The sequence below is a fragment of the Bacteroides sp. HPS0048 genome (genome assembly GCF_964240755.1).
Taxonomy (GTDB): domain Bacteria; phylum Bacteroidota; class Bacteroidia; order Bacteroidales; family Bacteroidaceae; genus Bacteroides; species Bacteroides nordii.
Genome location: NZ_CAXSVC010000002.1, coordinates 230,687 through 288,357 on the forward strand (window position 1 = coordinate 230,687; position 57,671 = coordinate 288,357).

The window sequence follows — 57,671 nt, forward strand, 5'->3', positions numbered from 1 at the left end:
ACTGTAACCCTGCGCCGGCGACCCGCTAATCGAGATGGCGTTGAACAGGTTGAAACGGGTGAGGTCTGACGGGCCGTTGGTCTTGGTCAGGCGCACGAACCGGCTCAAAGGCGACATGCCGCCATCGGAGGCGCGCACATACATGTGGTGCAGGGATTCCGCATTCACACGATATTCCGCCGGAGCCTGCATGGTCACATGGTAGAGCTTGGAGAACCGGTTAAAGTCGGAAACATATTGTCCGGTATAATAGCCCGACAATGTGGAAAGCACATCTGCGGGCGACACACCCGACTGCTCACATTTGGCGGCATCGATATCCACCCAGTATTGCGGATAGTCCGTGGCAAAGGAGGAATAGACTTCGCCGATTTCGGGTCGTTGCGACAAGGCTTCGACAAACTTGTCCGCCTCTTCCTTGAAAGCGGCGATGTTTCCGCCCGCCTTGTCCTGCAAATAAAGCTCGAAACCGTTTCCCATGCCGTACCCGGCAATCATCGGAGGCGACATGGCGAACACCGTGGCATCGGGAATATCTGAAGTGGCGGCATAAATCTTTCCGATGACATCATTCACCGACTGCCCCTCTCCCTTACGATCCTCCCAGTCTTTGAGTGTCACGAAATACATCGCCTGCGAGGGACCGGAACCGCTGAAAGAGAAACCGGCTACCGCACCGCTGTATTCAATCTCGCCGATGCTGTCGAGACGGCTGTTGATACGCTCCATCACCTTACTTGTCTGAGCCATGGATGTGCCGGGCTTCGTGTTCATGCTCACCATGACCGTCCCGGTGTCCTCTTCGGGAATAAGTCCCGTCTTTGTGACATTGACCAGCAGCACCAGCAACCCGAAAGAAATGCCTATGATGCTCCACAACAGCCATCGGCGATGGATAATGAACATCACTCCACGTACATAGCGTCGGCTCAGACTGTCGAAGACGGCATTGAACGCTTTACGGAAACGGGCTGCAAAATTGTTCTTAGTGTTGCCCTGCTCATCGATATAGGGTTTCAGCAGCAGCGCGCAAAGTGCCGGTGAGAGTGTGAAGGCATTGACTGCCGAGATTCCCACGGCAACAGCCATCGTGATACCGAACTGCGTGTAGAACGCTCCCGAAGTCCCGCCCATCATGGCTACGGGGAAAAACACTGCCATAAAGATTATGGTAGAGGTCAGGATAGCCGACGAAACGCCTTTCATGGCATCATCAGCCGCGAGAACTGCTGATTGATAGCCCTCATCGAACTTCGCCTGCACCGCTTCCACCACCACAATGGCATCATCGACCACGGTTCCGATGGCAAGCACAAGCGCGAACAGGGTGAGCAGGTTGATGGAGAATCCAATCATGGACATCACGGCAAATGTGCCGATGATGGAAACGAAGATGGATATGGTAGGGATAAGCGTTGACTTGATGTCCTGCAAGAACACATACACCACCACGATGACCAGAAGTATCGCTTCCAATAAGGTGCGGAGGACAGAGTGGATGGAGGCATACAGGAACTTGTTGGTATCGGTAAGCACCACGAATTCCGTCCCTTCGGGCAAGTCCCGGCTAAGGTCGTCAAGCACTTCGTGAATCTCCTTGATGGTGCTTGATGCATTGGACCCGGCTTTCTGGTTGATGAGCATCATAGCTGCCGGATGCCCGTTCACCTCGGAGGAATAGTTGTAGTATTCATCGCCCAGTTCCACATCGGCAACCTCTTTCAACCGAAGCACATTGCCGCCCGGCAGTGACTTGACGACCAGCTCACCGAACTCTTCCGCTCCGGACAAGCGTCCGCGGTATTTCATCGTGTATTCATTGGCGGTAGGATGATTGGCACCGAAGGAGCCGGTGGCGGCCTCGATGTTCTGTCGTGCAAGTACGGCAGAGATGTCATCGGGGATAAGCCCGTATTGCGCCATCTTGTCGGGACGCAGCCAAAGTCGCATGCTGTAGTTGGAACCGAACAACTGTGCCTTTCCCACGCCGCTGATACGTTTCAGCCTCGGCTCGACATTGATTTTCACGTAATTGCTCAGGAAGGTCTGGTCGAAGCGGTCATCGGGCGAATAGAGCGCGAAAGTCATCAGTTCGGCATTCTGCTGCTTTTCAGTGGTGACACCGGTCTTGGTGGCTTCCGCCGGAAGTTGGCTCAGTGCGCCGTTCACGCGGTTCTGCACGTTTACCGCCGCCATGTCCGCGTTGGTTCCCTGTTTGAAATAGATGTTGATGGAAGCATCTCCCGTATTCGATGCCGTGGAAGTCATATAGGTCATGTCTTCCACTCCGTTGATGGCTTCTTCCAGAGGGGTTATCACTGCCTTCTGCACGGTTTCAGCGTTTGCTCCCGGATAAGTTGCGAATACGTTGATGGTCGGAGGTGCGATGTCGGGGTATTGTTCCACCGGCAAGGAAAACATGGAAATCATGCCCAACAGTACAATCACCACCGAGATAACGCCCGAAAACACCGGGCGGTCTATAAAAAATCGCAGGTTCATTTCGTTTCGTTTTTAGGGGTTATGCTCATGCCTTCTCTCACCAGTCCCACGCCTTCGGCGACAATGGTGTCACCGACCGAAAGACCTTCTTTTACGATAAACCGGTTGCCGTCGTTCAGGCGGTCCACCGTGAGATAGGCGGCTTCCGCCTGTCCGTTTTTCAGACGGTAAGCGATAATCTTGTCCTGCAGTTCCACGGTGGCGGTCATGGGAATGGTTACGGCCTCCGTTTTCGGGTTTTGAAGGATGACATTGCCGATGCTGCCACTCAACAGTTCGCGGTCGGGATTGGGGAACAGGGCTTTGATTTGTACCGTTCCGGTAACAGGATCCACCACGCCGCTTACGGTTTCAATACGTCCTTTCGCCTTGTACAGGCTGCCGTCGTTGAGTTGCAGGCCCACTTCCGGCGTCCCGGCTATCATGCTGTCAATCGAGCCATAGCGAGCCGAATATCGCCGTAGCATATTCTCCGAAATGGAGAAATAGGCATACATCTCCGCATTGTCGGACACGACCGTGAAAGGCTGTGCCATATTGGGACCGACAAGCGCACCGATGCGATAGGGCAATGTGCCTACTACTCCGTTGCTCGGGCTTTTGATTTCCGTATAGGAGAGATTGTTGCGTGCATCCGATTCTTGTGCCTTTGCCTGTTCGAGTTCAGCACACGCCACTGCCAGTTGGTTCCGGGCGAGAGAAAGCTCGTAGTCGGATATGACCTTCTCGTCAAACAATGCCTGCTTGCCCCGCAGCTCGATTCTTGCCGTTTCCACTTTTGCCTGTGCCGCGCTGACATTGGCCTGCGCCGTGCGTAATGCCGCCCGATAGGGCACTTGGTCAATTACAGCCAATACTTGACCGGTCTTCACCCGTTCACCCTCTTTCACTTTCAGACGGATAATGCGCCCGGATATTTGCGGCAGGATGTCCACATCCTGCCGTCCGCGTATGGCGGCGGAATAGGACTCGGAGATTTCCACCGGACTTGCCGCGACCTTTATGACCCGATAACTCTGCACCGCATCCTGCTTGCCGTCCGCCTGCCTGCATCCGGTCGGCAGGAACAGCATGAGAGCAAATGCGGCGAAATTCGTGATAATGAATTGCTTGTTCATATTTTCTTCTTGTTTTGTATTAATTCATAAATTGATTTTTGGAACATGAATAAAAGTTTATCTTTTTCGTTCATGCGGATATTATCAGAATAACCGTCTTTTGTTATTTGATACCCACATGGCTTAACCATAAAAATGCCTAAGCCCTTAGTGTACGAACTTACTTCTGAGGCATAGTCTTTACTTGTATTTAATGGAACTTTCCCTTTAATATGACACCACTCATTATTACAACTGATGTCTTCAATCTCAGACATCAGTTTTTGCAAATCTGTAATAGCTTTGGAACTCGCTACTTGGGGTATCTGCAACTCAAAACAGAGCATCGGTTCGAGAATGTCCACACCTGACTGTTGCAAAGCCAGCCTGAAGACATAAGGGGTCAGCTGTCTGAAATCAGCAGGTGTACTTACCGGGCTATAATACTCGGCTTGAGTAAAAGTTACTTTCAGATCTGTCACTTCCCATCCATGTAAACCAGATTGGCAAGACATACGAATCCCTTCAAAAACGGCATTTTGAAAAGAATGGTTCAGATAACCATAGGAGATGTCACTTTCGATTTGCAACCCTGCCCCTAACGGTAAGGGTTCAAGAGTCAGCCCTATTGTGGCCCAGTAAGGGTTGGGTGGTACTTCGATCTGAATAATCTTATTGACCTTTTTTATAGGTCGTTCTTTGTAGATAGTCTTGATCTCATCAAAATGGACCTTTACGGAAAATCGTTCTTCCAGCAATGTCTGTATGATTTCCTTTTGGGTCAAACCATATAACGAGATTTCCAATTCATCACTATATGAGTTTATGGAAAAGGACAAAGACGGGTCTTCAATCCACAATGTATTCAGAGCGGATATCACCTTGCTTCTCTCTTCGGGCTTATTTGGCCGGACGGAGGATTTGAGAGCGGGATGCTGATGAGATAATCCTTGAATCAAACAAGGTTTAGCACCTAAATAATCTCCGATTCGAAAATCTTCTATATCTTCTACAATCGCGATATCATTGGCACCCACTTCATCAACATTTATCTCTCTGCCCTGATAAATAGTCTTTAGATTTTTAATCTTGATGAATTTTTCCGAATCGTTGATTCTTACAATGTCTCGAAGTCTCAGACTTCCGTCAATTATTTTTAGAAAACTTCTTTTATGTCCTTTGGGGTCATGCTCTATCTTATAGAGATAAGCTGAAAGTCTGTTTGAGACTGATTCTGGAGGAAGTATAAAAGAAGAGATGGCGTCCAACAACTCATTGATACCGATATTGAACATTGCTGATCCATGTAGTACCGGATAGACTTTGGCTTTTGCCACAAGATCGATTATCGTATTCCAATAATCAGCCGGTGAAATTTCGCTATCCGCCAAATATCGTTCTAATATATTGTCGTCATGGTTGCATACAAATTCTTTGTATTCTTCCTTTATATATGTTTGGGAGCAAATCGGATAAACCAATCCATCGACAACAGTTTGCATAAACAGGACATCTTGAGACAGATTTGTTTTTATATCCAGATACAAACGCTCTAAATTCACACCGTCACGGTCAATTTTATTGATAAATATAATTGTCGGGATTTGCAGTTTTTGTAAAGTATTGAACAGCAACTTTGTTTGCGCTTGTATGCCTTCCTTTGCGGATAAGATGAGGACTGCTCCATCAAGCATTTTGAATGTCCGCTCCACTTCCGCAATAAAATCCATGTGTCCCGGAGTGTCAATGATATTGCATTTCACTCCATTCCAGATAATAGATGTCGTAGAAGCCCGAACAGTAATTCCTCTACGTTTCTCTATATCCATAGAGTCTGTTATGGTGTCACCATTATCCACACGGCCGCACTTTTCCGTTGCTCCACTGGCAAACAGCAGATTCTCGGTTACGGAAGTTTTTCCTGCATCAATGTGAGCAAGAATTCCTAAATTTATAATATTCATTTGGATTAAGCAATAATATACTACAATAGATGCATTGTCGAAACGCACCTTTTAATACCTCCTCGTAGCATGTGAGAACTACAGGATTACTAACTCGTATTAATATGTATATTATTACTGCCGCATAACGATTGCAAAATTACACAAAAAAAATATATCTAACAAAAGTGGGAGGATTTTTTAACTTTTTTTACCATAGACATTTTATTAGGGAAGCGTAGGTTCAACTGGTAAGTACAAATAAGTAGAAATGTTTGAACAACAACGTTTTAGGAAGTTGAAAAAAATCAAGTTTCTCTCTCGGTATAACGTTTATTTTGGCCAATATCTTCTTTAGTTTGGCATTTGAGTATTTCCCATTCGTGTTCTATTTAGCTCCTTATTATGAGTATGTAGCAAGTTGCTTATCAAATTCAGCCTCTTTGAGGGTCAAATATGGTTTTGCAAATGGTGACTGACAAGACATAAACAAGGTCAGCAGGATTTTTTACATAAATGGACATGAATGTATATAACCTAAAATAAGAATAAATTTTAATAAGGGCTGCCCAAAAAGAAAAAAAATGCAGTTGCCATCCTACAGATACTTGCAGAAAGGATAAAATTTACTTTTAGACCTTTTGGGATAGCCCTTATTAATACTTCAGATAAAATTCCTAAGGTTATATTTTCAATCCTTTGGACCGGGTTTCCTCCTTGGCATACAGCCCCGGATGCCCAGTTATGGTGTGATTGGCGATAATACTTTCCGATGGATTGCGTATTTGCGGTGATGTATCTTCGGGATATTGCCTGATACCGTTTCGCACACCTTTCGCTTCCGGTTTGACCTGTTGCCCTTCATGCTCCTTTTCGGTGATTTCGGGTGTAGGCGGCGCAAGTTCCAGCTGTATCTTGCGGTCAAGGGCGGCAAGTTCGGACTTCAACTGTTTCAGTTCTTCCTCCTTCTTCCACACCTTGCCTGCTATCTCCTGCAACTGCGGTATCTCACGTTCCAAGACCTCATTCTTCGCTTTATACTGGTCGATGATGGAGGGGATTCTCTCAATCGCGTTGAGGAAGTTGCGGGCGGCGGCCAACGGGTCAGCCAGCGCCAGATGCCCGTTGTTGTAGGTGTACTTGTAGTTCCCCTCGACCACGAAGCGGTTGTCGGTAAACTCCAATCCCTCTTTGAGTATCCTTTCGCTGACCACCTTTATCGGGAAACCGTAAAACTCTCCAACCTGCGTGTACAACCCTCCGGTCGTGGCATTCTTGGCTATCTCCTGCAAACGCTTTCCGATGACTTTCTCATCGGCGGAATCCACTCCGTCCACCTTTATTATATTAAGGTGATTGCCCTCCTTGTCGGTCTGCACCACAGAGAGGAAGCGGTTCCAGTCCTCCGTCATGGCATCTATGAAAGCTGTGTTGTTGCCCAGCTCGCGGGTCTTCGATTCCAGCTTGAACTCCGAATCACGCTTGCCCTTGTTGAACGACTTGCGTTCCCCTTCGAGCGAGGCGATACGTTTTTCCAGTTTCGCCTTGTCCAGCAGGTCGGTGTTGCCGGATAGCAACGCCATATATTCCGAGAAGTTCATGCCCGATTTCTCGTCCATTGCCCCCTCGTCGATGGTACGCGCTTCCATAGCACCGCTTTTAAGCTGGCTGATGAAAGTCTGCTTGCAGTGCAGGAGGTTGAACTTGTAACTGTCCAGTGATTTTTCCACCGCGTAGATTATTACGTCCACGTTGTTCCCGGCGAAATGCTTGGCTATCTCGTTGCCTGCTCTAACTCCCCGTCCGTCACGCTGTTGCAGGTCGGACGGTCGCCACGGCGTATCAAGATGATGAATTGCCACACACCGTTTCTGTGCGTTCACACCCGTTCCGAGCATGGAGGTGGAGCCGAACAGCACACGCACCGTCCCGGCGTTCATGGCGTCTATCACCGCCTTCCGCGCCTTGTCGGTCTTGCACTCCTGAATGAAGCGCACCTCGCTTGGCGGTATGCCGTAGTCCTCCGTCAGTTTGCGCTTGATTTCCGAATAGACGTTCCACCCATCGCCCGGCTGGTAAGTCCCCAAGTCAGAGAAAACGAACTGCGTGCCTTTCTGCGCGTCGTATTTTTGATAATACTCCGCGATTATTTTGGCACAGTGGCTCGCCTTGTTGTCGGGGTGGTCTTCGTAATGCGGGTCTATCATGCGCATGTCGAGTGCCATTTTCCGGGCATAGTCCGTGGCGATGAGCATCTTCGCCTTTTCTTCCGTTTCCGAAAGCGGCAGCCTGCCCAACAAGGTGGCATCGCCCGTCTTGGCGAACTGCATCAGTTTCTGTATGAAGTCCTCCTGTTCCGGCGTGGGCGGTATATGGTGCAGTATCTCGTTCTTGGCAGGACGGTCAACGCCCACATCCTCCGCCGTGCGGTAGTCCGTGATTTCATTATAGAAGGCGGCAAGCTCCGGCACTTTGATGAAGTAGCGGAAACGCTCCTTCTGGACCACATTGTTCGTCACGTTAAATTCAAAATCCGTCGTCTTCTTGGCAAATATCGCCGCCCAAGCGTCGAAACACCTTATGTCCTGCCGTTCCAGCTCCTTCGGGCGCAGGTACTTGAACAGCAGGTACAATTCAGTCAGTGAGTTGCTGATAGTCGTGCCGGAGAGGAAGGTCGCACCCAAGTCTTTTCCTGTGCGCTCCTGTATGGTGCGTATGGCAAAGAGCATGTTAAGTGCCTTCTGGCTTCCCTCGCTGTTTCCCAATCCCGCCACACGGTCGTGGCGCGTGTTGAAAGTCAGATTCTTGAACTGGTGGCTCTCATCTATGAAGATGTGGTCGATGCCCATCTGCTTGAAATCCACCACGTCGTCCGTGCGTGACTTTATGGCGTGTTCCACCTTCTCCAGCTTCGCTTCAAGGTTGTGCTTGCGCTTCTCCAATCCTTTCAGCATCGCCCGCGACACGTTCTTTCCCTGCTGCCGTAGCACTTCGAGGTTTTCCTCCACCGTGTCAAGCTCTGCTTGCAGGATGCGCTGCTGCAATTCCGGCGACTGCGGTATCTTGCCGAACTGGTCGTGCGACATGATGACGCAATCGTAGTCGTTGTTCTTTATATTATTGAAGAAGCGCACACGGTTGGCGGTCGAAAAGTCCTTCTCCGAAGCGTACAGAATACGTGCGTTGGGATATGCCGCCTGATAGGTGGCTGCAATCTCCGCAACGTTGGCTTTCAGCCCGATAATCATCGGCTTGTGTGCCAAATTCAGACGCTTCATCTCATGCGCGGCGATGCACATTATCAGCGTCTTACCGGTTCCCACCTCGTGGTCGCAAATTCCGCCGCCGTTCTGTTTCAACATCCAGACGCAATCCATCTGTGAGGGATAGACGCTCTTGATACCCCGGCTTGCCAGCCCTTTCAGGTTGAGGTCGGGAAAGGTCTGATGGGAGCCGTCGTAGCGCGGGCGCACGAAACAGTTGAACTTGCGGTTATACATCGTCACAAGCCGCTCCTTGAACTGCGGCGACTGCTCTTCGAGCCATTCGGAGAAGCCGTTTCGTATCTCGTCAATCTTGGCGTTGGCGAGTTGTATTCCCTCGCTGTCGCGCATCTTGATGTCGTTGCCATGCTCGTCCTTGCCGATGGACTTCATCATGTCAGGGCAGGTGTTGTGCAGGGCGTGTTTTAGGAGGTGCATACCGTCATAGTTCCGGTAATACCCCTTCACCAGAAACTCGTCCGTGATTTTCATGGTGCGGTAGCCGCACACCACCGAAAACTCGTCCATGCTTGCGGAATAGGCGATTTTCACCTCCGTGTCGAACAGCCGGCTCATGTAGGCGGCATAGACACCCGTCGGAATCCAGCGTTCCCCGAAATTGAAGTCCAGATCCTCGAAGGCGATGCGCTGCGGCTCGGCATCTTTCAGAGCCTCCAACGCCTGCTTCACCTCCGGCATACGCTCATTTTCGGGATTGTCACCCATCCATGCCTCTATGCGTTCCGCTTTCTCTATGACATTTCCGGCGATGAAACGGTCTTTGATTTCGTAACCGGTCACGAGCGGATTGTAGTAGATGCGCCCTTGCAGGGCAGTGAGCAAATCCTCCGCCGTGCTGTCGGTTATCTCCCGCATATAGTCGAGATTGACCGTACCATATTTGTTGAGCGACGCAGACAGGGCTTCTTCGGGAGAGCCTACGTTGGCATGGCTCTCCACCGCGAAGGAAACAGGATGCTCGAAGATGTCCGCCTTGACGAACTTTCCGTTTTCCATCCGTTCCAGCGAAAGGATGTCGCGCCCGCCCGCATCCATCATCACTAACTTCACGTTCTGCTTGGCGTTGAGGTTGCCGTAGCGCATGACAAACTCATCGTAACAGGTATTCAGATGCTCTCGCCACGGAACATTTGCCTCGCGCCGGAGCGATTCATAACGGTACAGACGCTCGTAGGCGTCACGCAGCGACACATACAACAACGCCTTTTCCTTCTGGTATCCTTTCAGGTCGAGCGGCTGGAATGTCGCCCCGTATGGCGTGATGTCTTTCAGATAACCGATGTCGCGTGCCCTGTTTGCCACCAGCGAACCTTCACGCAGGTGCATTTCCGGCGTGCGGTGATAGGGACGCGGCGTAAGGTCGGGTACTTCCTCCTTCGGCTTTTCCGTTTCAAATTCAGAGAATAGTGAAGTGGTTGCTTTCTCACTTTGGCTATTGTCCGTAACAGGAACGGGAGTTGCTTCCGGCTGTGCTTTGGGTTGTTTTGCTGCTTCCTTTTGCTCCGCTTGGTTACCCGACGAAGGCACAAAGGCTGGATTCAGCGTGTCCTTGACACCCAACTTTTTCAGTTGTTCCTGTCTGTGCCGTTCCGCTTCAAGCCGTAGAGCCTTGCGCCGTTCCGGTGTCAGGCTCATCATTGTTTCATAGAAGCCATTAATGGGCGGATTGGTTTCCCAGTCCAAAGTGGCATAAATATCTTCTGGGTCGCCTTGCTTCTCTGCATTTTCCGGCTTTGCCTCCTTGCTTTCGGTTGCAGGCTTGACGGATTCAACAGGAGGTGCAGCCATAACCGGCGGCTTCGGTTTGGATGGTATACGCTTTGCCTTGTTTTCCTTTTTGGTTGCCTTTTTCTTTTTGGCAGGTTCTTCTATGGGCATACCCCAAAGGTCAAGCAGAGTGAGCTGAACGGCATTTGAATGATTCGTCTGGCGTGGCTCAATCTCCGGCTTCTCGTCTATGGGTTGAACTTTCGGTTTCTCCGCTTCTGTGATAAAAACATTAGCGGTAGAAGTCACCGCTTCTACTTTCGGAGACGGCTGTACTTCCACATTCATACTTTTATCCGTACTTTCCGTTTGCGTCGGATGCAGGCTATGTCTTTCGTAGAGTTCCCTGTTGAGTTGGTGCAGTTCTATTTTCAGATGTTCCCGTAAGTCTTCCGCCAGTTGTACGGTATCGCCTCTGTGCATGAGCTTATAGGCAGGCTTTCCGTAAGGGTCGGTACTTTTGGTTAAATCCGTGTGGGAAAGCGAACCGATGCTCCATACATACCCATTTACGGAAGTGCCGATAGGGGTCTGTTCTGTTTGCACAAAAAGTTTCTCATTATAATACAGTTCCCCGTTCTTTCCGCTGTTCTTTTGCAGAATAATCAAATCACTGCCCACCTCCGTACCCGCATTTTCCGTAAAGAGGTTGTTCGGCAGACGGGCAACACCAACCAGATTGGCGTGGTTCATCATATACTCGCGTATGGGCGCATTGGTCGGGGCATCCAACACCCCCTGCGAGGTAATGAACGCCACGATTCCGCCTTCACGCACCGCATCAAGGCTTTTCAGAAAGAAATAGTTGTGTATCGTCTTGGATGCCGACCGTCTTGCCACGTCATGGCTGTTGGTAAATTCCGGGTCGAACACCGCCACATCGCCAAACGGGATATTGGAGATAGCCAGATCAAAATGGTTCATGAACGGCTTTTCAATTTTCTCGTACCCCTGTATCCTTACTTTCTGGTCGGAATGCAGGTGTCTCAATATCTTGCCCGTCATCAGGTCTTTCTCAAAAGCCATGATGTCCGCGTCCGGCTTGTTCTCTAATACGGCATCCACAAATGCGCCAACGCCTGCCGACGGTTCCAGTACCCGGTCGGGACGTATGCCGTGTTTATGTAGCACATCCGCAATAGTGCCTGTTATCTCCGGTGGAGTATAGAAAGCGGTCAGGACGGATTGCTTCATGGCATCCATGTACCGTTTATACTCCGTATCGTCTTTTGTATTCTCCCGTAGTAACTTGTGTAGTTCCACGGTAGGGGCAAACAGTTCGAGGTCGGATTTCGCCCAGTGGACGGCATCCGTCAGTTCCCTTGCAGGGTTCAGAATACATTTCAGACCGCCGAAACCGCAATAACGCTCCAACAAGAGCCTTTCGCGTGCGGTGGGGGTGCGTTGTTCCCTGTCAAGGACGAATGCAGTCCGTATCGCCTCGATGTTGTCCCGCAACCTTTGTTTGCGGTTAAACGCCATATTCCTCTATATAAAGGACGACAGCCCCTGTCAGCTCCGTGTAGAGCAGGTCGTAATCGGGCGACAGGGCGAAATTGTCGTCCGAGAGGTCATAAATGGAGAATACATTCCCGACAAGCGGCAGCAGTTTTCGGGTAAAGGATTCATGCTTCGCTTCCGGCACGTCATCGGAAAACTCGTTCTCTACGACTTCGCGGAGGATGGCGTACTTGGAGTAGTGAAGCCCCTCCAGCAGCGTGCGCATCGCCAGTTCCTGCGCACCATCGGCGGGATAGCCTTCAAGCCTTGCCCATTCATACGTTTCGGCGGCACGGTCGGCGCGTTCACGGATGAAGGCTTCGTCGGTCGCTTGTTCAAATTTGTTCGTTCTGAGATAGTCCAGCAGGTACAGCCCGTAGTAGGAAAAGTCGGTTTGCCCCTCGTTTTTCTTCTTGTTGTTCATTACTTTGGAATTTAGTGGATTGGTAAATCATGACCGGGATAATTGTCTGAAAGGAGAAAGAAAAGGCACTCGGTATCCCTCCGAGTGCCACCACTAAGTCCAAAGTATGAGTGTAATCCGGTATCGAAGAACAGTTCATTACTCTGAATCAGTGGCAAAGTTAATACTATTTCTTCCGTCCTGAAAATTTCTTGATCGTTTTCCTTTCGGGGAACACGAAAGTCGTGTTGTAGTCCCCGTCAAAGGCAACCACGGCATCGAAGCTCTTGCCCTGCTTGCTCTTGAAGCCTTTGAGCAGCTTCGTGTGTCCGTCAGTGAGCAGGTCTTTGATCTCGTCATCGGTGAGGGTACGGTTTGCCTTCAGACGGAACACGGGCAGCCCGCACTCTGTGTTGTCGCAGCGGACGACCTTGCCGTAGAACTGCATACTGCCCGTTCCGCACTTGGGACACTTGCAGTCGGAATCCCTGCGGGCGAACAGCTTGTCGCACGAGAGCAGTTCGGAGGTAATTTCCCGCGTGTACGCCTCTATCTCCTTGCGGAAGGTATCGGCAGGCAGTTCCCCGCGCTCAATGCGTGCCAGCTCCTTTTCCCATTCGCCCGTCATGGCAACGTCAGCGATGCGCATCGTCTTCACGACCGAATAGAGGGCAAGCCCCTTTTCGGTGGGTACAAGCGACTTCTTGCAGCGTTCCATGTACCTCCGTTTGAAAAGCGTTTCGATAATCGCTGCACGGGTAGCAGGCGTGCCGATGCCGCAGTCCTTCAAAGCCTGACGCAGCGCATCGTCCTCAATCTCCTTGCCTGCCGTTTCCATAGCGGACAGCAGGGTGGCTTCGGTATGCAGCGGTTTGGGCTTGGTCTTGCCCTCAGTGATGGAGGCAGCTTTCAGTGTCAGCGTGTCGCCTTCCTGCCAGCCAGGGATGATGGTTTCCTCTTTCTCTTCCTCGCCATAGACCGCACGCCACCCGGCTTGTTTGATGATGCTGCCTTTTGCCATAAATTCCACTCCGGCACACTCTGCCATGACGGTGGCGGTATCCTTGACGCATTTTTCAGAGAAAGCCTCGATCATGCGTCCGGCTATCATCTGATAGATGATATTGTCCTCTTTAGAGAGGAACAGCGGTTTCTCGCCAGTGACGAGCAAAGCATGGTGGTCTGTTACCTTGCCGCCGTCCACGCTGCGGCGTGTAGGCGTGACGGGGACACCTACTTCGCCCGCCCATTCGGGAAGTCCGGTAACGAAGGCGAGCAGCTTGGGGATTTCCGCGAACACGTCTTCGGGTATGTAGCGGCTTCCGGTTCTCGGATAGGTGATGAGTTTCTTCTCGTAGAGCTTCTGTGCGATTTCAAGCGTCTGTTCCGCCGTGAAGCCGTGCTTGGCGTTGGCTTCCTTCTGGAGCGTGGTCAGGTCATACAGGAGCGGAGTTTCCTCTATCTTCTCTTTACGTTCGGCTTTTGTGACAGTGGCAAAGCCGGCTTCCTTTACCTTATTATATAGTGCTGTGGCAGGTTCTTTCTCTTTCCATTTCTTGGAAGATGAGAGTTTCACCACTTCGCCGTCGCCTGTGTCTGCGGCGATATGGAGCTGCCAGAAAGGTTCCACCGTGAAACGGCGGTTTTCCCAATAGCGAGCGCACACCATCGCCAGCGTGGGTGTCTGCACCCGTCCGACGGAATATGTGCCGTGTCCGGCTGCGATGGAGAGTGCCTGCGTGCCGTTGATGCCCACAAGCCAGTCGGATTCGCTCCGTGCTTTGGCGGCAAGGTAGAGGTTGTCGTATTTGTCGCCCGCTTCGAGGTTACGCAACCCCTCGCGGATAGCCTTATCGGTGAGCGAACTTATCCAGAGGCGCACGAAAGGCGTGGTACATCCGATATAATGGTAGAGGTATCTGAAGATAAGCTCACCTTCGCGTCCTGCATCGGTCGCCACAATGATCTGCTCGCTTTCCTTGAAAAGACGGGCGATGATTTTTATCTGCGACACCACGCCGCTGTCGGGTTTGTAGCCCTTCTCTGTCTTTTCCTGACGGGGAATGAGCGTGAAGGTTTCGGGAATGACGGGCAGGTTGTCACGGACGAAGCCGCGTATGCCGTAGCCGTCGGGCATGGCAAGCTGGACGAGGTGTCCGAACGCCCATGTCACGGCATAGCCGCCTCCCTCGAAATATCCTTCCTCTCTCTTTGTCGCGCCTACGATGCGGGCGATTTCACGTGCCACGGATGGCTTTTCTGCAATGATTGTCTTCATGCTGTTTTACTTTTTAATGGATTATTACTTTGGATTTAGTGGCGGACACGGGATGTTACATCTTCATGCCCTTGTTGTTTTTCTTCTGAGGCTTTTCCTGCTGCTTTTGCTGTTTGTCGTCTTTCGGAGCGGTCTGCCCTTTCAGCAACGGCTCTTTCAGGTTCTTGGTCGCCTCGTTGGTCTTTCCTTCGCTGTTCACCGCCACCTGTGTGCGGCTCTCGTTGGACGGGGCGACCTTCTGCGCGTTGTCGGGGTTGGTGTCGTAGCGGTACGGACGTCCCTTCTCCGGGTTGAACTTGATGTACATCGTGGCGTGGAAGCCTTGCTTGTCGGTCACGTTCTCCAGTTTGATGGCTTTGCCTGCCGCGTAATCGGCTTTCTGCTGGTCGGTGAAGTTCACACCGCTCCATTTGCTGATGGGGCGGATGCTGCCGTCGGCGTTCGTCCACGTGTTGCGGCGTTGCTCTTTCTGTGGGGCTGCGGAGTTTTCCATGCCCTGAGCCTGTCCCTGCGTGGGATTGTTCTTGGCTTCCTGCGTCTGGGCGGTACGGGGCGACCTGCCGGTTCCCGGTACGAACTCCACGCCTCGCTGCTCTACATTCACTTGGAGGGTGGTGACGAACTTCCTGCCGTCGTTACGCTCGATGAGCTTGTCGCGCACGGGCAGCCCGGCACGCAACATATCCTGTTCCTGTTTGGTGATTTCCGTCTTTCCGATGCGCTCCGGTATGCGTACCTTGTTTGCTGGTATGTCTGTGATTTCATTCGTCTTGCGGTCTATGCTGATGAACGAGGGGATGATTTCACCCGTTTCCCTGTCCACGATGTCCACGACCCTGCCGAGGTTGCCCGTTTCGCGCAGGTTCTTACGGTCTTCGTCGGAGAACTTGTGTTCCTTGTACTCGTCGAGTTTCTGCTCCTTGCGGATGAAATGCGGCACGAGGCTGACATTGCCTTCACCGTCTTTCTTGAAGGAAAGGCGGGCATCCAGCTCGAAAGCCTCGCCGCCGAACTTGGGCGACACTTTCACCAAATCGGACTTGCCGTAGTTGAGCATCTTCTGAAGGTCGCCGGACTTTTCAAGGTCGTCACGTTTCACGCCCCATTTCTCTTCCAGCTCCTGCCAGTTGATTTTGCTCTCGTCAATGGGCTGGTAGCCCCGTCTGCCTTGCGTCTGTTGTTGCGGGCCTTCCTGATTCTGTTCCTGCTTCTTTTCCATTTCTTCCTGTTTTGGGGTTTCTTTGGGCTGCTCTTCCTGCTTTTGTTCCGTCTGCTCCGTCTTTCCGGCGGTCTGTTCTTCCTTCACCTGCTTTTCGTAGCCGGAAGTGTCCACCTTGTGGGGCGCAAGCAGTTCCTTGTTGGCTTCGGGGTCTTTCAGCAGGTCTTTCATCACCTCCATCAGTTTGTCGGCTTGGTCTGCCGCGACACGGTAGAAACCGAAGCGGCTGGGTTCCTTGCACTGCCGGAAGAAGTTTTTGAAGAAGTTGTCCAGCACGTCGCCGTGGCGGTCGAATTGCAGGAAACTCTGCGCGTTCTCCGCTTTCGCGGGGGTGCGCTTGGGGGAACCGTCGGCATCCAGCCCGGCTACCACGCTGATCTCGCCCGTCTTCTCATCACGGACTATCAGCACGTCCTTTTCGCTTTTTTTCTTTGCCATTTGAAAAATGTTTTAATGGGTTATTTTTGAAAGAAATTATGGATACGAGCCTTGTAGAAGGCTATATCTTCCTTTTTGAAGTCCTTTACGTGTCCGGAAAGGAACGTCAGCACGTCCTCTTCGCTGTAATAGGTCTTTTTGCCGAGCGTCTTGTACGGCAACGCGCCGATGCTGCGGTAGCGTTGCAGGGTACGCTTGCTTATCTGGAGCAGCATACAGAGGTCTTGGTTGTCGAACATCCTGATACGCTCCATCGGGTTCGGGGCTTTGCCGGACGGCTGCAAGGACAGCAGCAGTTCGTCCTGACGGTCGAGCCGTTCCATCAGCTTCCGCATCCAGCTCTCAAAATTGTTTCGGGTAAGCAGTTCCATATGTCACGTCCTCCTTCTTTTGGGTTTGCCGCCGCCCGTGCGTAGCGTATGGTTGCGTTTCAGTTCCGTCGGTGTCGCCGCGTCTTCCATGACGGTGCAGTCCGCAAGCAGGCGGTCGATTTCAGACTGTCGGTAGCGGCATTTGCCGCGCAGCACTACATAGCCGATGCGATGCTCGTTACGCATACGCTGGAGGGTGCGGGTACTCACATTCAACAGGTGCGCCGCCTCACGGGTGGTGAGCAACCTGTCTGCGGATTTTTCCTTTCTTTCGCCGGAAACGGCACGCACGTGTGCCGCTATCTCGGCTATCTGTTCCGTCAATGCGGTGAAAGCGGAACTTTCCATCGTTATTACTTTCATATTCAGTCCTTTCTTTTGGTTTCTGCGGCAAAATTCGGCAATAAACAAAAGGGGCTTTAACAGCTCACTACGTGTCTCACGTAAGATTTTTATTGGAAATGGCTCCATTACCCGGACAGACGGCGCAACATACAGCCTTTCAGCGGGAAACGATATGCGTTCATGAGGATGGCGTTACCTTTGCGGCAAACCTGAAATGTTTTGAATATGGAAATTGTATCTATCGAGAAAAAGACCTTCGAGATGATGGTGGCGTCCTTCAACGCCCTCTCGGAGAAGGTTGCCGCCCTGAGGCGCAAGAGCGACGGCGGGCGGTTGGAAAGATGGCTCACGGGCGAGGAAGTCTGCGGGCAGTTGAGAATCAGCCCGCGCACGTTGCAGACGTTGCGCGACAAGCGGCTTATCGGCTACTCGCAGATAAACCGCAGGTTCTATTACAAGCCGGAAGAAGTTAGGAGGCTGATTCCGCTTATCGGTACGCTCTATCCCGGCGGCAGGTAATCTTATTATTCACCCACTGAATCCAAAGTTATGATGAACGAGAACAACGATGTTTTTACACTGGAGGACGAGCCGCTTGCCACCGTGGTGCAGAATATGCGCAAAGGCTCTAAATGGCTCTCTGCATTTTTGGAAAACTACCGTCCACCGCTGGACGGGGAACGTTACCTGACGGACAGGGAGGTGGCGGAGTTGCTCCGTGTGAGCCGCCGTACCTTGCAGGAATACCGTAACAACAGAGTGTTGCCCTTTATCCTTTTAGGCGGGAAGGTGCTTTACCCCGAATCGGGATTGCGTGAACTGCTGGAGGCGAATTACCGCAAACCGATGGAGTAATGTCCTGACATTCCGGAATAAAATGCGTACCTTTGTGGTTAAAACGAATACCATTATGCTTCGGAGTGAATTTGCAAAATTGTTAGAATCCACAATAATTCCTGAAGGAATTGAGCAAGAGGACATAAAATCCCGAATCTATCCTATAAGTGCAGCATTGATGTCAATGTTGCCACAAAAACTGTATAGATATAGGAGTTGTTCAACATTAAACCTTGATGCTTTTGACAAGGATCTGGTTTATGCTGTTACTGCTGATAAGTTTAATGACCCCTATGACACTCTTGTTTATTATAGTTTGGATAATATTCAAGAGCAAATGAGAGCTTGTTGTACAGAAGAATTTCTTGAACAATTCAAACAGATACTTGAAACTAAAGATTTCGAATTTCCTCCAAGTGTAATCCAATTTTTCGGAAGAAACAATTTGACAGGTTTAAAAAAACAGGTAATATCGTGTAACGGCATAAATCCATTGACATTAGCTCTTTTTAGTGTTGTAATGGAAAACATATTGAAAGAAATCCTATTAAAAATGGGGGATACATTAAAGGTCGTATCTACAATAGCATGTTTAAGTGAAAGCATAGATTCTGTTATAATGTGGAGTCACTATGCCCAAAATCATGAAGGGTTTGCATTGGAATATGATTTAAGGTTCTTATTAGAACAAGGAGAAATGAATTGTTGTATCTTGCCTGTTATATATGATAATAACCGCTTTGATGCAAATAGTTTTATTCAATGGTATATAGCAAAGAGCTTGGGGCTGGATGTTAAAAATATAGATTCACTATCGCATTTGAAAATGGCTATTCACAAATCCACACAGTGGGAATATGAAAATGAATGGCGTATTATTCATTCAGAGAAACAACCTGCCGCACATTCTCGTGCAACAAGCCTGAAAATTGTTCCTAAAGCAATCTATTATGGAGAGAGAATTTCAAACATCCACAAGAAAACTTTGCATTATATAGCACAAGAAAAAGGAATTGCGGAATATGATATGTACATTGATTGTGGCTCGTTAAAGTATGAGATGTTATATAAGCCATCTCAATTTTGATACCTCATATTCTTTAGCACATAATTTGTATATTCAAAATTGACTATTTTAAAGTTAAAACGGACAGCTTGATGGTTGTCCGTTTTTAATTGATTTTCATCGTCTTTTCAGCAGTAACCGCCTTTTCCGCTATGTACGAATAACATGTAGGCGGTATGCTTGTCTTTTGCAAGTGCCTTGTCCATCAGCCAGCGGCGGAAAAGATGGGCATGGTATGTGCTCAGCCGAAAGGTGACGGGGATGATTATCTCAAGCGAGTAAACATCCGCATACAGACCGTTTTCAAGTTGGATGTAGCGGCATGCCTCGTAGTCGTTCAGCACGTCCGTTTTGAGGATGGCTTTGATGGCGGCGTTCACTGCCGGGACACCCGTGTGGAACAGTCTGGCGATTTCTCCGGCGGTCATCCATACATCGTTACCGGTTACGCTGACCGCCTTGTCCTCAATGATGATTATGTCACGTTTCATGGCTTCTCTGTTTTAGATGGTACGACCTGCAAATTCTTCGATTTGGTTCAATCTCGCGGCAAGGTTCTCCATGTCTTGATTGAGCTTCTCTTTGGTTATTTGTAGGCTCGGCAGTCGGCGCCGTTCCACCTTTCGGTGGTAGGTTTCCGACAGCCTGCCTCCGAACCGTACTTACACGTCTCCATGTATACGGCTCTCCGCCCATAACGGCATTTCAGCTATTCTTCGCATGAATCATATTATGACATTCAACGCAAACAATTAAAGACTTTCTATGCATTTTGAGCATTTTTCGTTCCCATTCGGTTTTACCTCTCAAAGCCGAGAGTTTTCTGACATGGTGTGAGACAACATTTCCTTCTTTTCCGCATAACTCACACTTATTTGCAGTCAGTCTTTCGATTAGACTCATGGTTGGAGTGTTGAACAAGTAGGGTAAGTTGTCACATTTTTGAGTTCCCAAGTCGGTAATACGCTTGAAGCCCTCATTGTAGAATACTCTTGGTTTGCGTTCGCCTTTCTTGTCCGTGTACCACACCACAAATTTATCGTCTTCACGATACTTGTTTGCTATGGTTCTAACGGAGCTGTTAAGTTTTTGCGCAAATGTCTTTAGCATACTGAACTTCATGATACATCCAAAAGAACGCCCAAGAGCCGATGCATTGTTTGCAATGGAGTAGTAGTTGTAGAATCCTCTGATTTCTGTGTTGAAACGTGCTACTATATCTTGTGGCTCATTGTCTATCAGGTATGTTCTACCTTTAGACATCCACACCTCTTTGCCATTTCGTGTTTTCACATTCATGGCTTCAAGACTCAGTAACTTCTTCTTTATCACTTCTCGTGATACGTGTAGTATCACATTACCATTACGATGTCTACGAGTTTCTCGTCTTGCATTTTTCTGCGTTGTGTAATCTTTACGGACTGATATTTCATAGCCGAGAAATTTTGCACAATCTTGTGCGTTGGTTATCAAGGTCTTTTCTTGCGACATCTCCAACTTTAGCTTCTCTTGCATAAATTGTGTAACATCAGCCTTGATTTTCTCGCACTCTGCTTTATTTCCAATGACCCCTATAAGGAAATCATCAGCGTAGCGTACATATTTCAATCTACGGAAATTCTCATCCATATCGTTACCGCTCGGCATGGTCAGTATTTGCTGTTGCTTACTACGAAGTTCCTCTCGCATTGCTTCCAATATATCAACATCCGTCACTTCCTTGATTCTCTTCTTTAGATAATAAACACGGTTGTTCAGTTTGCCGATGTCCTTGTTGCGATGTCTAACTTTGCCCTTATGGAAATCTTGTGCATACTTCTCCATATACTTGTCGAACTTGTCCAGATAAATATTAGCCAATATTGGGCTGATAATTCCACCTTGAGGCGTGCCCGAATAAGTTTTATTGAAATGCCATTCTTCCAAATATCCAGCGTTGAGAAATTTACGTATTAACCGAAGAAAACGCTCGTCAGATATGCGTTCTCTTAGAATTTCTATCATCACGTCATGGTTGATGTTGTCAAAGAAACTTTTTATGTCTCCCTCTATGAACCACTTTGTTCCGTTGAAATTATTCTGTAGACTTTTCAGTGCCGTGTGGCAGCTTTTGTGTGGTCTGAAACCATGTGAGGTCCATTCAAAATATCCTTCATATATGGCTTCCAGTACCATTCTCACTACCTCTTGCACTAATTTATCTGCAAACGTAGGGATACCGAGCGGACGTAACTTTCCGCTCTTCTTCGGTATATAAACCCTCCTTGCTGGTTTAGGGCTATAGACTTCGCTTTTGAGGCTGTCTATTAATGCGTGTACCTTGTCAATGCTCATGCCGTCCTCCGTTTGTCTATCAGTACCAGGTGTCATATTGCCTGGTTTTGCATGGATGCGCTGATATGCTACTAAGAACATCTGCTCATTGAACAGGATACGATAGAGTCTTTCGTATTTGTAACTTGACTCGTTGCTGTGTTCAGCTAAAATGTTTAATACGTGCTCGGGATTTCTCATACGTCTCTCACGTTTTCCGTTGTTTGTACTAAAGTTATGGACTGTTCCCCTTCGCCATGTACAAGCCGTTAACTTGCTCGGACTACTACGGGAACTCCGTTGCCATATCAGATATTCAGAGACCAACTCTCATAGCCTTTGAGGCGTTCTGACTTAGGCAATCCCCAGTTAGTTTCACTTGATAACTATTAGCGTGACATATTGTCGGATGCGACTTTCGTTCTTGTCCGCTTATCGCGGCTGTGTCATAGTAGGTTCTCAATGCTCTGCACTAACGCACACAATAGGCAGAGTACTATGAAATAGCGTATATAAAAGCCTTCCGCTATTGCAAGATGTGGTACCACCGAACTATCGTTCAACCAATCAAGGCTTCATCCTCATATATGTCGTTTCGTCTTGCCCTTCAGTAGCTACTCGGCTATTAGTAGACTTAGGGCTTTAATCAGCATGCTACACTCCCCGTTAGGTTTCCCATTCGGATAAGCTGATTGACGATAGGATTATATTGAACCCAATCCTAACTTCCTGCTAAAGAAGTATTTATCAAGCGACCATTCTGGGCGCACTCGCGTATATCTGCGTTGTCTTTATGCTTTTGTGTCCCAGCATGGAACTGACCGTTTCGATGGGTACGCCGTTGGAGAGGAACACCGTCGTGGCGGCCGTGTGGCGGCTTTGATGCCATGTAATATGCTTGGTGATACCGCAACGCTTGGCGACGGCACGGATTCCGGCAAGGCACGTGTTATAGTGGGGTACGGGGAATATCCTGCCGTCCCCACACAGCCCACGGTATTTGTCGATGATGCGCTTCGCTATGTCGAGCATACGGATGTTGGACACCACACCCGTCTTCTGGCGGTTGATGTTTATCCACTCGTGTTCGTCAAAGTAGGTGCGGATATTCTCTTCCGTCAGGTTGCGCATATCGGCGAACGACAAGCCCGTGAAGGCGCAGAACAGGTATAAATCACGATACAGTTCTTGCTTCGCATTCTTCAGCTTACCTTCCATCAGCAGGCGGATTTCATCTTTCGTCAGAAAGCTGCGGGTCGTTTCCTCCTTCTTGATTTCATACTCGCGGAACGGGTCGCGCGTGAGCCACTCATTGTTGATGGCGATGAACACCATCGTCCGAAGCGGGCAGACATACAGCCACACGGTGTTGGTGCAGCAGTGTTTGTCCGTGCGCAGGAACATTTCAAAATCGGAAATGAAAGCGGGGGTAAGCTCTTTCAGGGCGATGTCCTTCACGTGGTAGCGGATGGTGAGGAACTCTTGCAGGTGCTTGTAAACGATCTTGTATTTGTCAAACGTGCCTTTGGCTTTCATGCCTGCCTCCACCTGCTTGGCATAGTCCTCGTTGTGTTGCCGGAACACCTGCAATAGCGTGTGGTAGCGGTGTTCCAGTCCAAGAAAGGCGTTTTTCACCTTTTCCGCAGTGACGAAGTTGTCACGCTCCATGATTTCCTGATAGTGCTTGTTGATGCGTACGCGCATCTTGTCGAGCATACGGTTCGTTTCGAGTGCAGCCGTGCTTCTGCCCGTGACACGTCCTCCTTTGGTGTCCCACAGCTTAGGATCGACGGTCAGTTTGCAGCTGAACTGTGTTTGGCTGCCGTCCACCGTGATACGTCCCATGACGGGTACTGTCCCGTCCTTTTTCACTACCTGACGTTTGAGGTAGTAGATAACTGAAAATGTACTCTTCATCGTCCTTAATTTTTTTAGGTTCAAAATTAGTCGGTGAAGAATCCTTCGTCGGTACGCAAAACACGGAGGAACGACGCAATCTTTTTCCGTAACTGGATTTGTCGCGTGAGTTGTTAGTAACTCACTATATCACAACGCCTTGTTTTGCCATTCGTGCCAATTTCGTCACCTATATGGTGTGGTTACGAACAAGTAACGTTGCGACGTCTTGACTTGGCTTCGGCAAGGATTGTGGTGGCGTTGGAGATAATCGGCTGCTTAAATGAAACCTCTGTAAATCAATTCTATTACTTCATTCTTCTGTATTCCACTTTTTTGTAGTATCTTTGTCGCTAGAAAATATGAATTAAAGAAGTAAGATTATGAGCTTAGAAGATGCAATGATGGGTGGTATCGTTTTCAAAGGAAAGAAAGACGGTCCTAAAAAAGAGGAAGATAAGGTGAAGACGAAAGCTAAGAAAACAACTTATATTAAAGGAACCCATGGCTCTGGCGCTGCAAAAATGAAGGCGGAAATAAGAAGGAAAAGGGCGGGAAGACATAAGAAATAGTTATTTAGTTGACAGTGGACAATTGACAGTGGACAGTTAGCTGCGCATCATGCCACATTGTAACTATTAACTGTTCACTGTCAATTGTCCATTGTCAACTGTCAACTGTTCACTGTGGTAATATTTCAATCCAGTAATCGTCCGGATCATTGATGAAATACAATCCCATAGCTGTATTTTCAAAGCATACGCAGTTCATCTCTTTGTGATACTGACGGATGGCATCATAATCGCCTGCTACGCGAAAGCAAAGATGGCTTTCGTTTTCTCCTAATTCATAAGCCTCTGTATGTTCTTTCAACCAGGTAAGTTCCAGTAGGAATCCGGTCGTATTATCAGTGAGATAAACCAATATGAATGAACTGTCTTTAGCCTCCTTACGGTGATGCTCTTTCAGGCCGAGCGCTTTTTCATAAAATGCGATACTGCGCTCTAAATTGGTTACATTGATGTTGAAGTGATCAAATCTGCTTTTTATTTCCATATTTAATAATGTGATAATTTGTCAATATGCCAGTGTGCCGATTGTTATGCGGTATATTTATTATAGCGCAGCCAATCGGCACATTGGCATATTAGCATATTGAATAATTATTTAATCCAGGCTTTTACAATTTCTCCTACATATGTACGTGGTTGCCCTTCCAGTGGAGCTTGTGACGGGAGTTTCTTGCATTCAAGAATTACCGAAGGCTCTGTCTGGTTGGAAGGATAGAATCTTACAGAGTAGGTTTCTGCTTTCTCTATTTGCTCGTTGGACTGATCGGGAGAGAATATGGTGAAAACAACAGGTTTACCGTCCATTTTTCCTAATGAACCACCTGCATTGGCAGTCATCATTGTCATGTTGAATGCATCTTTACCGATGGCAATTACAAGTTTGCCTGCACCCATCTGAATAGCACTGGCCGGTACTTGGGAAGGTGCTACTTCCGTATAGCCGGGTATGTTGCCTGACGCAGATGGAGTAGTACTTGCAGATGGGGTAGTAACGGTGACAGGGGTTGCCGGGGTGATAACGATTGGTCCGGGAGCTGTTACTGGCTTTTTTGCAGTTTGTGCTTCTGGTTCTGTTGGTTCTGCTGCTCCCAATGCCTGGGCTGCACTGGCGAATAGCTCATCTGCAAAGTCTATTGTCTTTTTACGCCATTTGGCCAGACCGCGTATCAATTTGGTCTTTGATTTGTTGAGTGCATATTTATCGGTAATCCACTCTTCGGCGGTATATCTTTCGGTTTCACGATAACTGAAACGTATCTTTTCTATTTCCATCAGGCACTGACCGGGTTTGCAGGTTACAGTAATCTGATAGTTTGTCAGTGTGCGGTCCAATGACAAGGCACTCGATCTGAATACGATCCACTCCTCGCCAATTCCCGCTATCATTCCTTTTTCTTTGTCCCAGTACGCAATACGGCTTCCCTGGTTTTTATTCTCTTTCAGCCTGTTTTCCATCCATTTCATCATTCTGTCGAATATCTGATCCTGTGACATACCTGGTATGCTGAATTCTTTGGAAAATACAACTTTCCCATCTACTTCGGGAACCGCACCAACAAGGTATCTGCTGTCGTCATTGTCATCTTTATCTTTCTGTGCCATGATACTTACCGGCAGGCAGAGAAGAAATAATACAAGAAAAAAGTGTGTTAATCTGTTCATAATTCTATGTTTTATTTAGTAATATCAAAAGTTTCTCCTCGGTGAGTGATACTGATAAAATGGCATCCATTGGCCTCTGCTATGCTTCGGAAAGCATTTCCTCCCTCATAATCTTCACTGAAGTGCATGGGTACAAATATAGTAGTTTTTATTTGTTCAATGAATTGTTTGGCTCCTTTCATGTAATCTTTTCCCATCCGCCGGTCTACCGGAAATAAGACGAGGTCAATGGCAGGAGTTTGTTGCTTCAGATATTTCACTTCTGCCAGAAAGTCGCCATTCGCTTTACGTATTTCCTCTTCGGTAGATTCTTCACTCCAATGCCAATTGTTGAGATCGCCGGCATGGAATATATGCATACCTTGCAGGTGAATGAGGAAAGAAATTCCCACGTCTGTCGAACCGAATGCGTCAATTCTCAAAGCATCATCCTCATAGCTTTCTCCTTTATTAATATAAATAGCGTCTTCCTGCTTGGCACGACGATGTTTCAGGATATCTTTTGAGAAAATATAGATGATGTCCGGACGTTGTTCTTTCCACGTCAGTATCTCGCGATTAAAATGATCGGGATGGAAATGGGTAGAAAGAACATATAATTTACCGGGTTTCTGCAATAGATAGTCATGTACGACTCCCCGGTTTCGTTCTGTTTCTGACGAATCTTTATAATAATCAATAATAAGGGTTACACCTTCGGCTTCGATGGCAAAACCACTGTGGTAGATATAATCCAGTTTCATGGGTTAATGGTTTAGGAATGCAATATTACGTATTCTTCTCATTACAAACAAGAAAAAGTAGGAAAATCAAGGAGCCAGCCGTGTTACTTTCCAGGTTCCGTCTTTCTGTTGCGTATACAGAAAGCGGTCATGTAGCCTGTTGGGTCTGCCTTGCCAGAATTCTATCCGGGTAGGAGTGACGGCATATCCTCCCCATTGCTGCGGGCGTTCCACTTCTTTCCCTATCCATTGCGCTGCTTCTTTCACGAAGTTTCGTATTAACTGCATCCGGCTTTTGATGGGCTGGCTTTGTGGAGAGATACGGGCTCCGATACGGCTTTTATATGGACGGTTTTTAAAATATTCATCCGATTCATGAGCCGGAACTTTGGCTGCAATGCCTTCTATATGTACCTGCCTTTCCAGTTGATGCCAGATGAATGACAAAGATACATGCGGATTATTTGCCAGATGCCTGCCTTTACGGCTTTCATAATTCGTGTAGAATATGAACTTGCCATTATGAAGGTCTTTCAATAAAACGGTTCGTGTCGATGGTTGTCCTTCGGGCGACACAGTGCCTACGACCACTGCAGTAGGTTCGTTTACTTTGGCATCAATGGCTTCCTGGAGCCAGCGGTTAAACAGCAAAAGCGGATTGTCGGGAAGTTCACTTTCCTTCAATCCGCCTTTGGTGTATTCTTGCCGGATGCCGGCGAGATTTATTTCCATGATTTTGATGCTATTACATTGGAACTTCTATTAACAGAATATGCGAGTCTTTCAGAGTCTCAAGCTCAAAACTGTTGGTATCATAGATGCCCATGCCATCCCGGCGTTGCATCACTGTACCATCCACTACTATCTCTCCTTCAATAAGGAAAATGTAAACTCCTCCGTGGGTCTGATGCAGATGGTAACCTAACTTTTTACCGGCTTCCACTTTACCGATAGAGAACCATGTATCCTGTAGTAGTGAGGCGGGAGTACTACCATCGGGTGATACAATCAGTGACAGTTCATTTTTTCGTTCCTGTTCGCGGATACTGTAATCATTGTAAGCAGGATGTGTATTCCGTTCGCGTGGCATGATCCAGATCTGCAGGAATTCCACAGGTTCCGTTTTGCTACCATTCATTTCGCTATGGAAGATACCCGTACCGGCACTCATTACTTGTATATCGCCCACAGTAATCACCCGGTTGTTCTTCTTACTGTCTCCGTGCTCCAGTTTTCCTTTCAGGGGGATAGATACAATCTCCATATTCTTGTGAGGATGTGTCTGGAAGCCTTCTCCGGGAGCAACACGATCATCATTCAATACCCGTAATGCACCAAAATTGATACGTTCCGAGTCAAAGTATTCATCAAAACTAAATGTATGGTGACTATCCAGCCAATCGTAGCGTGAACGTCCGCGAGTATCCGCTTTATGTATTACCTTTTTCATTATTTCTCCTTGGTTTATAAGTTTATATATACAATTAACAGTTGCGGATAACGAAAGGTTCTATTTCTTCACTTCATTTAGCAAGGGTTTATGATTTATAAAATCACGGATATTTTGTAAAGTGGTCGTTGCAATATTTCCTAATGCTTCTTTGGTGAAAAAAGCCTGATGAGAGGTAACGATTACATTATTGAATGATAGTAAGCGCGCCAGTACATCGTCGTCGATGATACGGTCGGATTTATCTTCGTAGAAATATTCACCTTCTTCTTCATAAACATCCAATCCGGCAGAACCTACCTTCTTATTTTTTAAACCTTCTATAAGCGCATTGGTGTGGATGAGTTGTCCACGTCCGGTATTGATAATCATTACTCCGTCCTTCATCTTGCTGATAGAGTAATCGTTGATCAGATATTTGGTTTGTTCGGTAAGCGGACAATGTAGTGAAATAATATCCGAGCTATGATACAGTTCGTCCAATGAAGTATATACTACTTGGTTTTCACGGGCGAAGTTATAATCCGGATAGAGATCATATGCCAATATATTCATTCCGAATCCGCGTAGGATATGAATCAGTATTTTAGCTATTTTTCCCGTGCCGATGATGCCGGCAGTTTTTCCATGCATGTCAAAACCCATAAGTCCGTGCAGGGAGAAGTTTCCGTCGCGGGTACGCCAGGAAGCACGTGGTATTTTACGGTTGAGTGATAACATGAGTGCTACGGTATATTCTGCTACAGCATAGGGAGAGTAGGCAGGAACACGTAATACGGTTATTCCGTTGTCGGCCGCAGCATCGAGGTCCACATTGTTATATCCGGCACATCTTAGCGCCAGGAGTTTTACGCCATTGGCTGCCAGCGTGCAGATGACTTCTGCATCAGCTGTATCATTAACGAAGATACAGACGGCATCCACACCTTGGGTTAATAACACATTGTTCTTGTTCAGATGTCCTTTGAAATAACGTATTTCATATCCGAACTCTTTATTTTTTTCGTTGAATGAAGTTTCATCATAGGGCTTGGTACCAAAAAATGCGATTGTATATGCCATAATTTCTATGTTTATTATCCATAATAACACTGGAAAACCTCAATAAGTTCGTATCTGTTGTCTTGCTTTTAAAAGTTCTATTTTAACAGTGTGTTAAATACCTATTTAAGTCACTGTGAAAATGCATAGTTTATACTTCAAAAGTACTATACTTTGCGTCACTAAAGATGGATAGTTTGTCCGTATGTTAATATTGTTAATTGGGTTTTGATGCGTTTGTTACAAACGAAACTATTTCGTTTTTTCATCAAATACTTCTTATTAGTGAAATTAAATGCACAAAGATGCTTCTTGTGTGCAATATTATTGTACCTTTGCGCCCGAAATAACTTAAAAAAGATTTAAATGAGAAAATTATCTTTGATTAGCATTGTGTTGCTGATCGTTTCAATTCCAACTTTTGCGGGAGGTCTCCTGACAAATACTAATCAGCATGTTTTATTTTTAAGAATGTTGGCTCGTGATGCTTCAACGGATATTGATGCTGTATATTCCAATCCTGCCGGTCTGGCTTTTATGGAAGATGGATTTCATCTCTCTTTTAATGGTCAGAGTGCGTTTCAGACGAGAACAATAACTTCCACGTTTGCTCCATTTGCCGGGTTCGGTGGAAATGCTACTAAAGAATATAAGGGCGAAGCTTCTGCTCCGTTTGTCCCCAGTTTTTTTGCTGTATATAAAAAAGGTGACTGGGCATTCTCAGGAAGTTTTGCCGTGACAGGAGGTGGTGGTAAGGCTACCTTTAATGAAGGGCTTGGCTCTTTTGAGTCTCAGGTATCTGTCATTCCAATGGCGATGAAAGCAGCTGGAGCGAGCTTAGTAAGTGGAGGATTGCTTCCTGAAAATCCGTTTGCAAATACGAATAAGTATTCTGTAGATAGTTATATGCGTGGAAAGCAGATGATTTTTGGTCTTCAATTGGGAGCCACCTATAAAATAACAGATTATCTGTCTGTTTTTGGTGGACTACGTATGAATTATGTAAGTAATGGGTATGAAGGACATATTCGTGACATTCAGGCTAATATAGGCGATAAAATGGTGAATTTGAACCAGACGTTTACTGCCTATGCAGACCAGTTTAATAAACTGGCGGCAGCAGCGGAAGTTGCCGGACAACCTGAAGCGGCAAAAAAGTATGCAGCAGCTGCTGCAATGGCTAATAAGTATGCGACAAATACTCAAGATAAATATTTGGATTGCGACCAGACCGGTTGGGGAGTAACACCTATTATTGGTGCTGACTTTAAGATGAACAAATGGAATGTTGGTGTGAAATATGAGTTTAATACCAAACTGAATGTAGAGAATAAAACACGTGTGGATGATACTAAGTTATTTGCTCCGGGTGTAAACACTCCACATGATATTCCAAGTTTATTAACTGTTGGTGTGTCTTATGAAATTCTTCCTGTGCTTCGTGCTTCTGTAGGTTATCATCATTTCTTCGATACTCATGCTAAGATGGCCGATGCTACTAATCTAATTACTGGAGAAAGAACCGGGAAACAGCATTTCATAGATAAAGGTACTAATGAATATCTGGCTGGTATCGAATGGGATGTATGCAAATGGGCACAAATCAGTGCCGGTATGCAACGCACAAAATATGGTGTGGAAGATAGTTATCAAAGTGATATGAGCTTTGCTGTAAGTTCTTACTCTTTTGGTTTTGGTGCCGGTTTCAATATCGCTAAAAACCTGAAGTTGAATATAGCTTACTTCTGGACTGATTATGAAGATTATACAAAGAATTGGAGTGACTACAACGGGATTTCTGCTTTGGCAGGACAAGCCATTCCGGGAACAGATGTTTTCTCACGTACCAATAAAGTATTCGGTATCGGTCTTGACTATAAGTTCTAAATAACACGAACTAATTCTCTTATATATAAAAGGAGATTTCTCTGCTACTTCTATTGAGAAGGCGGTGAAATCTCCTTTTTCGTTTTTATAGAGATGAAATATTTTCTTTTTTAGAAAGAATACTGTACCAACAGATTCATACGGTTCGCATTGCGGGTATCATCATTAAAATCCGTGCGCCATCCTCGCAGATACTCGGCACCTACCTGTAGGTTGCTGGTTACATTCCAGAATAAATTAGCTACCAGATACTGTCCTTTACGATATGCTTCCGGATTTTCACTTGGATATCCATGTTCGGAGTAAAGTCTTGACAAACTATAAGTTCCTGATACAAACATATTCTTGCATAAATTATATTGTACTCCTGCATACCATCCGAGCATAGGAAGTGCTTGCATTTTGCCCTCTTTCTCCGGATTTGGAACAAGGTCTACATTCAGATTGCTAAGATCGTTGAGGAACTGCCCGATTCCCTTTCCATAATTAAACTGCCCGAATAGTTGCCATTTCGGAGTAACAGCAAATGTGGTGGATGCCTGCAATCCGAATCCGGTGGTGGAATAGGCTTTCTGATAAACATCACTTGAATAAGTCATACTGCGAAGAATAGCTGCCAGGCGGATGTGGCTGTTCTTATTCCAGTTGTATTGAGCAGAAGCTGCAAAGTCCGGCATACGTTGTGTGCTGATAGACAGTTTGTCGGTGGTTGTTCCGTCTACCGAAGGCATCTCGGCAGCAATACCGAATTTCCAGTTCTTCAATCCGCTGTACATATAACTTAACTGGGTGGTACGATAGAATGCAGAACCGTTAGGCCCGGCAAAGTCTATGGTAGGGGGAAGTGCTGCTAAGTCCATAAATGAACCATAGCTGTATCCTAATGTGAAGCCTAAGAATGAAGCGTATGCATTCTGGAGCTCAAATGTTTTTCCATTTCCCCGGAAGTTTCCTGCAGTATAGACAACAAAGTCTCCCAGATTCTTGGTATGTCCTACCAGTTTTAAGAATAGGGTAGAAGTGGTAGCATCCATCTGAAACTGATTTCTTGCATAATCCGTTCCTCTGTTGGGTATAAGTGCCGGATAGAAATCTACATCTTTAACGATACCTCCGAAGTCATATTCTGCCGTAGCGCGTACGTATCCTCCAATACCGAGGGCAAACTTTCCTTTTTGATCTGTCAGCAAGAAGCGGGGAGCTTTGGGTTCGTGAAAGCGTTTAAGTTGTGTCTCCTCCATGATTCGGATAATCTCATCTCCGGCTTTATCCCTTGAGACAAACATGATAGAGTTTGGCTCTTTATCTTCAATGATTACTTTTTTCTGGGCATTTGCGCAGAGTGGGAGTAGTCCCATTCCAAGTAGCAGCGCTACTGTTCTAAATGTTGTTTCCATTATAAGTTAAGTTTTAGGTGAATGTGCAAAGAACAACTAAAATTTGAAAAGGTTGAGACAGCTTTGCCAAAAAAGCGAAGATAAGCTGCACCCCGGCATAAAAAATGAACTCGTTCATTTTATTCTGCCCTCGGTTTGCATTATCTTTGGGAAAAATAGACAAATATTGCGGAAGTATTGCCATAGGTAAATCCTTTTAGAAACTTCATCTTTGCATTCAGTAATCATTTGAATAATAAAACCACAATGGATAAACTGACAAGTAAAATAGTAGGGATGGAATCAGAGTTGCGTCACTTTGCTCTCAAGCTGACTGCCGATCAGGATTCGGCTAATGATTTGGTGCAGGATTGTATGTTGAAAGCTCTGGATAATAAGGAGAAGTTTGTTCATGCGCAAAACTTTAAGGGTTGGATGTACACAATCATGCGTAATCTTTTTATTAATAATTATCGTCGGGTTACGCGTGAAATGTCTATGATGGATGATAGTTATAGCATTGGCCGTCAGAATTTGTTGGAGGTAGAAGATGGAGAACGTTTTGAATATGCTTATGATCTGAAGGAACTTCATAAAGTGATTAATGCGGTACCGGAATCTATGCGAAAACCTTTTCTCATGTACGTTGCCGGATTCAAATACAATGAGATCGCAGAGAAAATGGGGCTTCCGATTGGTACGATAAAAAGTCGTTTATTCTTTGTGCGTAAAAGGTTGCAGAGGGAATTGAAAGAATTTGGTAAATAGTGAGCAGTGATGAGTGATTAGTGATAAGTGATTAACAGGGAGTGATAAACGGTTAGTGATAAGTGAGGAGTGATTAGTGCCATGTGGATTCATGGCGCAGCCCACTAATCACTTATCACTCCTCACTAATCACTATTTTTCTTGCCTATTTCCAAAAGATGCCGTATCTTTGCTGCCCGAATTAAAAAACGTATGATGCCGTGAATAGCGGTCGTGTATTCTAGAACACCACGTAAAAAACAGGAGTATGAAAGAAAAAGTATCCATTCCCTTCATGTTGCTTGGCATATTGTTTAATGTATGCCTTATTGCAGCCAATCTTCTTGAAACCAAAGTGATTCAGGTAGGTAGTATTACCGTTACTGCCGGATTGCTTGTATTTCCTATTTCCTATATAATCAACGACTGTATTGCCGAAGTATGGGGATTCAAAAAAGCCCGTCTCATTATCTGGAGTGGTTTCGCCATGAACTTCTTTGTTGTAGCATTGGGCTTGATTGCCGTAGCTATTCCTGCTGCTCCTTTTTGGGAGGGGGAAGAGCATTTTGATTTTGTGTTTGGTATGGCACCACGTATTGTTTTTGCCAGTTTGATGGCATTTCTGGTGGGTTCATTCCTTAATGCTTATGTGATGAGTAAGATGAAAGTTGCCAGCGGTGGAAAGAACTTCTCCGCGCGTGCTATTATTTCTACGGTTGTCGGAGAAACGGCGGACTCTTTTATCTTCTTTCCTGTTGCTTTTGGTGGTATTATTGCTTGGCCGGAACTGTTGGTGATGATGGGAATCCAAATTGTGCTGAAATCTATGTACGAGGTTATTATACTTCCTGTGACAATTCGGGTTGTAAATGCTATCAAGAAGATAGACGGCAGCGATGTCTACGATAAAGATATTTCCTATAATGTACTTAAAATAAAAGACGTTTAATAAGTGATAAGTGAGTAGTGATAAGTGATTAGTGCCATGCGGATCATAGCGCAGCTTACTAATCACTTATCACTAATCGCTTATCACTACTCAAAAGTCATAATTTATGATTAATAAAAATACTGCCTTAGTCGTGTTCAGCGGTGGGCAAGATTCAACGACCTGCCTGTTTTGGGCAAAGCGTGAATTTAAGAAAGTGGTTGCCCTGAGTTTTCTTTATGGGCAGAAACATAAGAAAGAGGTAGAACTGGCACGTGAGATAGCCCGTAATGCCGGTGTGGAATTTGAAGCAATGGATGTTTCCTTTATAGGACAATTGGGGCACAATTCATTGACGGATACAACGATGGAGATGGATCAGGATAAGCCTGCCGATAGTTTTCCGAATACGTTTGTACCGGGGCGTAACTTGTTTTTTCTTAGTATTGCCGCCGTATATGCGCGTGAAAGAGGTATCAACCATATTGTGACCGGTGTGTCGCAAACCGATTTCAGTGGCTATCCCGATTGCCGGGATGCTTTTATTAAGTCTCTCAATGTAACATTGAATCTGGCAATGGATGAGCAGTTCGTTTTGCATACTCCGCTGATGTGGATTGATAAAGCACAGACCTGGGCATTAGCTGACGAATTAGGGGTGCTTGACATCATCCGTAATGATACATTGACTTGCTATAACGGTATACAGGGTGATGGCTGTGGGCATTGTCCGGCATGTAAATTGCGTCGGCAGGGATTGGAAGAGTATCTCACCAGAGAGTAACATATATAATCATCGCTTGCCGTACTTCCTCGTGCGGGAAGCACAACTTTTCATTTTATGACTGAATTAAAAGATCAACTCTCCCTTTTGGGGAGAAAAACAGAGTACAAACAAGATTATGCTCCCGAAGTATTGGAAGCTTTTGATAATAAGCATCCCGAAAATGATTACTGGGTGCGTTTTAACTGTCCTGAGTTTACCAGCCTTTGTCCCATTACCGGACAGCCGGATTTTGCTGAGATACGTATCAGCTATCTTCCGGATGTGAAGATGGTGGAAAGCAAGAGCCTGAAACTTTATCTCTTCAGTTTCCGTAGCCATGGCGCTTTCCATGAAGATTGTGTGAATATCATTATGAAAGATCTTATCCGCCTGATGGATCCGAAATATATTGAAGTGACCGGCATCTTTACTCCGCGTGGAGGTATTTCCATCTATCCGTATGCTAACTATGGCCGTCCGGGAACGAAATATGAGCAAATGGCGGAACACCGATTGATGAATCACGAATAAAAGAGTTGTTATGCTGTACTTTTCTAAAGTAAGGAATTGTGCCAAAAGCTTTTGAAATCGAAGAATTATTTTCATTTTGCTCTTTTATTGGCTGATTCTATAACATGTGCTTTGAGATAAATACTCCTTTTAGAGGACGAATTGCATAAATGTTTGTAATAATATGCGGTCCGTGTTGTATATTTCTGCTCTATCTGCATAGATATGTACTATATCCCGGTATGTAAACCCATTTATCCCGGTAAGATAAGTCCGGTTTCTCTACGAGGAACGGTCCAAGTCTCGTAGAGAAACGCTCCGAGACTCTACGAGGAAAAAATATTTCTTCGGAAATATCCTTTTTTCAGGCTAACTGCTACTGATATTTGATCTGTCTTCAGGTAGAAAAAAGAATTATATCTGCCGGTTTTGATAATATATTGTATGGCAAATGTGAAAGAAAGAAGGAAAATGTTGCCTGATGGACAATAATCCGTGTTATCTGAAAAAATGAATATGAAAATGAAGGCGATTTTTATGACTGGTGTTCCAGGTCGGTCCAAACAAGAGGAGTCTGTGGCGTCAGGAATATCACTTTGTCAAATAGTAAATTGAAAAGAAATCCAAGGCAGGCTCCCCGAAGCAATTATTCATGATGATAGGGTCCTCCATTCAATATTGTCATTGCCCGATATATCTGCTCTACAAAGATAAGGCGTATCATCTGATGAGAGAAGGTCATTTTCGACATTGAAATCTTCTCCTGTGCGGCATCATATACCCGCTGCGAGAAACCGTAAGGACCTCCGATGACGAACACCAGCCGTTTGTTCACCGTATTCATCTTCCGTTTCATGTATTCGGCAAATTCGAGAGAACGCATTTCTTTGCCATGTTCATCAAGTAGCACCACCACGTCTCCCGGTTGTAAGGCTTTGCATATAAGTTCTCCTTCTTTCTCTTTCTGTTGTTCCATCGAGAGGCTTTTGGTATTTTTAAGCTCAGGAATGACTTCCATATCGAAAGATATGAAGCGTTTGGTACGTTGGATATAGTCGTTGATAGCAGTAATATAATGTTGTTCTACCGTTCGTCCTACGACGAGCAAAGTCGTTTTCATGCTGATACAGTTCTGATTATCGCACAAAAATAGGTATTTTTTATTGTTTTCTGCAATAAATGCTTACCTTTGCGTATCATTAGATACCAGATTTAGTTGAAAACTGATATCTGAAAAGCTTGTGGTTATGAAAAAACGAGTACTTTTATGGATTGCCGGATTGCTCTTTTCCGCGTCTACGCTTTTGGCACAAGATGTACCGGTGGGTGTAGTTCTGGCATTTAAAAAAGGAAGCTCTCAGGAGCTGAACAAATTCCTGGGTGATAAGGTAGACCTCATCATTCAGAACCGCTCGACGAATGCTGACAAGCAAGCAGCAGAAAGTACCATGAATACTTTTTTTACCGAAAATAAGGTCAGTACTTTTAATGTAAATCATCAGGGGAAGCGTGACGAATCGAGTTTTGTCATTGGTACCCTGACAACTGCTAATGGAAACTTTCGGGTGAATTGTTTCTTCAAAAGAGTACAGAACAAATATTTAATTCATCAAATAAGAATTGACAAAACCAATGAATAAGGAAAAAGAACTTATAGACAAGTTGATTGACCTTGCCTTTTCTGAAGATATAGGTGATGGTGACCATACCACCCTTTCATGTATCCCTGCTACAGCAATGGGAAAATCAAAACTCCTCATTAAAGAAACCGGTGTATTAGCCGGCGTTGAAGTTGCTAAAGAGATATTTCATCGTTTCGACCACACTATGAAGGTGGAAGTGTTTATCAATGACGGTACTGAAGTAAAACCTGGTGATGTGGTAATGATAGTAGAAGGAAAAGTACAATCGTTATTGCAAACAGAGCGCCTGATGCTGAACGTAATGCAACGTATGAGCGGTATTGCTACTATGACCCGTAAATACGCTCAAAAGCTGGTAGGTACGAATACCCATGTGCTTGATACCCGCAAAACAACACCGGGCATGCGTATTCTTGAAAAGATGGCTGTGAAGATTGGCGGTGGGGTGAATCATCGCATAGGACTGTTTGATATGATCCTCCTGAAAGATAATCATGTGGATTTTGCAGGTGGCATTGATAAGGCTATCACTCGTGCAAAGGAGTATTGCAAGGAGAAAGGCAAAGATCTGAAAATAGAAATTGAAGTGCGTAACTTCGACGAATTGCAACAAGTGCTTGATTTGGGTGGAGTAGATCGCATCATGTTTGATAATTTCACTCCTGAGATGACAAAGAAAGCTGTTGAGATGGTGGCCGGTAAATATGAGACGGAATCATCCGGCGGTATCACTTTCGATACATTGCGCGATTATGCCGAATGTGGAGTGGACTTTATCTCTGTGGGTGCTTTGACGCACTCGGTGAAAGGACTTGATATGAGTTTTAAGGCCTGTTGACAACTGATTTATTCTGATAAAATAAAATAGACTTAACCTCCTGTATGCTCAATCTATTGTAGTATGCAGGAGGTTGTTTATTATAGGTAAGTAATCGTTCAAAATTATATGATACTCTTATTGAAACGCAGAAACTTACAGATTCACGCAAAGCATATCATCGCTCAAGTATAGCGCAGCCATTTAATCTGCGAAAATCTGCGATCATTTGCGTTTCAATAAAATGTTGTCATAGTATGAACTAAATTTGAAGTACTACTTAAAGTCTATTGTTTTTTTGTCTTTAACTTCTTTTAAATATTATCATTGCAGCATTTCTCAGAATGCTGCGTCTAACTAACAAACGACGCAGAGAGGCGTCCGTAAAAAAGCACTGACATTGGAAAACGAGATAGAACTGATAAAGGGCTGCCGGGCAGGGAAAGATTCCGCTCGAAAGGAGCTTTACACCCTCTATTCTAAGCAGATGCTGGCGGTATGTTACCGTTATACGGGCGATATGGATGCGGCCCATGATGTGTTACACGACGGTTTTATCAAGATATTCACCAATTTCTCGTTTCGTGGAGAGGCGTCACTGTCCACATGGATCACGAGGGTGATGGTAACTCAGGCACTTGATTATCTCCGACGGCAAAAACGCATCACACAGGTGATGGTTCATGAAGAACAACTGGCCGATATCCCCGATATATCCTCTGATAGAGGAAGCAGTATCTCCGAAGAACAACTGATGGCGTTTGTGGCTGAACTACCCGATGGATGCCGAACCGTATTTAACCTCTATGTGTTTGAGGAGAAGTCGCACAAAGAAATAGCAGGCATGCTTCATATAAAAGAGCATTCGTCTACTTCGCAACTTCACCGGGCCAAGTATTTGTTAGCAAAAAGGATTAAAGAATATAGAAACCATGAAGAGAGAAAATGATGAAATAACCGATCTGTTCCGTTCGCGTCTTGGGCATGCCGAGATGAAGGTAAGGGATGGCTTTTGGGAAGAGTTGAGCCGTGATGTGGCAGTTAGTAGCCATCAGCGCCGTCGTGTGCTATTCTTCCGGATAGCTGCGGCAGCCTCTGTCTTATTAGTGTTGGCAGCGTCTTCGGCAGCTTTCTGGTTTTTCTCACCGAAAGAAGAAATAGAAGAGGCATTTACGCAATTAGCAGTTTCCGGTGTAGGAAATCTGGATGGCGACCGGGTGAATCAATCGTTCTCACCTGCCCATACCGAACCGATATTGCAGAAACCGGCTCCCGGTCGGTATGCTATGTTGGCTCAGTCCGAAGGAGAAGAGGATGATTCGATATCAGTAACTGTATCTTTGTCATTCAGCTTTTCATCAACCACCTCAAGTCATCATGGGTATGGAAGAGAGACGGAGAATTCCGGAGATAATATTTGGAAGGCAGGAGTAAACAATGAGCCTGCTACTACTGTTACAGAAGAACAACCAGTGAAGCCGGTGTTGGCAGAGGTAAAGAAACCACGTACCTGGGCTGTGAAAGCTGCTGTTGGTATGGCTCTTCCGGCAGAAAACGGGAAATATAAGATGCCTGTAATGGCAGGTGTCACGGTAGAGAAGATGTTGAACAAGTATCTGGGAGTAGAATCCGGGCTGACTTATTCAAGTCTTCGTTCAGAGAATCAGAATCTTCATTATCTGGGTGTTCCGGTGAAAGTGAATGTGCATCTGGCGGAAACAAAGAAGTTAGATTTGTATGCTTCTATAGGAGGAATAGTTGAAAAATGTATAGCAGGTGCGCCGAATAATGATTTTAAGAATGAGCCTGTACAGTTGGCTGTAATAGCCGGAGTAGGGGTTAACTATAAAGTAAATGACCGGATAGCACTTTTTGCAGAGCCGGGAGTATCGCATCATTTCAAGACGGATTCAAAACTTGAAACGATACGTACAAAGCGTCCCACGAATTTTAACCTTATGTGCGGAATTCGCATGACTTATTAACCATTAAAAGAACGAACGTTATGAAAAAGACATGGATACTGCTGCTCACCGTTTTTGCGGTTCTCGCACTGACCGGATGCAGTAAAGAGACCCTGGACTATAATAATCCGGATGTTGATCTTTTTGTGAAGCAACTCAAAGCCGGAACCTATAATACAAAAAATGACAAAGGGATTGTTGAAGTCCCTCATTTTACCGAAAATGACATTCCCGAATTGCTGAATTATGCCGAGGATATGAGTGTGATCCCCTCATTTCCTTCCGTATATAACAGTAATAGTGGCAAGATACGTTTGGGCGAATGTATTTTATGGACAGTAGAAAGTATTCGTCTGGGCTTTCCGGCTTCAATGGGGTGCCATATGGTAGAAGTGAATGCCGAAAATTACGAAGCAATCTATTTCTTGTCCGATGAAGAACTGCTGGATGCTGCAGTCCGTTACCGTCGCTGGTGGGAAAACAGACAGTATCCGCGAACGGCATGGACCATTGATCCTTGCTACGATGAGCCGCTCTGTGGTAGCGGTTACCGCTGGTGGTAGGGTAGACTAAACAACTGAACATGGCTAAACGTTTTAATCTATTGCTGCTGATTTTTTCAGTGGCCGGGACAGTACATGCCCGATGGACAAAGAAGGATGTACTACTAACTTATTAAAATGATTAATGCATTAGAGAATGACGAAGCGCTTTATATTATTTATATTAATCAGTCTGACTGCCTCAGTAGTCTGTTCGCAAGAATGGACCACACAGGATTCTATTAAATTGAATCAAATCCTGCAAGGTAACGAAGAGATTAAACTGAACCCGGAGGCTGTGAAACAGATTGACTTCGGTTCTGACGTTATGGGCACTCCTCTCATGTCTACGGAAAAGAGTTGGATGTTGCCGGATGCGACGCTTCCGTCTGTATTGCCTAATACGTTGCCACTGAATAAAAGACAGATGCTTACCCTGCATCCTTATAAGCCGAATACACCTTATGATTGGGATCCGGTATATCAAAAAAAGATAAAAGTAGGGCAGGATACCTGGCGGGGCGATCCCTTTTATAGGATAAAGACGCTGAGATCCTATACTAACATGGAAAAAGTTCCTCAAAAGCCGAAAAGAACAGGAGGGGTACCATCCGATATTGAAGCTGTGAACCTGCGATATAATCCTTTGATGGGGCAGGCAAATGGTGCAATGGCGGGTGTGGGCATTGGTGGCCTTGATTTTATGTCTATCTTTACAAAAGATTTTTGGGATGTGAAAGGGCGTGAACGACGCGGCCGTACGTTAGAGGTATTGAAAGCCTATGGGGATTCGACTACCAGGCTTATTCCGATGCCTATATTGCAGCCCATCGCTCATTGAACTATCTGAAAGCCCGATTTGTTTAGTAAATAGTTAAGGAGTATTCAGTATTCAAATAATTTAGTTGAAACACAGATTAACGCAAATTTTCGCAAAGAATTGATTCAATTATTGCGTTGCTTTATAGTTTGCGAAAATTTGCGTTAATTCTGCGTTTAATAAAAGACGTATTAGGTATACAAAATAAAATCAAAACAAATTCAGTTTATGAATAGAATTTCTACTCTATTGGGTATTCGTTACCCTATCATTCAGGGTGGCATGGTGTGGTGCAGCGGTTGGCGTCTGGCATCGGCAGTAAGTAATTCAGGTGGATTGGGACTTATTGGCGCCGGGTCTATGCATCCGGAGGTTCTTCGCCAGCACATCCGTAAATGTAAGGCAGCTACCGATTTTCCTTTTGGAGTAAATATCCCTTTGATGTATCCTCAAATTGAGGAGATAATGAATATTGTGGTCGAAGAAGGAGTGAAAATCGTATTCACCTCTGCCGGTAATCCTAAAACGTGGACAGGTTGGTTAAAAGAACGTGGAATAACTGTCGTTCATGTAGTGTCTTCATCTAAATTTGCTGTAAAGTGTGAAGAAGCCGGAGTAGATGCTGTTGTTGCTGAAGGTTTTGAGGCAGGCGGACACAACGGGCGTGAAGAGACAACTACATTCTGTCTTATTCCGGCAGCACGTCGTGCTACGGCTCTCCCTTTGATTGCTGCCGGTGGTATTGCTACGAGCGAAGGTATTCAGGCTGCTATGGTGCTGGGGGCCGAAGGTGTACAAATAGGTACCCGTTTTGCACTGACTTATGAAAGTTCTGCCAGTGATGTTTTCAAAGAATACTGTTTGCGGCTGAATGAAGGTGATACGAAATTATTACTTAAAAAATTAGCTCCCACCCGTTTGGTTACGAATCATTTTCGTGATGCAGTAGAAGAAGCTGAGGCGCGTGGTGCTTCGGCAGATGAACTGCGTGAACTATTGGGAAGAGGGCGTGCGAAGAAAGGTATTTTTGAAGGTGATCTTGAAGAAGGAGAACTGGAAATAGGACAAGTAGCTGCTTTGTTTCGTCAGCAACAATCGGTGGCAGAAGTTATGAAGGAACTGACTAAAGAGTTGAAAATTGAAAGTTGAAAATTGAAAGTTAGGCTGCGCTGTAGCTGTTGTTATTGCGCAGCCTAACTTTTAATTTTTTAATAAATAAGACTTTTAACTGTCAATTGTCAACTGTCAATTGTCAACTAAATAATTCCAAAAACATCCGCTATAGCCTTATACACTATTTTTCCTTCTACGATATTAAGGCCGAGTGCTAATGCGGGATCGTCTTTACAGGCTTGTTTCCATCCTTTTCCGGCAAGAGCTTTTACATACGGTAGTGTTGCATTTGTCAATGCTAAGGTAGAGGTATATGGTACAGCTCCCGGAATGTTGGCTACGGCGTAGTGTACGATACCATCTACTATATAGGTTGGGTCACTATGTGTGGTGGGATGTGAAGTCTCGAAACATCCTCCCTGGTCAATGGCTACATCTACTAATACCGTACCCGGTTGCATCATTTTCAGCATATCACGTGTAATGATGTGGGGAGCTTTATCTCCCGGAATAAGTACGGAACCTATCACGAGATCTACCGTCGGCAATTCCATTTTTAATCGTAGTTCCGAAGCATAGAGTGTTTTTACGTTTTTGGGTAATGTTTCGCTTAAATAACGTAAGCGGGCCAGGTTGATATCAGCTATTGTTACGTCTGCTCCCATGCCTGCTGCCATTTGTGCTGCATTACTTCCCACGATACCGCCACCAAGAATCAGTACTTTGGCCGGTTTTACGCCAGGTACACCGCCCAACAAGATCCCTTTACCACCTTGCGGACGTTCCAGAAAACGGGCCCCCTCCTGGGTTGCCATTCGTCCGGCAACTTCACTCATCGGTATTAACAGGGGTAACGAGTGGTCTGCCTTTTCTACTGTTTCATACGCCAGGCATACAGAACCATTCTCCATCATTGCCAGTGTCAACTCTTTATCGGAGGCGAAGTGGAAGTAAGTGAACAGCAATTGTCCCTTTTTAATAAGCTTGTATTCAGGAGCTATCGGCTCCTTCACTTTCACAATCATTTCGGCAATGGCATAAACTTCTTCCATTGTCGGCAGAATCTGTGCACCCACGGCTGTGTATGCCTCGTCCGGAAAGCCGCTGTTGATACCTGCTGTATGCTGTATATATACAGTATGCCCGCATTTCACAACTTCAGCAACTCCGGAGGGTGTCATACCCACACGATTCTCATTGTTCTTGATCTCCTTTGGTACTCCGATAATCATAATGTTACTGTATTAAGGATTAAATATAGGCGAATGTACAGAAAAGATCCTTATGTTATTACTCGTAACCGGATGTTTAACAGCATATTGTCAAAAATAAGCAGCCTCTGACTATTTCTGTTTATAATAGGTCGATCTTACTGTTTTTTGAATTAATTCTGCCGGTGGGTTTTAATATTTACCCGGAATGACGTACATTTGTGATTCTAAATAGATAAGTACTGTATCTTAATTAAATGATCGTATCATTGAAACGCAGATTATCGCAAATTTACGCAAAGAATATCGTCCCTTAAGTGCAGCAAGCCATCTAATCTGCGATCATTTGCGTTTCAGTAAAACATTGGTATAGTATGAATTTAATTTGAAGTACCACTTAATGAACTATATGAAACTATATATTGCAGCTTTGTTGCTAACCTGTAGTGTGCAGGCTTTTTCGCAGGAAAAGCCACAGGTATCTTTTGTCCCGCCATTTGATTTTCCGCTGACTTTGAGTGGTAATTTCGGAGAGATACGTGCCAATCACTTTCACGGTGGGCTCGATTTTAAAACCGGAGGTGTTATAGGGAAGCCGGTTCGGGCGTTGGCAGATGGGTTTATTTCACGTATTCGTGTCACTCATGGATCGGGTTACGTACTTGATGTCTGTTATGATAATGGCTATTCTACTATCAATCGTCATCTCAGCGGATTTACAGGGGCTATTGCAAAGCGGGTAGAAGATTTGCAATATAAAGAGGAGAATTATGAAGTGGAGATTGTTCCCGAACCGGGTGAATACCCTGTCAAAGCAGGACAGCAGATTGCGTGGAGTGGTAATACAGGCTATTCTTTTGGGCCGCACTTGCACCTGGATGTCTTTGAAACGGCTACGGGTGATTATGTAGATCCGATGCCTTTTTTCCTTAAAAAGATCAAAGATACGACTGCACCGAAAGTGGAGGGTATTATGTTGTTTCCTCAACCGGGCAAAGGGGTAGTGGAAGGAAGTCCGGAACATCGTACATTCTTACCTAATGTGGCACATCCTGTTGAAGCCTGGGGAGTGATTGGCACCGGTATCAAAGCATACGACTATATGGATGGAGTACACAATCGTTACGGAGTACATACGGTTGTCCTTACCGTAGATGGGGAAGAGGTGTTTCGCAGCACTGTGGATCGTTTTTCTCAGGAAGAGAACCGGATGATAAATTCCTGGACATGCGGACAATACATGAAGTCGTTTATTGATCCGGGAAATACCCTTCGTTTGCTGAAGGCCTCTAATGGTAATCGCGGTTTGGTGACTATTAATGAAGAAAGAGACTATCAGTTTTTGTATACGCTGACGGATGCGTTTGGTAATACTTCACGATGTCGTTTTACGGTGCGTGGAAAAAAACAGCCGATAGAGCCGTTACAACACCGTGAGAAATATTTCTTTGTCTGGGATAAAACCAATTTTCTGCAAGAACCGGGGTTAACGTTGGTTGTACCCAAAGGAATGCTTTATGATGATGTTGCTTTGAATTATCAGGTAAAAGCCGATAGTGGTGCCATTGCTTTCACCTATCAGTTGCACGATAAACCTGTTTCATTGCATAACAGTTGTGAATTGCGCATTGGCTTGCGGCGTAAACCAATAGAGGATACTACGAAGTATTATGTGGCACGTGTAACTCCCAAAGGTTTGTATGGTGCAGGCGGTAAGTATGAAGACGGGTTTATGAAAACGCGCATTCGTGAGTTAGGCACTTATACGGTTGCAATAGATACAGTCCCTCCTGTGATTACTCCGGTCAATCCTAAAAATTGGGCACGTACGGGAGAAATAGTGTATACCATCAAAGATAAGTCTACCGGAATCCGTTCTTATCGCGGAACCATTGACGGGAAGTATGCGTTATTTGGCAGGCCCAATATGATTCGTTCACAGTACGTATACAAGCTTGATCCGAAGCGTGTGAAGAAAGGCGGTAAACATACAGTAGAGATGGTCGCCACGGACGACTGTGGCAATGAAACGGTGGTGCGTAACACTTTCGTATGGTAAATAATCACATAATTAAGTAATATAACAACAATGAACAAGAAACTGATCCTTTGTGCTGCCTTTCTTGTGGCGGCTGTGGCGAATGCTTTCGCTTGTACCAATCTCATTGTCGGTAAGAATGCTTCTGCTGATGGTTCAACCATCGTTTCCTATTCTGCCGATTCATACGGGCTCTTCGGAGAATTATACCACTATCCGGCTGCTACCTATAAGAAGGGAACTTTGCTCGATGTCTATGAGTGGGATACCGGTAAATATCTCGGAAAGATTGAACAGGCACGCCAGACCTACAATGTCATTGGTAATATGAATGAGTTTCAGGTGACTATCGGTGAAACAACTTTCGGCGGACGTCCCGAACTGGCCGATTCTACCGGTATCATCGATTATGGAAGCCTGATTTATATCGGTTTGCAACGTTCGCGTACGGCGCGTGAGGCTATCAAGATTATGACAGATCTCGTGCAGGAGTATGGGTATTATAGTAGCGGAGAGTCTTTCACTATTGCCGATCCTAATGAAATATGGATCATGGAACTGATAGGTAAAGGCCCCGGAATCCGTGGAGCTGTATGGGTAGCTGTCCGCGTGCCCGATGATTGTATTTCGGCACATGCCAATCAGTCGCGTATCCATCAGTTTGATATGAATGATAAAGAGAATTGTCTCTATTCGCCGGATGTGATTTCTTTTGCCCGCGAGAAAGGATACTTCAGCGGTGTGAATAAAGATTTTAGTTTTGCCGATGCCTATGCTCCGCTTGATTTTGGTGCACGCCGTTTTTGTGAGGCCCGTGTGTGGAGTTACTTCAATATGTTCACAGATCAGGGCAAGGCATTCCTTCCCTATATACAGGGTGAGACGAATGATCCCATGCCATTGTTTATAAAACCGAATCGTAAAATCTCCGTGCAGGATGTGCAGAATGCAATGCGTGATCATTATGAGGGAACTCCGCTCGATATTAGCAATGATTTTGGTGCCGGCCCTTATAAAACCCCTTATCGTCTCTCTCCGTTGAATTTCAAGGTAGATGGTCAGGAATATTTCAATGAGCGTCCTATTTCTACCCAACAGAGTGGTTTTGTATTTGTGGCACAGATGCGTGCCAGTATGCCCGATGCAGTGGGTGGAGTGCTCTGGTTTGGTACGGATGATGCGAATATGACAGTTTTCACTCCGGTATATTGCTGTACGGATAAAGTTCCAGTATGTTATACCCGCGTAGGTGGAGCCGATTATATTACTTTCTCCTGGGATTCTTCTTTCTGGATTTTCAATTGGGTATCCAATATGGTATATCCCCGCTATGACCTTATGATTGGTGATATCCGTGCTACACAGCACGAATTGGAAGGTACCTTCCATGAGGCACAGGCCGGTATTGAGAGTATGGCTACCCGTCTTTATCAGAAAAATCCGGATGAAGCAAAAGCTTTTTTGACCAATTATACCAATATGACGGCACAAAGCACTTTTGACACCTGGAAACGGTTGGGCGAGTTCATTATCGTGAAATATGCTGACGGAGTGATTCGTAAAATGAAAGATGGTAAATTTGAGCGCAACTCTATTGGTCAGCCGGCAGGTGTTATCCGTCCGGGTTATCCGAAAGAATTCCTTGAAGAATACGTAAAACAGACGGGTGAACGCTATAAAGTTTTTTGAGTTTTTAAGTTCTTAAGTTTTTGAGTTTGTTAGTTTCCGAAGAACTCAAATCATCTATACCTTATGGAGTTTGTCTCTATAGAGAAGACTGATCCAAAAACTAACAAACTTAAAAACTGACAAACTTAAAAACTTAAATTAGGAATTCTTATTTTATTCTTTTACATTTGTGACTCTGAGAAAAGATTAATCAAACATTAACCAATAAATAACAATCTAAATGGAGAATCAGGAACTCATCAAGCAGGTAACTGAGAAAGCCGAAAAATGGCTAACCCCGGCCTATGATGCCGAAACTCAGGCTGAAGTGAAACGTATGTTGGCAAACGAAGATAAAACTGAGTTGATAGAAGCATTCTATAAAGACCTTGAATTTGGTACAGGCGGTTTACGCGGTATCATGGGTGTTGGTAGCAACCGTATGAATACCTATACAGTGGGTGCTGCTACGCAGGGACTTTCCAACTATCTGAAGAAGAATTTCAAAGATCTCCCTCAGATTTCTGTAGTGGTAGGATATGATTGCCGTAACAACAGTGATCTTTTTGCCCGTATCTCTGCTGATATATTCTCTGGTAATGGTATTAAAGTGTATTTGTTTGAGGATATGCGCCCTACACCGGAAATGTCATTTGCCATTCGTCATCTTGGTTGTCAGAGTGGTATCATCCTGACAGCTTCTCACAACCCGAAAGAATACAACGGTTATAAGGCGTACTGGGACGATGGTGCACAAGTATTGGCTCCGCATGACAAAGGGATTATTGACGAAGTAAACAAGGTAACTTCGGCTGCCGATATTAATTTTAAGGGTAATCCTGATTTGATTCAGATTGTTGGTGAAGACATCGACAAACCTTATTTGGATATGGTAAAGACTATCTCTATCGATCCGGAGGCTATTGCTCACCAGAAAGATATGAAGATTGTCTATACACCGATTCATGGTACGGGTATGAAACTTATTCCGCGTGCATTGAAGATGTGGGGATTTGAGAATGTATATACCGTTCCCGAACAGATGATTAAGGATGGTAACTTCCCGACTGTAGTTTCTCCGAATCCGGAAAATGCTGAAGCATTGACTATGGCTGTGAATCTGGCTAAAGAGATAGATGCCGACTTGGTGATGGCAAGTGATCCTGATGCCGACCGTGTAGGTATTGCCTGCAAAGACGATAAGGGCGAGTGGGTGCTTATCAATGGTAACCAGACTTGTCTGATGTATCTGTATTACATCATCACTCAGTACAAGAAGTTAGGCAAGATGACCGGCAAGGAGTTCGTTGTGAAGACCATCGTAACTACTGAACTTATCAAGAAGATTGCTGAAAAGAATAATATTGAAATGCTCGATTGCTACACCGGTTTCAAATGGATTGCCCGTGAAATTCGTCTGCGTGAGGGTGAAAAAGTATATATCGGTGGTGGAGAAGAAAGCTATGGTTTCCTTGCCGAAGATTTCGTTCGCGATAAAGATGCTGTTTCTGCTTGTTGTCTTATCTCTGAAATAGCTGCATGGGCAAAAGATAACGGTAAGTCATTATATGAAATGCTGTTGGATATCTACGTAGAATACGGATTCTCCAAAGAAAAGGGTATCAGCGTAGTGAAGCCGGGTAAGAGTGGTGCCGAAGAGATCAAACAGATGATGGTAGACTTCCGCAACAATCCTCCACGCGAATTAGCTGGTTCTAAAGTAATTCTTTGGAAGGACTTCCAGACTTTGAAGCAGATTGATGCTGACGGTCGTGTGACGAAGATTGATATGCCGGATAAATCAAATGTTCTTCAGTATTTCACAGAAGATGGTGATAAGGTTTCTATCCGTCCGTCGGGAACAGAACCTAAGATTAAGTTCTATATCGAGGTGAAGGGTGAGATGGGCTGTCGTAACTGCTTTGCCAGTGCCGATGCTGCCGCTGACGAGAAGATCGAAGCTGTAATGAAATCATTAGGTATTTAGTGGTGCTTCCCGTACGGGGGAGATACGCCGAGCGATAATAAAAAAGCGGCTGGTTTGTGATGAACCAGCCGCTTTTTTATTACTTCATGCCTTTCAAAGACAAATATTTATTGGTATCTGTTTTCAATGTGCCAGTATGGTAGAATTATGTTTGAGAGGAGAAGAGTTTAAATTAGATCATTACTTAGATATAAAGTAGAAAAATCTTAGATAAATGCTGATATGGTGGTAGTGCTTGAAATTTTGAATTGGAAAAGTGTTTCAATAAACGTTCGTTTAATGACACATGTTTTTTTTAAAGATTTCAAACAGATAACGATTATAGAATAATAGGTTAAACCACCAATTTTATCAATCTGATAATATATTGAATATAAGAAATTTACATCTCTATTTTTCAATACCCTCAAAAATAATCATAAGAATATTTTGGCATTTCAGATATACGTTTTAACTTTGTGTCATTAAACGAACGTTTATTGAAACACTATTTCTATTTAAATGATTCGTTTACAATATTTTAAGTAATATTGTTATTTCATGTACCTCCTTCTGCGATAGTGGAGTGTTTTGAAATGATATGAATGCATTAAGATCTTCATCAATATTCGCATTACATAATTTAGCCGGGAGGTATTTCACTCTTCTGGTGTCCCCAAAGAATATCCTTTTGTGAACGATAAAACAACTATTTGCTGGTACGCTCTGCGTGTCACTTACGGCCGTGAGCTTACCTTGAAATCATATCTTGATAGCGAGGGTATCGAAAACTTTATCCCTATGCGTTATGAATTTATTTTGAAAAACGAGCGCCGCGTACGTAAATTAGTTCCTGCAGTTCATAATCTTATATTTGTTTATTCTTCCCGTAACCGTATTGATGCTATGAAGGAGTTGCACGGTACAACGTTGCCTATTCGTTATATTATGAATCGTGAGTGTCATCGTCCCATTATCATTCCAGACTCTCAGATGCGCAGTTTTATTGCTATTTCAGGGAATCACGATCAAGCTTTACTCTATCTCGATCCTTCTGAGCCGGCACTCCGTAAGGGAACCCGTGTACGTATCATCGGTGGCGTTTTTGCCGGTGTTGAAGGCGAATTTGTTCGTGTGAGGAATGACCGTCGCGTCGTTGTATCCATTGATGGAGTGATGGCTGTTGCCACTACTTTCATTCATCCTTCCCTTGTTGAACCTATTATTGAAAAATAATCATTGATATATGAATTCATTAGAATCTGAAGTTTCCGCCTTGTCTACCTTGGCGGACAAGTTGCTTTATCTCGGTATAGACGATACTCCTATTTACAGCGATGATTTTATTCGCTTGAATCACGAGGTTTTTCAAAAAGCCAATGCCTTATATCACCAGCGCGGTAGTACCTTTGAAGAGGAAGCTTCGCTGTGTCTAGCGCTCTTGAAAGGATATAATGCTACGATTTACAATGATGGGGATAAGGAAGAGCGTATTCAAACAATTTTGAATCGTTGCTGGGAAGTACTTGAACACTTGTCTGCCTCATTGCTAAAGGTACAATTGCTAACGTATTGTTATGGGGAAGTGTTTGAGGAGGAGTTGGCGAAAGAGGCAAATAAGATTATAGAAAGTTGGGAAGAGAAATTGTTGACAAAAGATCAAGTAGAAGTGATTGGATTTTTGAAGAGTTTGGAGGAAAATCCGTATCCTTGGAGTGACATAAAATAGGGTAAATGGTATACATTAGGTAAATCGTCTACAGAAAGAATTTTAATGTATTTCTTGATTAGTATTTCTGTATTGTATTTTTTGTTCTTTGGATATTTCAGACGGAAATTTTGCTATGATTGATCTGATAAATGGAGGAAATACTGGATATACTATATCTAATGAATATGATTTCATAAAAGGAATAGTCATATTGTCGGTTATTACTCACTATTTATTGTTGATATTTTAGTTCGAAAAGACTTCTTTTCTTCAATTTCATGTCGGGTAAATAGTTCTCTTACTTTTGTTAGTATAATTTTTAGTTTTATCTGTAACCTGTATTTTTGTGGCCGTTAATCAACTAAAAGCCGGAGCTTTACTCTCTTATGTTTCTATTGCCTTGAATATGGTGATAGGTCTTCTTTATACGCCCTATATGTTACGTATGTTAGGGCAATCTGAGTATGGACTGTATTCTTTAGCGGCTTCTTTAATAGCCTACTTAACAGTATTGGATTTAGGTTTTGGAAACGCAATTGTACGTTATACAGCAAAATTCCGTGCTGAAGGTAAGACTAATGAGCAGGAAGAGATGTTTGGTATGTTTTTCCTACTTTACATAGGTATTGGCTTGATTGCTTTAATCATTGGTCTGATTTTATTCTTGAATGTTGGTAATTTATTTTCAGCAAAGATGTCCGCTTATGAAGTTTCACGCATGCGAATAATGCTTGGGCTGATGACATTCAATATGGCTTTTACATTTCCGATGAGCATTTGGGGATCTATAATGACTGCTTATGAGCGATTTGTATTTCAACGCATTGTGAGTATTATTCGGAGTGTAATGAATCCGATTGTAATGGTAGCTCTTTTGGTTATTGGTTATAAGGCTGTAGTAATGGTTATTGTTACTACAATTTTTAATGTAGTCACTTTATTTATTAATTGGTGGTATTGTAAACACCGACTGAATATAAAAGTTCGCTTTGCACGTTTCAAATGGGAATTCTTAAGAGAAGTTTCCATTTATTCTTTTTGGATATTCTTAAATGTCATTATGGATAGAATTTATTGGAGTACTGGACAATTTATTTTAGGGATGTATCGTGGAACTGAATCTGTTGCAGTCTATTCAGTTGCTATACAGTTGAAAGATATGTTTTATATGTTTTCAACAGCTATATCTGGTGTCTTTTTACCTAAAGTGACAGCGTTGGTGTGTAAAGGAGTATCAGATAAAGAGGTATCGGATCTTTTTATTCGTACAGGTAGAATTCAATATATTTTAATGTCATTTGTTCTCACTGGTTTCATTTTATTAGGCCGCTCATTTGTGAATTTATGGGCGGGACCTGATTACAATCAATCTTATATTATCGCATTGTTGTTTTTTATTCCCACGTTAGTACCCTTGATCCAGAATTTAGGTATTACGATTTTAATGGCACGTAATCAATTAAGATTCCGTTCTTTGTTGATCTTGATAATTTCTGTTGCCAGTTTATTTTTAGCTGTTCCTTTAGCATATAGGTTTGGAGCTATTGGCTGCGCAATAGCAACCTCAATTGCAATTATAATTGGACACGGTATAATTCTGAATATATATTATGACAAAGAAATTCGTTTAGATATTTTACTTTTTTGGAAAGAGATCATAAAAATGTCATTTGTTCCGTTGATAATTATTATTATAGGGGGCATTGTATTGCGATTTATAGCAGTAAATACATTTACTTCTTTTGTAGTTGCAGGATTAGCGTTGACTGTGATATTTGTACCATCATTCTATTTCATTTCGATGAATAAGTCTGAGAGAGAATTGTTTACTAAGCCAATTATTCAATTAGTAAAGAGAATAAGATAAATAAAATGAAAGTACTTGTTCTTGGGGGCACTGGTGCCATGGGAATGCATTTAGTTGAAATACTGTCAGACGCAGGTATTGAAACGTTCGTAACATCTCGTAGTAGGCATGTATCATCAAAATTTAATGTTAAGTATATGCAAGGTGATGCTCATGATTTAATGTTCTTGAATAAAATTTTAAGAGAACATTGGGATGTTATTGTTGACTTTATGGCTTATTCAACAGAAGAGTTCATTGAACGAGTTGATTTACTATTAAAAGCGACTTCACAATATGTTTTTCTTAGTTCAGCAAGAGTTTATGCAAATTCAGAAACCATTATTACCGAAGAAACGCCTAGATTGTTAGATGTTTCGACCGATAAAGAGTATTTAACAACTGATGAATATGCTTTAACTAAAGCAAGGCAAGAAAACGTTTTAAGAACGTCTAAATATAAAAATTGGACTATAATTAGACCATATATAACTTATAGTGAAATCCGATTTCAACTTGGAGTCTTAGAGAAAGAAGCTTGGTTATATAGAGCTTTAAATGGCCGTACAATTGTCTTTTCAGATGATATAGCTTGCAAATACACAACTTTAACTCATGGCTTGGATGTCGCAAGAGGAATATGTAAAGTAGTAGGAAATTCAGAAGTATTAGGGGAAACTTTTCATATTACAACTACGAAATCTTGTCGTTGGAATGATATACTTTTTATTTATTTGGACGTGTTAAAGAATAAAATAGGTTGTTGCCCAAAAGTGTTAATGTTGGATAAATCTATGAATTTAAATTATGATTATTTGAAATATCAAGTATTATATGATAGGTACTATGACAGAAGGTTTGATAATACTAAGATCAGTAAATTTATTGATATTGATAGTTTTAAAAATGCTGAATTAGGTATAAGACTTTGTTTGGAAATTTTTTTAGAAACTCCAAAATTTAACACTATTAATTGGAGAACAGAGGCTTTAAAAGATAAACTTACAGGAGAAAGAACATTATTAAAAGAAATTCCAACATTAAAACAAAAAGTTAAATATCTATTATACAGATATGTATTTCTTAGCTAAAAGAAGTATTATAATGTGTTGCATATAGTGAATATTACAAATATTATAGGAAATATATGGAAAAATATTATGTAAGTGAACGTAATGTTCAGATTGTTCTATCTTTACTGAAAGTACATGGAGTTCGAAAAGTGATTGCTTCCCCAGGAGCTACGAATCTTACTTTGGTGGCTAGCATGCAGCAAGATCCATATTTTGAAATATATTCTTCAGTGGATGAACGCTCGGCTGCTTATATAGCCTGTGGTTTAGCTGCGGAGTCTGGAGAGCCAGTCGTTTTAAGTTGTACGGGAGCTACGGCTTCTCGTAATTACATGCCAGGACTAACAGAAGCTTTTTATCGGAAGCTGCCGATACTCGCTATTACATCTACTCAGAATATATCAAAGATAGGACATCATGTTGCACAAGTTATTGATCGTAGATCCTTACCTAATGATATTGCAAAGTTTAGTGTAAATATTCCAGCAATCAATGATGCTAGTGATGTATGGGCTTGTGAGATAAAAGTAAATCAGGCTATTTTAGAATTAAAACGACAAGGTGGAGGTCCTGTCCATATAAACCTTGCAACTACTTATAGTAGGGATTATTCCATAAAAGAATTACCTAAAGCACATGTAATTAATCGATTTTGTATGGAAGATAAATTTCCTGAATTGCCGGAAGGGAGAGTTGGAGTGTTTGTAGGTTCACATTTAAAATGGAACAAAGAACAAACTGAAATATTGGATGCTTTCTGTGCTTCAAATAATGCGGTTGTTTTTTGTGATCACACTAGTAATTATAAAGGAAAGTATCGAGTACTGGTTTCATTAATAGCACAGGACAATTATGAACCAGAGTTGAGTCATTTGGCTTTGTTAATACATATTGGAGAAATCTCAGGGAATTATTTTAAACTGAATCCCAAAGAAGTGTGGCGTGTCAATGCGGATGGTGAAATCCGTGATACGTTTCAGCGTTTAAGTTCTGTTTTTGAGATGTCTGAGCAAATATTTTTTAAATATTACATCAAAAATGACGGAATTATTTTTGATAGCTATTTGCAAGAATGCCGTGCTGAATATAATAATATATTTGAATCAATTCCTGAGTTACCGTTTTCTAATATTTGGATTGCATCTAAGTTATCTCCGTATATACCAGAAAATTCTGTTATCCATTTTGGCATACTCAATAGTTTAAGGTCATGGAATTTATTTGAGATACCTGGAAGTGTATATTCTTATTCTAATGTTGGTGGATTTGGTATTGATGGAGGCATTTCATCATTGGTCGGAGCTTCACTTTCGAATAAAAATAAATTATATTTTGGGGTATTTGGTGATTTAGCATTTTTTTATGATATGAATGTGTTAGGTAATCATCATGTGGGAAATAATTTACGCATTCTGATAGTAAACAACGGCAAAGGAACTGAATTTAAAAACTACGATCACCCAGGTGCAGCTTTTGGTGAAGATGCAGATCGATATATTGCAGCAGCTGGACATTATGGTAATAAATCTCGCACCCTTATAAAGCATTATGCGGAAGATCTTGGTTTTGAATATTTAGCTGCTGCAGATAAACATGAATTTGAACAGGTATATGAAAGGTTTTTGACCTCAAGTTTAACTTCTAAACCTATTTTATTGGAAGTATTTACTGATAGTGAGGATGAAAGTAAAGCTCTTTTAACAATTAGAAGTATACAAAAAAATTTTAAAGGAACCATGAAATCATTTATAATTAAATCTGTAGGACTTAATACAGTAAAATCTATAAAAAAGATTTTAAAAGGATGATTTTGAAATATTTGTTAACAATATAATATAGAGGAAAATACGTATGCCCAAAGTTGGTATTTTAACATTTCATTATGGCTATAATTATGGAGGTGTATTACAGGCGTATGCTTTACAACAGTTCCTTTTATCTAAAGGATTTGAAGTGGAGATTATTAATTATATACCTCAAACTTACAAAATTTCTCTATTATATGGAGCATCAAAACGCAACATATTAGCTAGTCTTTTAAAAATTATTGCGAATCTTCTAAATCAAAGAAAGTCTAAAGAGAAATTTGACCAATTTAGAAATGAAAATCTCCATTTAACAAGACAAATAGTTACTATTAGTGATTTACAAATTGTAAGTGGTAATTTTGATGCTATTATAGTTGGTAGTGATCAAATATGGAATCCTTGGCAACATGATAAGAAAGTTTATTTTCTTGATTATGATTTGCCTAAAGGTATAAAAAAAATTAGTTATGCTCCTTGTTGTGCAATTAATAATATTGTTGAAAAGAATAAAAAATCTTTAAGAAAATCATTATTGGATTTTACTGATATTTCAGTAAGGAATACTGTTACACAAGATTTTGTATATACTTTAATTCATAAATCTTGTAAGATTGTATTGGATCCTACTTATTTGTGGTCTTTTAATGAATTAATTGAGCAAGATTATATAAAAGAGAAATATATATTGACTTATATCATAGGAAAAGATTTAAATAATGATAATAATGCCGCAATTAAAAAGATAAAGAATTTGTATGGTAATTTACCTATATATGCGATAATAATTGGAGCTGTGGCAGGTGTCATTTCTGTTAAATGGGCGGATAAGGTGGTATATGATGCGTCTCCAAAAGATTGGTTGAATTATATTAATAATGCAGAATTATTATTTACAGACTCTTTTCATGGAGTTGTATTTGCAATGAAATTTAGAACAAAATTTATAGGATATTATTCTGAAGAATTAAGAGCCTCTCGTTTTATTGATATGAAAGAACGATATCAATTGGATGATTTCATAGTGAATTCATTGGGTCAGATAAAGTACATTGATGATAATCAATATCTAAATAAAATGTATACAGTTGACCAATTAAATAATTTATTGTTAGAAGAATCTATCAATTTTTTAACTAGTAGTTTGCATTAGTTTCTTTATGAATATTTTGCATATTAATTATTCGGATACAATTGGGGATCGTTTTAATGGTTTTTACATGCTGGACTATTCAGATGTAGATTTTAACATTCAAATGGCTGTATGGAAAAGGAATAGTAATAATAAAAATGTCCATTTGATTCCACCTCGTAATCCTTTACTAAAGTTTGTTATAGAGAAAATAATTCATTTGGGAGTTAAACTAGGATTGGATCACTTAATATCTATAGGTGGATCTTTTTTATTGAGCCGACAAGAATATTTCAGAAATGCAGATATAGTTCATTTACATATTATTCATGGAGATACTAACATTAGTGTATTTACGTTACCTAAAATTTGTAAAAAGAAGAGAGTTATTTGGACTTTACACGATCAATGGGCAATAACGGGAGGTTGTATTCATCCTTTTGAATGTAAAGGTGGAATGGTGGGATGCCCTACATATTGTCCTCATCCTAGATATAATTCATTATTTAAGCATTCATTTCCATATTTTATCTGGAAAATCAAAAAGAAATGCTATTCGAAGTCTAGTCTCAATTTGGTTGTATCTACTAATTGGATGAATGACAAAGTCAATAAAAGTCCAATATTGAAACATAAACCATTGAATGTTATTCCTTTTGGGGTAGATATAGCTAAATTTAACAGAAAAGATAGAAATATATGCCGCGAAAAATTAGGTATACCGTTAGATGATTTTGTAATTACATTTAGGGATTCTGGTTTAAAGCATGATATTTTTAAAGGGTTGAAATATATCAAAGAAGCCCTTTTAAATATGAATGTAGTTAAGTCCATATCTCTGTTAATTATTGAGGATGGACATGGCTTTGATGATTTATCCTCAAAGTATAATATAATTAAAACCGGTTGGATTAAATCTGAAGAATTAATAGAGGTCATGTCTTGTGCTGATGTTTTTTTAATGCCATCTATTCAGGAATCATTTGGATTAATGGCAATTGAGGCTATGGCATGTAAGCTCCCTGTTATTGTGGCCGAAGGAACAGCACTACCTGATATAATTGGACATGAACAAGGTGGACTAGTAGTGCCGGCAAAAGATTCGAATGCAATACTCAATGCCATCTCATTTTTAATAGAACACCCTATTTATACACAAGATTTAGGGAAAAATGCCAGAAGAAGGGTTGAGGAATTGTTCACAATAGATAAGTGTATAGAATCTCATAAAAAGCTTTATTCTGAAGTTTATAATAATATATCATATGAATAATTTTCCGTTATTTACTATATTTATTCCGACTAAAGATAGATCGAAATATCTATATCATACATTGAGGACATGTACCGAACAGACTTATCCTAATTTGGAAATAATAGTAGCTGATGATGCTAGTACTGA

The 57,671-nt window shown here is 43.5% G+C and carries 47 protein-coding genes and 2 pseudogenes (2 of these 49 running past the window's edge); 27 read left to right on the plus strand and 22 right to left on the minus strand.

From position 1 onward, the window contains the following. The 9 genes and pseudogenes from ACESQI_RS02420 to ACESQI_RS02460 all read right to left on the minus strand — a co-directional run. Positions 1 to 2,502: the 5' portion of an efflux RND transporter permease subunit gene (locus ACESQI_RS02420; protein WP_005809243.1), read on the minus strand. 612 nt of this gene lie to the left of the window's left edge; only the first 2,502 of its 3,114 coding nucleotides appear in the window; it begins with the start codon at positions 2,500 to 2,502; the stop codon falls past the left edge of the window. Continuing rightward, the gene (locus ACESQI_RS02425; protein WP_005809248.1) at positions 2,499 to 3,620 is read right to left on the minus strand and encodes an efflux RND transporter periplasmic adaptor subunit; all 1,122 of its coding nucleotides are present in this window, start codon (positions 3,618 to 3,620) and stop codon (positions 2,499 to 2,501) included. Before ACESQI_RS02425 ends, ACESQI_RS02420 begins: the two co-directional genes overlap by 4 nt. Further along, positions 3,617 to 5,563, minus strand: a complete 1,947-nt coding sequence (tet(Q), locus tag ACESQI_RS02430) for a tetracycline resistance ribosomal protection protein Tet(Q) (RefSeq protein WP_032595419.1) — start codon at positions 5,561 to 5,563, stop codon at positions 3,617 to 3,619. The genes ACESQI_RS02425 and tet(Q) overlap by 4 nt, the downstream gene beginning before the upstream one ends. Before the next feature lie 850 nt (positions 5,564 to 6,413). Next, positions 6,414 to 12,075 (minus strand): annotated as a pseudogene (locus tag ACESQI_RS02435) (N-6 DNA methylase); the annotation flags it as partial. Continuing rightward, positions 12,065 to 12,517 (minus strand): DUF1896 domain-containing protein, encoded by a 453-nt coding sequence (locus tag ACESQI_RS02440; protein ID WP_005809257.1) that lies wholly within the window; start codon positions 12,515 to 12,517, stop codon positions 12,065 to 12,067. The pseudogene ACESQI_RS02435 and the gene ACESQI_RS02440, both read right to left, overlap by 11 nt. 166 nt (positions 12,518 to 12,683) lie before the next feature. After that, the gene (locus ACESQI_RS02445) at positions 12,684 to 14,774 is read right to left on the minus strand and encodes a DNA topoisomerase (protein WP_373125393.1); all 2,091 of its coding nucleotides are present in this window, start codon (positions 14,772 to 14,774) and stop codon (positions 12,684 to 12,686) included. A gap of 55 nt (positions 14,775 to 14,829) precedes the next feature. Further along, the gene (locus tag ACESQI_RS02450; RefSeq protein ID WP_005809263.1) at positions 14,830 to 16,431 is read right to left on the minus strand and encodes a DUF3945 domain-containing protein; all 1,602 of its coding nucleotides are present in this window, start codon (positions 16,429 to 16,431) and stop codon (positions 14,830 to 14,832) included. Between the two features lie 20 nt (positions 16,432 to 16,451). Beyond that, positions 16,452 to 16,802: a helix-turn-helix domain-containing protein gene (locus ACESQI_RS02455; protein ID WP_032538123.1), complete on the minus strand. Its 351-nt coding sequence runs from the start codon at positions 16,800 to 16,802 to the stop codon at positions 16,452 to 16,454. Between the two features lie 3 nt (positions 16,803 to 16,805). Then, positions 16,806 to 17,165 (minus strand): helix-turn-helix domain-containing protein, encoded by a 360-nt coding sequence (locus tag ACESQI_RS02460; RefSeq protein ID WP_032538124.1) that lies wholly within the window; start codon positions 17,163 to 17,165, stop codon positions 16,806 to 16,808. 207 nt (positions 17,166 to 17,372) lie between these two features. Here ACESQI_RS02460 and ACESQI_RS02465 point away from each other — a divergent pair, with 207 nt between their 5' ends. Genes ACESQI_RS02465 through ACESQI_RS02475 form a run of 3 tightly spaced genes read left to right on the plus strand, consistent with a single transcriptional unit; the run spans position 17,373 to position 19,071 of the window. Further along, positions 17,373 to 17,666 (plus strand): helix-turn-helix domain-containing protein, encoded by a 294-nt coding sequence (locus tag ACESQI_RS02465; RefSeq protein ID WP_023056835.1) that lies wholly within the window; start codon positions 17,373 to 17,375, stop codon positions 17,664 to 17,666. Positions 17,667 to 17,696: 30 nt separating this feature from the next. Beyond that, entirely contained in the window at positions 17,697 to 18,002 is a 306-nt protein-coding gene (locus tag ACESQI_RS02470) for a helix-turn-helix domain-containing protein (RefSeq protein WP_032538125.1), read from the plus strand. A gap of 55 nt (positions 18,003 to 18,057) precedes the next feature. After that, the gene (locus tag ACESQI_RS02475) at positions 18,058 to 19,071 is read left to right on the plus strand and encodes a DUF2971 domain-containing protein (protein ID WP_005809274.1); all 1,014 of its coding nucleotides are present in this window, start codon (positions 18,058 to 18,060) and stop codon (positions 19,069 to 19,071) included. A 107-nt stretch (positions 19,072 to 19,178) separates the two neighbouring features. Here the strand turns inward: ACESQI_RS02475 and ACESQI_RS02480 are convergent, their stop codons facing one another. The 4 genes and pseudogenes from ACESQI_RS02480 to ACESQI_RS02495 form a co-directional block, all read right to left on the minus strand. Beyond that, the gene (locus ACESQI_RS02480; protein ID WP_005809276.1) at positions 19,179 to 19,541 is read right to left on the minus strand and encodes a hypothetical protein; all 363 of its coding nucleotides are present in this window, start codon (positions 19,539 to 19,541) and stop codon (positions 19,179 to 19,181) included. A gap of 12 nt (positions 19,542 to 19,553) precedes the next feature. Further along, positions 19,554 to 19,643: pseudogene (locus ACESQI_RS02485) on the minus strand (integrase); the annotation flags it as partial. 112 nt (positions 19,644 to 19,755) lie between these two features. Then, on the minus strand, positions 19,756 to 21,564 hold the full coding sequence (locus tag ACESQI_RS02490) for a reverse transcriptase domain-containing protein (protein ID WP_005809278.1): 1,809 nt from the start codon (positions 21,562 to 21,564) through the stop codon (positions 19,756 to 19,758). Positions 21,565 to 22,110: 546 nt separating this feature from the next. Beyond that, a complete protein-coding gene (locus ACESQI_RS02495) occupies positions 22,111 to 23,280 on the minus strand; it encodes a site-specific integrase (RefSeq protein WP_005809280.1) in 1,170 nt (389 codons plus the stop codon). 362 nt (positions 23,281 to 23,642) lie between these two features. Between ACESQI_RS02495 and ACESQI_RS02500 the strand changes: the two genes are divergently transcribed. Beyond that, positions 23,643 to 23,831: a hypothetical protein gene (locus ACESQI_RS02500; protein ID WP_002561340.1), complete on the plus strand. Its 189-nt coding sequence runs from the start codon at positions 23,643 to 23,645 to the stop codon at positions 23,829 to 23,831. A gap of 109 nt (positions 23,832 to 23,940) precedes the next feature. Here the strand turns inward: ACESQI_RS02500 and ACESQI_RS02505 are convergent, their stop codons facing one another. From ACESQI_RS02505 to ACESQI_RS02530, 6 genes are all read right to left on the minus strand, one after another. Then, complete coding sequence (locus tag ACESQI_RS02505; protein WP_373125394.1) at positions 23,941 to 24,315, minus strand: VOC family protein; 375 nt, start codon at positions 24,313 to 24,315, stop codon at positions 23,941 to 23,943. A 107-nt stretch (positions 24,316 to 24,422) separates the two neighbouring features. Then, on the minus strand, positions 24,423 to 25,493 hold the full coding sequence (locus ACESQI_RS02510) for a DUF4468 domain-containing protein (RefSeq protein WP_195349314.1): 1,071 nt from the start codon (positions 25,491 to 25,493) through the stop codon (positions 24,423 to 24,425). Positions 25,494 to 25,504: 11 nt separating this feature from the next. After that, entirely contained in the window at positions 25,505 to 26,236 is a 732-nt protein-coding gene (locus tag ACESQI_RS02515; RefSeq protein WP_196039857.1) for an MBL fold metallo-hydrolase, read from the minus strand. Between the two features lie 66 nt (positions 26,237 to 26,302). After that, positions 26,303 to 26,947 carry a pyridoxamine 5'-phosphate oxidase gene (pdxH, locus tag ACESQI_RS02520; RefSeq protein ID WP_256142676.1) on the minus strand — a complete coding sequence of 215 codons (645 nt, stop codon included), beginning with the start codon at positions 26,945 to 26,947 and terminating at the stop codon, positions 26,303 to 26,305. Between the two features lie 13 nt (positions 26,948 to 26,960). After that, the gene (locus ACESQI_RS02525; protein WP_002561345.1) at positions 26,961 to 27,665 is read right to left on the minus strand and encodes a pirin family protein; all 705 of its coding nucleotides are present in this window, start codon (positions 27,663 to 27,665) and stop codon (positions 26,961 to 26,963) included. A gap of 60 nt (positions 27,666 to 27,725) precedes the next feature. After that, on the minus strand, positions 27,726 to 28,727 hold the full coding sequence (locus ACESQI_RS02530; protein WP_007486497.1) for a 2-hydroxyacid dehydrogenase: 1,002 nt from the start codon (positions 28,725 to 28,727) through the stop codon (positions 27,726 to 27,728). Between the two features lie 345 nt (positions 28,728 to 29,072). On the opposite strand from ACESQI_RS02530, the gene ACESQI_RS02535 reads away from it, so the two are divergent. Next, a complete protein-coding gene (locus ACESQI_RS02535) occupies positions 29,073 to 30,593 on the plus strand; it encodes an OmpP1/FadL family transporter (RefSeq protein ID WP_007486499.1) in 1,521 nt (506 codons plus the stop codon). Between the two features lie 110 nt (positions 30,594 to 30,703). On the opposite strand, the gene ACESQI_RS02540 is transcribed toward ACESQI_RS02535, so the two are convergent. Next, entirely contained in the window at positions 30,704 to 31,990 is a 1,287-nt protein-coding gene (locus ACESQI_RS02540) for a DcaP family trimeric outer membrane transporter (RefSeq protein ID WP_007486501.1), read from the minus strand. Between the two features lie 246 nt (positions 31,991 to 32,236). Between ACESQI_RS02540 and ACESQI_RS02545 the strand changes: the two genes are divergently transcribed. The 4 genes from ACESQI_RS02545 (at position 32,237) to queF (ending at position 34,941) form a co-directional block, all read left to right on the plus strand. After that, entirely contained in the window at positions 32,237 to 32,737 is a 501-nt protein-coding gene (locus ACESQI_RS02545; protein ID WP_007486503.1) for an RNA polymerase sigma factor, read from the plus strand. Between the two features lie 247 nt (positions 32,738 to 32,984). Further along, entirely contained in the window at positions 32,985 to 33,665 is a 681-nt protein-coding gene (locus ACESQI_RS02550; RefSeq protein ID WP_002561351.1) for a queuosine precursor transporter, read from the plus strand. 109 nt (positions 33,666 to 33,774) lie between these two features. Next, positions 33,775 to 34,428: a 7-cyano-7-deazaguanine synthase QueC gene (gene queC / locus ACESQI_RS02555; RefSeq protein WP_182416584.1), complete on the plus strand. Its 654-nt coding sequence runs from the start codon at positions 33,775 to 33,777 to the stop codon at positions 34,426 to 34,428. Between the two features lie 57 nt (positions 34,429 to 34,485). Beyond that, a complete protein-coding gene (queF, locus tag ACESQI_RS02560; protein WP_002561353.1) occupies positions 34,486 to 34,941 on the plus strand; it encodes a preQ(1) synthase in 456 nt (151 codons plus the stop codon). A gap of 625 nt (positions 34,942 to 35,566) precedes the next feature. Here queF and rlmH read toward each other — a convergent pair. Continuing rightward, positions 35,567 to 36,040, minus strand: a complete 474-nt coding sequence (gene rlmH / locus ACESQI_RS02565) for a 23S rRNA (pseudouridine(1915)-N(3))-methyltransferase RlmH (RefSeq protein ID WP_025867180.1) — start codon at positions 36,038 to 36,040, stop codon at positions 35,567 to 35,569. Between the two features lie 127 nt (positions 36,041 to 36,167). Here rlmH and ACESQI_RS02570 point away from each other — a divergent pair, with 127 nt between their 5' ends. The 7 genes from ACESQI_RS02570 (at position 36,168) to ACESQI_RS02600 (ending at position 41,855) form a co-directional block, all read left to right on the plus strand. Beyond that, positions 36,168 to 36,560, plus strand: a complete 393-nt coding sequence (locus ACESQI_RS02570) for a DUF4783 domain-containing protein (protein WP_007486505.1) — start codon at positions 36,168 to 36,170, stop codon at positions 36,558 to 36,560. Beyond that, positions 36,553 to 37,401, plus strand: coding sequence for a carboxylating nicotinate-nucleotide diphosphorylase (gene nadC, locus ACESQI_RS02575; RefSeq protein ID WP_195660825.1), 849 nt, complete (start codon positions 36,553 to 36,555; stop codon positions 37,399 to 37,401). Before ACESQI_RS02570 ends, nadC begins: the two co-directional genes overlap by 8 nt. Positions 37,402 to 37,780: 379 nt before the next feature. Next, a complete protein-coding gene (locus ACESQI_RS02580; protein ID WP_195660824.1) occupies positions 37,781 to 38,329 on the plus strand; it encodes an RNA polymerase sigma factor in 549 nt (182 codons plus the stop codon). Then, positions 38,313 to 39,365 (plus strand): outer membrane beta-barrel protein, encoded by a 1,053-nt coding sequence (locus ACESQI_RS02585; RefSeq protein WP_195660823.1) that lies wholly within the window; start codon positions 38,313 to 38,315, stop codon positions 39,363 to 39,365. Before ACESQI_RS02580 ends, ACESQI_RS02585 begins: the two co-directional genes overlap by 17 nt. Positions 39,366 to 39,385: 20 nt before the next feature. Further along, positions 39,386 to 39,907, plus strand: coding sequence for a DUF4943 family protein (locus ACESQI_RS02590; RefSeq protein WP_007486507.1), 522 nt, complete (start codon positions 39,386 to 39,388; stop codon positions 39,905 to 39,907). 136 nt (positions 39,908 to 40,043) lie between these two features. Continuing rightward, on the plus strand, positions 40,044 to 40,727 hold the full coding sequence (locus ACESQI_RS02595; RefSeq protein WP_256142681.1) for a DUF4858 domain-containing protein: 684 nt from the start codon (positions 40,044 to 40,046) through the stop codon (positions 40,725 to 40,727). Positions 40,728 to 40,934: 207 nt separating this feature from the next. Further along, a complete protein-coding gene (locus ACESQI_RS02600; RefSeq protein ID WP_373125395.1) occupies positions 40,935 to 41,855 on the plus strand; it encodes an NAD(P)H-dependent flavin oxidoreductase in 921 nt (306 codons plus the stop codon). A 107-nt stretch (positions 41,856 to 41,962) separates the two neighbouring features. Here the strand turns inward: ACESQI_RS02600 and ald are convergent, their stop codons facing one another. Then, positions 41,963 to 43,051, minus strand: a complete 1,089-nt coding sequence (gene ald, locus ACESQI_RS02605; protein WP_007486512.1) for an alanine dehydrogenase — start codon at positions 43,049 to 43,051, stop codon at positions 41,963 to 41,965. Between the two features lie 388 nt (positions 43,052 to 43,439). On the opposite strand from ald, the gene ACESQI_RS02610 reads away from it, so the two are divergent. The 11 genes from ACESQI_RS02610 to ACESQI_RS02660 form a co-directional block, all read left to right on the plus strand. Continuing rightward, the gene (locus ACESQI_RS02610) at positions 43,440 to 45,089 is read left to right on the plus strand and encodes a M23 family metallopeptidase (protein ID WP_373125396.1); all 1,650 of its coding nucleotides are present in this window, start codon (positions 43,440 to 43,442) and stop codon (positions 45,087 to 45,089) included. Positions 45,090 to 45,119: 30 nt separating this feature from the next. Then, positions 45,120 to 46,757, plus strand: a complete 1,638-nt coding sequence (locus ACESQI_RS02615; RefSeq protein WP_002561365.1) for a C69 family dipeptidase — start codon at positions 45,120 to 45,122, stop codon at positions 46,755 to 46,757. Positions 46,758 to 46,977: 220 nt separating this feature from the next. Then, positions 46,978 to 48,723, plus strand: coding sequence for a phospho-sugar mutase (locus ACESQI_RS02620; protein WP_007486519.1), 1,746 nt, complete (start codon positions 46,978 to 46,980; stop codon positions 48,721 to 48,723). Between the two features lie 672 nt (positions 48,724 to 49,395). Then, complete coding sequence (locus ACESQI_RS02625; protein WP_007486521.1) at positions 49,396 to 49,938, plus strand: UpxY family transcription antiterminator; 543 nt, start codon at positions 49,396 to 49,398, stop codon at positions 49,936 to 49,938. 10 nt (positions 49,939 to 49,948) lie between these two features. After that, positions 49,949 to 50,431 carry a UpxZ family transcription anti-terminator antagonist gene (locus ACESQI_RS02630; RefSeq protein ID WP_007486522.1) on the plus strand — a complete coding sequence of 161 codons (483 nt, stop codon included), beginning with the start codon at positions 49,949 to 49,951 and terminating at the stop codon, positions 50,429 to 50,431. A 328-nt stretch (positions 50,432 to 50,759) separates the two neighbouring features. Next, positions 50,760 to 52,280, plus strand: a complete 1,521-nt coding sequence (locus ACESQI_RS02635) for an oligosaccharide flippase family protein (RefSeq protein ID WP_007486523.1) — start codon at positions 50,760 to 50,762, stop codon at positions 52,278 to 52,280. Between the two features lie 5 nt (positions 52,281 to 52,285). Further along, positions 52,286 to 53,350: an NAD-dependent epimerase/dehydratase family protein gene (locus tag ACESQI_RS02640; protein WP_007486524.1), complete on the plus strand. Its 1,065-nt coding sequence runs from the start codon at positions 52,286 to 52,288 to the stop codon at positions 53,348 to 53,350. Between the two features lie 56 nt (positions 53,351 to 53,406). Beyond that, on the plus strand, positions 53,407 to 55,140 hold the full coding sequence (locus ACESQI_RS02645) for a thiamine pyrophosphate-binding protein (protein WP_007486525.1): 1,734 nt from the start codon (positions 53,407 to 53,409) through the stop codon (positions 55,138 to 55,140). Between the two features lie 43 nt (positions 55,141 to 55,183). Then, on the plus strand, positions 55,184 to 56,290 hold the full coding sequence (locus ACESQI_RS02650; protein WP_007486526.1) for a polysaccharide pyruvyl transferase family protein: 1,107 nt from the start codon (positions 55,184 to 55,186) through the stop codon (positions 56,288 to 56,290). 7 nt (positions 56,291 to 56,297) lie between these two features. Beyond that, the gene (locus ACESQI_RS02655) at positions 56,298 to 57,542 is read left to right on the plus strand and encodes a glycosyltransferase (RefSeq protein WP_007486528.1); all 1,245 of its coding nucleotides are present in this window, start codon (positions 56,298 to 56,300) and stop codon (positions 57,540 to 57,542) included. Then, positions 57,535 to 57,671, plus strand: partial view of a glycosyltransferase family 2 protein gene (locus ACESQI_RS02660; protein ID WP_007486530.1) — the 5' end (the start) only. Its footprint extends 1,144 nt past the window's final position; 137 of the gene's 1,281 nt are visible here — the first part of the coding sequence; the start codon lies at positions 57,535 to 57,537; its stop codon lies off the right edge, out of view. Before ACESQI_RS02655 ends, ACESQI_RS02660 begins: the two co-directional genes overlap by 8 nt.

Coding starts and splice junctions, on each gene's coding strand:
- ACESQI_RS02425 (WP_005809248.1), bottom strand. CDS start 3,620: ATGAACAAGCAATTCATTATCACGAATTTCGCCGCATTTGCTCTCATG.
- ACESQI_RS02440 (WP_005809257.1), bottom strand. CDS start 12,517: ATGAACAACAAGAAGAAAAACGAGGGGCAAACCGACTTTTCCTACTAC.
- ACESQI_RS02445 (WP_373125393.1), bottom strand. CDS start 14,774: ATGAAGACAATCATTGCAGAAAAGCCATCCGTGGCACGTGAAATCGCC.
- ACESQI_RS02450 (WP_005809263.1), bottom strand. CDS start 16,431: ATGGCAAAGAAAAAAAGCGAAAAGGACGTGCTGATAGTCCGTGATGAG.
- ACESQI_RS02455 (WP_032538123.1), bottom strand. CDS start 16,802: ATGGAACTGCTTACCCGAAACAATTTTGAGAGCTGGATGCGGAAGCTG.
- ACESQI_RS02460 (WP_032538124.1), bottom strand. CDS start 17,165: ATGAAAGTAATAACGATGGAAAGTTCCGCTTTCACCGCATTGACGGAA.
- ACESQI_RS02465 (WP_023056835.1), top strand. CDS start 17,373: ATGGAAATTGTATCTATCGAGAAAAAGACCTTCGAGATGATGGTGGCG.
- ACESQI_RS02470 (WP_032538125.1), top strand. CDS start 17,697: ATGATGAACGAGAACAACGATGTTTTTACACTGGAGGACGAGCCGCTT.
- ACESQI_RS02475 (WP_005809274.1), top strand. CDS start 18,058: ATGCTTCGGAGTGAATTTGCAAAATTGTTAGAATCCACAATAATTCCT.
- ACESQI_RS02480 (WP_005809276.1), bottom strand. CDS start 19,541: ATGAAACGTGACATAATCATCATTGAGGACAAGGCGGTCAGCGTAACC.
- ACESQI_RS02490 (WP_005809278.1), bottom strand. CDS start 21,564: ATGAGAAATCCCGAGCACGTATTAAACATTTTAGCTGAACACAGCAAC.
- ACESQI_RS02495 (WP_005809280.1), bottom strand. CDS start 23,280: ATGAAGAGTACATTTTCAGTTATCTACTACCTCAAACGTCAGGTAGTG.
- ACESQI_RS02500 (WP_002561340.1), top strand. CDS start 23,643: ATGAGCTTAGAAGATGCAATGATGGGTGGTATCGTTTTCAAAGGAAAG.
- ACESQI_RS02505 (WP_373125394.1), bottom strand. CDS start 24,315: ATGGAAATAAAAAGCAGATTTGATCACTTCAACATCAATGTAACCAAT.
- ACESQI_RS02510 (WP_195349314.1), bottom strand. CDS start 25,493: ATGAACAGATTAACACACTTTTTTCTTGTATTATTTCTTCTCTGCCTG.
- ACESQI_RS02515 (WP_196039857.1), bottom strand. CDS start 26,236: ATGAAACTGGATTATATCTACCACAGTGGTTTTGCCATCGAAGCCGAA.
- pdxH (WP_256142676.1), bottom strand. CDS start 26,947: ATGGAAATAAATCTCGCCGGCATCCGGCAAGAATACACCAAAGGCGGA.
- ACESQI_RS02525 (WP_002561345.1), bottom strand. CDS start 27,665: ATGAAAAAGGTAATACATAAAGCGGATACTCGCGGACGTTCACGCTAC.
- ACESQI_RS02530 (WP_007486497.1), bottom strand. CDS start 28,727: ATGGCATATACAATCGCATTTTTTGGTACCAAGCCCTATGATGAAACT.
- ACESQI_RS02535 (WP_007486499.1), top strand. CDS start 29,073: ATGAGAAAATTATCTTTGATTAGCATTGTGTTGCTGATCGTTTCAATT.
- ACESQI_RS02540 (WP_007486501.1), bottom strand. CDS start 31,990: ATGGAAACAACATTTAGAACAGTAGCGCTGCTACTTGGAATGGGACTA.
- ACESQI_RS02545 (WP_007486503.1), top strand. CDS start 32,237: ATGGATAAACTGACAAGTAAAATAGTAGGGATGGAATCAGAGTTGCGT.
- ACESQI_RS02550 (WP_002561351.1), top strand. CDS start 32,985: ATGAAAGAAAAAGTATCCATTCCCTTCATGTTGCTTGGCATATTGTTT.
- queF (WP_002561353.1), top strand. CDS start 34,486: ATGACTGAATTAAAAGATCAACTCTCCCTTTTGGGGAGAAAAACAGAG.
- rlmH (WP_025867180.1), bottom strand. CDS start 36,040: ATGAAAACGACTTTGCTCGTCGTAGGACGAACGGTAGAACAACATTAT.
- ACESQI_RS02570 (WP_007486505.1), top strand. CDS start 36,168: ATGAAAAAACGAGTACTTTTATGGATTGCCGGATTGCTCTTTTCCGCG.
- nadC (WP_195660825.1), top strand. CDS start 36,553: ATGAATAAGGAAAAAGAACTTATAGACAAGTTGATTGACCTTGCCTTT.
- ACESQI_RS02585 (WP_195660823.1), top strand. CDS start 38,313: ATGAAGAGAGAAAATGATGAAATAACCGATCTGTTCCGTTCGCGTCTT.
- ACESQI_RS02590 (WP_007486507.1), top strand. CDS start 39,386: ATGAAAAAGACATGGATACTGCTGCTCACCGTTTTTGCGGTTCTCGCA.
- ACESQI_RS02595 (WP_256142681.1), top strand. CDS start 40,044: ATGACGAAGCGCTTTATATTATTTATATTAATCAGTCTGACTGCCTCA.
- ACESQI_RS02600 (WP_373125395.1), top strand. CDS start 40,935: ATGAATAGAATTTCTACTCTATTGGGTATTCGTTACCCTATCATTCAG.
- ald (WP_007486512.1), bottom strand. CDS start 43,051: ATGATTATCGGAGTACCAAAGGAGATCAAGAACAATGAGAATCGTGTG.
- ACESQI_RS02610 (WP_373125396.1), top strand. CDS start 43,440: ATGAAACTATATATTGCAGCTTTGTTGCTAACCTGTAGTGTGCAGGCT.
- ACESQI_RS02615 (WP_002561365.1), top strand. CDS start 45,120: ATGAACAAGAAACTGATCCTTTGTGCTGCCTTTCTTGTGGCGGCTGTG.
- ACESQI_RS02620 (WP_007486519.1), top strand. CDS start 46,978: ATGGAGAATCAGGAACTCATCAAGCAGGTAACTGAGAAAGCCGAAAAA.
- ACESQI_RS02630 (WP_007486522.1), top strand. CDS start 49,949: ATGAATTCATTAGAATCTGAAGTTTCCGCCTTGTCTACCTTGGCGGAC.
- ACESQI_RS02640 (WP_007486524.1), top strand. CDS start 52,286: ATGAAAGTACTTGTTCTTGGGGGCACTGGTGCCATGGGAATGCATTTA.
- ACESQI_RS02645 (WP_007486525.1), top strand. CDS start 53,407: ATGGAAAAATATTATGTAAGTGAACGTAATGTTCAGATTGTTCTATCT.
- ACESQI_RS02650 (WP_007486526.1), top strand. CDS start 55,184: ATGCCCAAAGTTGGTATTTTAACATTTCATTATGGCTATAATTATGGA.
- ACESQI_RS02655 (WP_007486528.1), top strand. CDS start 56,298: ATGAATATTTTGCATATTAATTATTCGGATACAATTGGGGATCGTTTT.